The sequence below is a fragment of the Candidatus Zixiibacteriota bacterium genome (assembly GCA_036480375.1).
Taxonomy (GTDB): domain Bacteria; phylum Zixibacteria; class MSB-5A5; order GN15; family JAAZOE01; genus JAZGGI01.
Genome location: JAZGGI010000031.1, coordinates 1 through 57,671, shown reverse-complemented (window position 1 = coordinate 57,671; position 57,671 = coordinate 1). Strand labels below are relative to the sequence as shown.

At 44.4% G+C, this 57,671-nt stretch carries 41 protein-coding genes (1 of these 41 running past the window's edge); 36 read left to right on the top strand and 5 right to left on the bottom strand.

The window, feature by feature from the left end; genetic code table 11:
* The 5 genes from V3V99_10155 to ggt all read left to right on the top strand — a co-directional run.
* Positions 1–239 carry part of the coding region annotated (locus tag V3V99_10155; protein ID MEE9443014.1) for an Ig-like domain-containing protein on the top strand (this coding region is incomplete at its 5' end). The annotated region extends 4,827 nt beyond the left edge of the window, so 239 of the 5,066 annotated nt are shown.
* A 360-nt stretch (positions 240–599) separates the two neighbouring features.
* Positions 600–1,556, top strand: coding sequence for a T9SS type A sorting domain-containing protein (locus tag V3V99_10150; GenBank protein ID MEE9443013.1), 957 nt, complete (start codon positions 600–602; stop codon positions 1,554–1,556).
* A gap of 191 nt (positions 1,557–1,747) precedes the next feature.
* Complete coding sequence (locus V3V99_10145; GenBank protein MEE9443012.1) at positions 1,748–4,990, top strand: T9SS type A sorting domain-containing protein; 3,243 nt, start codon at positions 1,748–1,750, stop codon at positions 4,988–4,990.
* Positions 4,991–5,344: 354 nt separating this feature from the next.
* Entirely contained in the window at positions 5,345–7,546 is a 2,202-nt protein-coding gene (locus V3V99_10140) for a beta-galactosidase (protein MEE9443011.1), read from the top strand.
* Between the two features lie 69 nt (positions 7,547–7,615).
* Positions 7,616–9,328: a gamma-glutamyltransferase gene (ggt, locus tag V3V99_10135; protein ID MEE9443010.1), complete on the top strand. Its 1,713-nt coding sequence runs from the start codon at positions 7,616–7,618 to the stop codon at positions 9,326–9,328.
* Here the strand turns inward: ggt and V3V99_10130 are convergent.
* Positions 9,325–10,539 carry a polymer-forming cytoskeletal protein gene (locus V3V99_10130; protein ID MEE9443009.1) on the bottom strand — a complete coding sequence of 405 codons (1,215 nt, stop codon included), beginning with the start codon at positions 10,537–10,539 and terminating at the stop codon, positions 9,325–9,327. The genes ggt and V3V99_10130 overlap by 4 nt on opposite strands.
* 145 nt (positions 10,540–10,684) lie before the next feature.
* Between V3V99_10130 and V3V99_10125 the strand changes: the two genes are divergently transcribed.
* The 9 genes from V3V99_10125 (at position 10,685) to V3V99_10085 (ending at position 19,436) form a co-directional block, all read left to right on the top strand.
* Entirely contained in the window at positions 10,685–11,098 is a 414-nt protein-coding gene (locus tag V3V99_10125; protein MEE9443008.1) for a carbon starvation CstA family protein, read from the top strand.
* Positions 11,005–12,423 (top strand): carbon starvation CstA family protein, encoded by a 1,419-nt coding sequence (locus V3V99_10120; GenBank protein MEE9443007.1) that lies wholly within the window; start codon positions 11,005–11,007, stop codon positions 12,421–12,423. Before V3V99_10125 ends, V3V99_10120 begins: the two co-directional genes overlap by 94 nt.
* 108 nt (positions 12,424–12,531) lie before the next feature.
* Positions 12,532–14,094 (top strand): GGDEF domain-containing protein, encoded by a 1,563-nt coding sequence (locus V3V99_10115; protein MEE9443006.1) that lies wholly within the window; start codon positions 12,532–12,534, stop codon positions 14,092–14,094.
* A gap of 41 nt (positions 14,095–14,135) precedes the next feature.
* On the top strand, positions 14,136–15,119 hold the full coding sequence (locus tag V3V99_10110; GenBank protein ID MEE9443005.1) for a glycoside hydrolase family 3 N-terminal domain-containing protein: 984 nt from the start codon (positions 14,136–14,138) through the stop codon (positions 15,117–15,119).
* 3 nt (positions 15,120–15,122) lie between these two features.
* The gene (locus V3V99_10105; GenBank protein MEE9443004.1) at positions 15,123–15,740 is read left to right on the top strand and encodes a GyrI-like domain-containing protein; all 618 of its coding nucleotides are present in this window, start codon (positions 15,123–15,125) and stop codon (positions 15,738–15,740) included.
* 3 nt (positions 15,741–15,743) lie between these two features.
* Entirely contained in the window at positions 15,744–16,079 is a 336-nt protein-coding gene (locus V3V99_10100) for a VOC family protein (GenBank protein ID MEE9443003.1), read from the top strand.
* A gap of 33 nt (positions 16,080–16,112) precedes the next feature.
* Positions 16,113–16,937, top strand: a complete 825-nt coding sequence (locus V3V99_10095; protein ID MEE9443002.1) for a hypothetical protein — start codon at positions 16,113–16,115, stop codon at positions 16,935–16,937.
* Between the two features lie 4 nt (positions 16,938–16,941).
* The gene (locus V3V99_10090; protein MEE9443001.1) at positions 16,942–18,138 is read left to right on the top strand and encodes an anhydro-N-acetylmuramic acid kinase; all 1,197 of its coding nucleotides are present in this window, start codon (positions 16,942–16,944) and stop codon (positions 18,136–18,138) included.
* Between the two features lie 8 nt (positions 18,139–18,146).
* On the top strand, positions 18,147–19,436 hold the full coding sequence (locus tag V3V99_10085) for a SpoIID/LytB domain-containing protein (protein ID MEE9443000.1): 1,290 nt from the start codon (positions 18,147–18,149) through the stop codon (positions 19,434–19,436).
* Between the two features lie 14 nt (positions 19,437–19,450).
* Here the strand turns inward: V3V99_10085 and V3V99_10080 are convergent, their stop codons facing one another.
* Complete coding sequence (locus V3V99_10080) at positions 19,451–21,754, bottom strand: hypothetical protein (GenBank protein ID MEE9442999.1); 2,304 nt, start codon at positions 21,752–21,754, stop codon at positions 19,451–19,453.
* Between the two features lie 351 nt (positions 21,755–22,105).
* On the opposite strand from V3V99_10080, the gene rpe reads away from it, so the two are divergent.
* The 8 genes from rpe to V3V99_10040 all read left to right on the top strand — a co-directional run bounded on the left by rpe (position 22,106) and on the right by V3V99_10040 (position 33,026).
* The gene (rpe, locus tag V3V99_10075) at positions 22,106–22,759 is read left to right on the top strand and encodes a ribulose-phosphate 3-epimerase (GenBank protein MEE9442998.1); all 654 of its coding nucleotides are present in this window, start codon (positions 22,106–22,108) and stop codon (positions 22,757–22,759) included.
* A gap of 367 nt (positions 22,760–23,126) precedes the next feature.
* Positions 23,127–24,830, top strand: coding sequence for a hypothetical protein (locus V3V99_10070; protein ID MEE9442997.1), 1,704 nt, complete (start codon positions 23,127–23,129; stop codon positions 24,828–24,830).
* A 35-nt stretch (positions 24,831–24,865) separates the two neighbouring features.
* A complete protein-coding gene (gnd, locus tag V3V99_10065) occupies positions 24,866–25,774 on the top strand; it encodes a decarboxylating 6-phosphogluconate dehydrogenase (GenBank protein ID MEE9442996.1) in 909 nt (302 codons plus the stop codon).
* Positions 25,689–27,338 carry a glucose-6-phosphate dehydrogenase gene (gene zwf / locus V3V99_10060; protein MEE9442995.1) on the top strand — a complete coding sequence of 550 codons (1,650 nt, stop codon included), beginning with the start codon at positions 25,689–25,691 and terminating at the stop codon, positions 27,336–27,338. The genes gnd and zwf overlap by 86 nt, the downstream gene beginning before the upstream one ends.
* Positions 27,339–27,340: 2 nt before the next feature.
* Positions 27,341–29,191, top strand: a complete 1,851-nt coding sequence (gene pgl / locus V3V99_10055; protein MEE9442994.1) for a 6-phosphogluconolactonase — start codon at positions 27,341–27,343, stop codon at positions 29,189–29,191.
* Between the two features lie 53 nt (positions 29,192–29,244).
* Positions 29,245–30,705, top strand: coding sequence for an OmpA family protein (locus V3V99_10050; protein ID MEE9442993.1), 1,461 nt, complete (start codon positions 29,245–29,247; stop codon positions 30,703–30,705).
* A gap of 575 nt (positions 30,706–31,280) precedes the next feature.
* Positions 31,281–31,460, top strand: a complete 180-nt coding sequence (locus V3V99_10045; protein MEE9442992.1) for a hypothetical protein — start codon at positions 31,281–31,283, stop codon at positions 31,458–31,460.
* A 6-nt stretch (positions 31,461–31,466) separates the two neighbouring features.
* Positions 31,467–33,026 (top strand): hypothetical protein, encoded by a 1,560-nt coding sequence (locus V3V99_10040; GenBank protein ID MEE9442991.1) that lies wholly within the window; start codon positions 31,467–31,469, stop codon positions 33,024–33,026.
* A gap of 14 nt (positions 33,027–33,040) precedes the next feature.
* On the opposite strand, the gene V3V99_10035 is transcribed toward V3V99_10040, so the two are convergent.
* Positions 33,041–33,547 (bottom strand): flavin reductase family protein, encoded by a 507-nt coding sequence (locus tag V3V99_10035; protein MEE9442990.1) that lies wholly within the window; start codon positions 33,545–33,547, stop codon positions 33,041–33,043.
* Between the two features lie 245 nt (positions 33,548–33,792).
* Between V3V99_10035 and V3V99_10030 the strand changes: the two genes are divergently transcribed.
* The 8 genes from V3V99_10030 to V3V99_09995 all read left to right on the top strand — a co-directional run bounded on the left by V3V99_10030 (position 33,793) and on the right by V3V99_09995 (position 48,319).
* The gene (locus V3V99_10030) at positions 33,793–33,957 is read left to right on the top strand and encodes a hypothetical protein (protein MEE9442989.1); all 165 of its coding nucleotides are present in this window, start codon (positions 33,793–33,795) and stop codon (positions 33,955–33,957) included.
* Positions 33,958–33,971: 14 nt separating this feature from the next.
* Positions 33,972–35,423 (top strand): serine hydrolase, encoded by a 1,452-nt coding sequence (locus tag V3V99_10025; GenBank protein ID MEE9442988.1) that lies wholly within the window; start codon positions 33,972–33,974, stop codon positions 35,421–35,423.
* A gap of 80 nt (positions 35,424–35,503) precedes the next feature.
* A complete protein-coding gene (locus tag V3V99_10020; protein ID MEE9442987.1) occupies positions 35,504–38,674 on the top strand; it encodes a protein kinase in 3,171 nt (1,056 codons plus the stop codon).
* An 8-nt stretch (positions 38,675–38,682) separates the two neighbouring features.
* Positions 38,683–41,640, top strand: a complete 2,958-nt coding sequence (locus V3V99_10015; GenBank protein MEE9442986.1) for a protein kinase — start codon at positions 38,683–38,685, stop codon at positions 41,638–41,640.
* Positions 41,641–41,724: 84 nt separating this feature from the next.
* Positions 41,725–44,688, top strand: a complete 2,964-nt coding sequence (locus V3V99_10010) for a FlgO family outer membrane protein (protein ID MEE9442985.1) — start codon at positions 41,725–41,727, stop codon at positions 44,686–44,688.
* A gap of 8 nt (positions 44,689–44,696) precedes the next feature.
* On the top strand, positions 44,697–44,828 hold the full coding sequence (locus tag V3V99_10005; protein MEE9442984.1) for a hypothetical protein: 132 nt from the start codon (positions 44,697–44,699) through the stop codon (positions 44,826–44,828).
* A gap of 657 nt (positions 44,829–45,485) precedes the next feature.
* Positions 45,486–45,674 (top strand): hypothetical protein, encoded by a 189-nt coding sequence (locus V3V99_10000; GenBank protein MEE9442983.1) that lies wholly within the window; start codon positions 45,486–45,488, stop codon positions 45,672–45,674.
* Between the two features lie 251 nt (positions 45,675–45,925).
* Positions 45,926–48,319 carry an ABC transporter permease gene (locus V3V99_09995; GenBank protein MEE9442982.1) on the top strand — a complete coding sequence of 798 codons (2,394 nt, stop codon included), beginning with the start codon at positions 45,926–45,928 and terminating at the stop codon, positions 48,317–48,319.
* 51 nt (positions 48,320–48,370) lie between these two features.
* Here the strand turns inward: V3V99_09995 and V3V99_09990 are convergent, their stop codons facing one another.
* The gene (locus tag V3V99_09990; GenBank protein MEE9442981.1) at positions 48,371–48,808 is read right to left on the bottom strand and encodes a MarR family transcriptional regulator; all 438 of its coding nucleotides are present in this window, start codon (positions 48,806–48,808) and stop codon (positions 48,371–48,373) included.
* Between the two features lie 311 nt (positions 48,809–49,119).
* Between V3V99_09990 and V3V99_09985 the strand changes: the two genes are divergently transcribed.
* The 6 genes from V3V99_09985 (at position 49,120) to V3V99_09960 (ending at position 56,586) form a co-directional block, all read left to right on the top strand.
* The gene (locus V3V99_09985) at positions 49,120–50,313 is read left to right on the top strand and encodes an inositol-3-phosphate synthase (GenBank protein MEE9442980.1); all 1,194 of its coding nucleotides are present in this window, start codon (positions 49,120–49,122) and stop codon (positions 50,311–50,313) included.
* Between the two features lie 62 nt (positions 50,314–50,375).
* Positions 50,376–51,008 carry a dTMP kinase gene (gene tmk / locus V3V99_09980; protein MEE9442979.1) on the top strand — a complete coding sequence of 211 codons (633 nt, stop codon included), beginning with the start codon at positions 50,376–50,378 and terminating at the stop codon, positions 51,006–51,008.
* On the top strand, positions 51,001–52,584 hold the full coding sequence (locus tag V3V99_09975) for a S41 family peptidase (GenBank protein ID MEE9442978.1): 1,584 nt from the start codon (positions 51,001–51,003) through the stop codon (positions 52,582–52,584). The genes tmk and V3V99_09975 overlap by 8 nt, the downstream gene beginning before the upstream one ends.
* A gap of 83 nt (positions 52,585–52,667) precedes the next feature.
* Complete coding sequence (locus V3V99_09970; GenBank protein ID MEE9442977.1) at positions 52,668–53,291, top strand: peptidylprolyl isomerase; 624 nt, start codon at positions 52,668–52,670, stop codon at positions 53,289–53,291.
* 100 nt (positions 53,292–53,391) lie between these two features.
* Entirely contained in the window at positions 53,392–54,057 is a 666-nt protein-coding gene (locus V3V99_09965) for an MtnX-like HAD-IB family phosphatase (protein MEE9442976.1), read from the top strand.
* Between the two features lie 30 nt (positions 54,058–54,087).
* Complete coding sequence (locus tag V3V99_09960; GenBank protein MEE9442975.1) at positions 54,088–56,586, top strand: sugar phosphate nucleotidyltransferase; 2,499 nt, start codon at positions 54,088–54,090, stop codon at positions 56,584–56,586.
* A 219-nt stretch (positions 56,587–56,805) separates the two neighbouring features.
* On the opposite strand, the gene V3V99_09955 is transcribed toward V3V99_09960, so the two are convergent.
* Complete coding sequence (locus tag V3V99_09955) at positions 56,806–57,480, bottom strand: T9SS type A sorting domain-containing protein (protein ID MEE9442974.1); 675 nt, start codon at positions 57,478–57,480, stop codon at positions 56,806–56,808.
* Positions 57,481–57,671 lie beyond the last annotated feature (191 nt).

The following is a 57,671-nucleotide window of genomic DNA, read 5'->3' as shown; positions in this document are numbered from 1 at the left end:
TTAAGTGGACCCGGGTGGCGACCTTCCTGCGAGGTGACGCGAATAATGACGCTACGGTAAATATTGCCGACGCGATCTTTATTGTCAACTTCGTTTTTAAGCAGGGTGATCCGCCGATTGTCATGGAAGCCGCGGATGTCAACAATGACGGTATCGATGGTCCGCGAGTTAATGTCGGTGACGCTCTCTATCTGGTGAACTTTATCTTCAAGTACGGGCCACCGCCGATTGAGGATTAAAAAACATGAATATGCCGCGAATATCAGGTAATCGCGGCGTATAACTTATTAAAATGGAGGCGGATACAAGGAATTTACAAACGGCGTCAGAGCCATTTAATATCAGCATGGGCTTAGTCGGTTAAATTAAATGCCTTGACATAATTGAACCAGGCTAGTATTTTAGTAGTACCCTCCACCGCCGTATAACAAAATAGAAAAAAAGTGTCATTTTTGTATTGACTGGCACCGAATTTTTCGTACTTTGTTTTGACGTATCTTTTTTACATGCGTCTATAAGGTATGAGAAAGAGCAAAATGGAAAACAATAAAAAATTAAACAATGAGCGCAATAATGAATGCGCATGGAGGCATGAGCGTATGAGAATTTTACTGTTAACGTTTTTAACCGTTATGTTAATGTCGTTTGGCGTTACTCAGGCGGCTGATTCGGTTGCGATTGCTTTATATAATGTTACCGACGGCGCCTATGTGACCAATGGTTCGACCATTTACGCCGAAGACGGCGACGGTAACCCTAATTTATATCGAGTTGAAATGTCGCTTGAGAATGATGTGATACTGGGCGGCATGTCCCTCGGCCTGGTTTTCAAGGGCGACGCGGAATTGAATATCAACTGGGAACCGCAAGTAGGCGGATGGGATTCTACGGGTAATAATGGCGGATTTGTAACGGTTGAGGGTTCCAGTCGTTTTGATCCTTCCCCGACAGGATCGTTTGATATGGGAGGATTTCTTATTGCCCAGGTCAGCACCGATTCTCTTGCTCCGGATTCTGTTTTGCCGGGTGGAGCTGCCATGTGGAATGGTATTCCCGCAGGCGCCATGGAGCACATGATTAATTATTATTTTTCTCTTAATGTTCCCGGAGGCGCTACGGTTGTATTTACTGTTGACTCAACCAAAATCGGCGCCAGCGGCGACTGGACTTATGTGACTCTAGGGGGGTCGACTTTCGATGCGGCATTTAGCGGCGCCATTGAAGTTACGGTCGAGCAGTCTACAAGTAGTGCGGCCGGTGATAATCCTGCCATCGCCTACACCTATGGTTTAGAGCAGAATTATCCGAATCCATTTAACCCGGTGACTCGCATTAATTATTCATTAGCCCGCAAGAGCAATGTTGATATCGCTGTTTTCAATATTCTGGGTCAGAGAGTCAATACCCTGATGAGCGGTGAAGTCGAAGCCGGTCCCGGTTTTGTCGAATGGCATGGCGATGACGACAGTGGTCAGGAAGTCGCGTCCGGTATTTACTTCTACAAAATGGTCACCGATGAATTTGTAGAAACCCGTAAAATGGTTTTGATGCGATAAGTTTGCATGAGTTTTTTCAAAAGCCCTCCTTTATTTGAGAGGGCTTTTTTTTGGTATTATTGGAAATGGCTCAGTCAATTTTGCATCAGACAGTACTATATTAATCCCGGATTGGTTAATATTGTATAATACTATTGACTATATTCCGGAATAGGTTAATTTGAGTAAACGGATATTTGGTTCCTGAAAATATGAATTGGAAATTTTTCAAAGTTACTACAATTGTTATTGCCCTTATTTCTTTCCCGGCATTCGCTTTGGCGCAAAATAATCCGCCGGTTATAACCCCGATAGCCGATACGACGATTATTGAAACCACCGAACTGGTTTGGAAAATCGAAGCGACCGATCCCGATGTGGGGGATGATATCAGTCTCTATATGTCGCCTTCGGATATTAATCCGATTTTTAGAGGTAATGCTTTATTTGTCGATAGCGGAAATGGCGCCGGGTCATTTACTTTTTCAACAGGTTATGACAATGATGGTTTTTACCCGCTCACATTTTCTGCCCATGACGGAACCGATGAGGATTTTTTTGAAGTCACTATCATGGTTCTGGATTCCAACCCTCCTCCAGTACTTGATCCAATCGCCGATACATCCGTTATTGAAGGGGACAGCCTGATATTCGACGTTACCGCCTCAGATCCAGATGGCTCGGCTCCGAATTTGAGCGCCTCATATTTACCCGAGAATGCGATTTTTCCCAACAGCAGTACCGGCAGTGGGACATTTGAATTTGCCCCTGATTATACGCAGGCCGGAGAATATGATGTTTGGTTTTACGCCTACGATTTGGATAACACCGATTCGGCAGTCGTGCGCATAACGGTTATTGACGCCGGCAATCAAATCCCCTCAATTGAGCCGATAGAGCCCAAAACCGTTGTCGAGCGTACAAATCTGTCATTTACAGTGATGACATCCGATCCTGATGGGACATTTCCAGCTATTACAACCTCATCGCCTCTTCCCAATAACTCTTCATTTATAGATAACGGCGATGGAACCGGATTGTTTTCCTTTACTCCGGATGAAACTCAATATGGAACGGGCTCGGCAGATACTTCGGTGACGTTTTTCGCCAGCGACGGGATTGAGACGGTCTCGGAAACCGTCGTGATAACGGTTATCGGCCCCAATGAGCCTCCAATAATTGAACCTATACCGGATAAAGAGATTCCTGAAAATGATACCCTGACCTTTTTTGTTATCGCTTCCGATCCTAACAATATCGGAGTGACATTATCGGTTGACTCTCTTCCGACCAATAGTGATTTCACAAATAATGGTGATACCGGCATATTTATTTTCAGGCCTGATTATACGCAGGCCGGATTTTATACCGTCTATTTCATGGCTTACGACGGATTATTTTATGATACCGCCGCCGTCGGAATCACTGTCACGGATGCCGGCAACCAGCCGCCCGAATTTATTCCGATAGACTCGCAAGTGGTCGCTGAAGGCGATATTCTCAATTTTACAGTATCAGCTTCCGATCCGGAAGGCAATGACGTCTATATTTTTATGCTTGATACGCTGCCGAATAGTTCGTTCAATGAATTAACCGGGGAATATACATTCAGTCCCGGGCCTACTCAGGGCGGTATTTACGATGTAGATTTCCTTGCCACCGATAGCATCGAAGGCACTCCCCAGTTCGATTCAAGCCAGCTAACGGTTACCATAACCGTGGAAGAAGGAGATTTTCCTCCGGTACTGGATGATATCGGGGGACATTTTGTTTATGAAGGTCGCAAACTGGAGATACAAATTACCGGCAGTGATCCAGAAGAGATATTCCCGGAAATCTCTATATCGCCACAGCCCGATGATTCTGTTTTTAACGGAAACGCGTCATTTGTCGATTTCGGAAACGGAATCGCGATTTTTGAATTTTCTCCTGATTTCAATCAGGTTGAATCGGGATCTCAGTTTATAAGTGTCACGTTTTATGCCCGAGATAATTATGACGTCGATTCGGAGATAGTCGTCATCACCGTTTATGACGTTGGCCGCGATGATAATGATCCGGGTGAAGCCGATACTATTGATATTTCAGGAGGCTTTTGGGATGGGGCCCCTGAAGGCTTTTCGATAACATCTCGAATTTATAATGATTCGGCCGTCGGCGCGGGAGGAACCGGGTTTAAATGGTCAGAAAACTGGATAAACTGCGATTCCATTGTTGTGCATTTGCCAATAACTGCGACCGATTATAAGACGTCATTTGTATCAAACGACAGCGCTTATCTGTATGTTGGATTTATATTTTTCGACAGTACTTATCTTGACTCAGGTCGACATGATTATTTCACTGCCTATTTCAGTTATGAAAGTGAATCAATTGATATTGATACAATCTGGTCACACGGGTCGGGCATATATTTCGACACCGCCAAGGTCGGAAACACCGGTGAGTTTGGGCTTGATTGGCGTATTCGTACGGGGCCTCTTAAAACCGATTTGGTAACCGATAATATTATTAGCGGCAACAGCGATTTCGTTTATGTCCCCCTCGTAAAACTGAATTCGGTGCTGGCCGCATTTAATTCGGTAAGTCTGGCCGTTTATGACAAAATCGATGGCAAAATCCTGGGTGACAACGATACTATCTATGTCGATAGCAACGAGCGAGGTTATCAATTATTGATAGGCATTGAAAATCCCGAAAAAATCGGCGGGCTGCAATTCGGCATCAAGATTTATTCACCCGATGGAGCCTCCTGGATATATGACGCGCAAACCGAAGGCCTGGGACCACTCACACAGGCTGTAACGCTTTCAGAAAATGGCAGGATGGAAGATCACGAAGCTATCTGGCCGATATCGGGAGGATTGATCGTCAGCGAAAACGATATTGACGGTCTTGATTCAGACAATTTGAGCTTTTCGGCTTCGGCGGTACCATCGATTGAAGGGGGGCTGCCGCCCGGCTTAAATCAATATCAGTTTGCCGTCAATTTCATTCCCAGTGGCGTTGTAAACGACGAAATTAGAACGATTTGCTTTGATTCGATTTCGACTGCGGGGTTTTTGGGTTTGCTGGATAATGATGGAAATCAAATATCTACTGAGTTTGGAGGAAATATTTGCTTTCCTGTTGCATATCTTAATCCATCTCATATTGTCACTGAGGATATTCTCCCGGGAGTTTATAGCCTGGAACAGAACTATCCCAATCCCTTTAATCCGGCCACAACTATCGGGTTTACGATAGGACAGCGAGGCCGTGTTAGAATTGATATCTATAATATAGTGGGCCAATTGATACGAATTTTGGCCAATGAGCAATATTCCGCGGGATATCATGAAGTGGTCTGGGACGGCAAGGATGGTCGTAGACAACGGGTATCATCAGGTATATACCTGTATCGTCTTGATTCAAAAGAACTTAACGATATCAAGAAAATGATTTTATTGAAATAGCCTCACATTTTAATTCATGACACTAATTTCCAAATTCTATAACTGAATAATATACAATAACTTATTCGTCAAGATACACACGCAACATGTGATTTCATGTAAATGACTATTTAATAACAACTTATGTATTGAACAATAAACTTTATATAAATTTTTTCCTGGAGTGAAAAAATTCACTATTGAAAGATCATGCAATTCAAGGTAATACAATAAAACTGTTTGCAACACAAAGACTTGGAGAGAGGTATTTGGCTCCAAAAAATGTTTTTTATTGACTTTTCGGGTTAATTTTGTTAAAATCATATCACGGCTTAATGGGCCAGTTTTTTATATGGTTGAAAATCAAGGAGTTATATGTTAGGCGTTGATCAAAACCGGTTGACTATCGGCAAAGATATTTACTATCCATTTTCTGTGGAAATGCACTATTTCCGGGTAGAAAAGAGATATTGGTCGATATGCTTCGAACGAATTAAGAGGGCTGGGTTTAGAATTATTTCTACTGCCGTACCCTGGAATTTGCATCAGAGCCGAAACAAAGACATAGATTTTAACGGATTTCAGGATTCAAGGAAAGATTTAGTAGTTTTTTTGGAACTGGCGAGAGAATTTGGATTCAAAGTGATTTTGAGACCGGGACCGTGGATTTCAGGACAATGGAAAAACGGTGGTATTCCTGATTTTGTCGTTAATGATCCCGAACTTTTGGCCCGCGATGCCAATGACGATGAAATAACGCTGATAGACTCTACCGGCGTAGCGGGAGGTAAGCTTGTCAGCTACATGCATCCTCATTTTCAGCATTATCTTAAGAATTATTTTAAGAACCTTATTGAAACGACGCGCAATTATATTCATCCGCGGGGCCCGGCATTCATGGTGGAGTTCGATTTTGAGACATCGTTTTGTCACCGCACCGGAGCCGGTGATGCCGATTATAACGACTATGTCATCAAATCGCTCTATCCGGCCTTTCTTGATCAGAAATATGGCGAGATAAAGAACCTTAATACTTTATATAAAGAGAAAAACAAAGATTTTACTCAGGTTGAGCCGCCTCGGGATTTTACCGGATTTGATTTGAAGCACATGCCCAAGGTGTTTGACTGGTTTTTATTCAAAGAATGGTATCTTTCGGAATTTTTAAGCAGCATGGAGGATTTATTTAAATCATACACTGTCCTGCCGTTTTTCTTTCGTTCTCTCTATTTCAAGAGCGAGCATCCCTTACCTGCATTTTCGTTAAAAACAGAGGGGGATGAGGAGCATTTGCTTGGGGCATCAGTATTTCCCGACGGTACGGCGTTCGATCTTCTGCAAAAGGCTCGCTATATGCGAACCATGACCAATTTCGCCTGGGCGCCGTCATTTATATCGGGGAGTATGACGTCGGACAAGAAAGAATCCGAGCATATGTTTCCTATTACAGACGGTCGAAGGAGATTTTTTATCGCGGCCGGATTGGCAGGTGGATTTAAGGGTTTCAATCATTATATGTTTGTCAATCGTGATCATTGGTACGGCGCTCCTATTGATCACGATGGAGCAATCGGAACCGGTTTTGAAATAATTAAGCGACTGAATATTGCCATACCCAAAATGGGTGTTAATGTTATTGAGCCTGATAATTCTCTGGCGGCGGCCTTCTATCGGCCTTATCAGTGGCTGTCTGAGTTTGATAAACCCAAAGTATTTGGCTATATTGAAAAGCTATTGCGTGAAACATTCAACGGTGCCTGTCGAGATTTCAGCAGACTGTGTTTTGATTATGGCGTTGGCGATATATCCGACGCTGAAAAACTACATAAATTCAAAACGGTTCTGATTCCCATTTGTGAATTCATGTCGCAGAAAGCCCAGGAGAATATAATTCAGTTAGCCGAAAAGGGGATTAATGTAATTTTGGTTGGCTTGATGCCTAAATTTGATGAATTAGGGAAAGAGAATTCACCACTTTCCAAGAAGCTTAGAATTAAGACAACAGTTGGCGAGGGCATCGGCTCGATTGATTTTAAGAAATCCGAGTCATTTCTATCATATATTTATGGTACTATCAGAACTACCGACGTCAAAAATAAGAAACTGGCAACTGCCAGGGGCAAGACGGTCGGTGTTCTATCTTCGCGGCTTAAAGGCAAAGTATTTTTCTTTAGTTATGATATAGCGTCGGGAGGCGACTTTAGAAAACTCAAACATCTTGAACAAATTCTTGCGATGACAAAATTATCCAGCCAGATATATGTCTCGGACCCTAATGTCGAAGTGGTTTTGCATAAAAACGAAAAGAATTTTGTATTATTTTTATTGGCTCCTCCCGCCGGCGACCTGAGTGATGCGACCGATATGAGGAACAAGGATATTTTATTACGCATCGATCTCCGTAAGGTTGGATTTAAGGGTACCAAGATAAAATTGATCGATCAATTCGGAAATAACGACGCGGAGGATCCGGCTGAACGAGACGAACCGATTAAGACCAGCGTGGACGAATTGAAAAACGGAATATCTTTGAATATTGATTTTCCCGACGCCAAAATGTTTTTGATATCCAAGTAATATGAGATTGACTTATGATTAAAGCAGCCGAAAGTCGGTTGCTTTTTTTTTGAGATTTGGAGTTTGATTATGAAAGCAGGACCCAGGTTCTTTCTAATTCCGATAGCATTTATATTCGTACTGACAAGTTTCTCATCGTGCGGGCAAGTCGCCTCCGAAAAGATTTTTCGTAACGGTGTTGTTGTCTGCTCGGATCCCATGGCCGCGAATGTAGGTTTGGAAATTTTGAAAGCGGGCGGCAATGCGATCGATGCCGCCTGCGCAACGGCTATGGCGTTGGCCGTAACGCTCCCCCGGGCGGGAAATATTGGTGGGGGAGGATTCGCCTTAATTTATCTGGCCGAATCTCAGGAAGTTCGTTTTCTTGATTTCCGGGAAACGGCACCGGCCGGAATTAAACCGGAGATGTACTATGATTCTCAGGAAAATGTTGACAGAGACAAAGCCCTAATCGGCCCGCTCTCGGCCGGGACGCCCGGCACAATAGCGGGATTATTTGAAATGCATAAGCGTCTGGGAAGAATGCCATGGTCGTCATTGGTAGTTCCGGCCCGGTATTTGGCCGATACCGGGTTTGCGATACTCAATCATTTTGAGTCATACATTATTGAGTATTCGGATGATTTGGCACTGTATCCCTCAACAGCAGAAATATTTTTTCCGGACGGGCGTCCTCCAATATCGGGCAGCCAATTTATACAAAAAGATTTGGCCTGGACTCTGGGCTTAATTGAAAGAAATGGTCGCGACGGATTTTATACCGGGACAGTAGCCCGCAAGATTGCAGAATTTTGCGCCGCCAACGGCGGCGTCATATCCGAAGAGGATTTGGCGTCTTATAATCCGAAATGGCGCGATCCGGTTAGTTTTAAGTTTCGTGATCTGGACATTTATGCCCCGGGATTGCCGTCATCCGGCGGAATTGTTATGGGGCAGATCTTATCAATCCTGGATGAGTTTGAGTTGGAGAAATATACGGCCGACTCTCCGCAATATCTCCATCTATTTACAGAGGCTTCTCGAAGAGCGTTTGCCGATCGTGAAAAATATCTGGGCGATCCGGATTTTACTCAGGATTTTACGAAGGAGCTCCTTGATAAAAATTATCTCGCGACCAGGATTCAATCCATAAATGAATCGAAGGCTTCGACCTCAACTGAAATACTGCCCGGGGTACCCAAAGGCAGCTATGAGCCCACGGAAACGACTCACCTTGTCGCGGTCGACAGCGCAGGCAATATTGTCTCATTGACTTATACCATAAATCTTTCGTTTGGCAGCAAGGCCGTGGTAGAAGGATGCGGTTTTTTATTAAATAATGAAATGGATGATTTCGCTATTAAACCGGGGCAGGCCAATGCTTTTGGATTAGTGGGTGGAGAAGCCAATAAAATTGAACCCGGCAAACGGATGTTATCATCCATGACTCCTACAATAGTCTTTCGAAATAACAAACCGTATATGGCCCTGGGATCTCCAGGCGGTTCCACGATTATTTCGGCGGTTACCCAGACTATCATATATAAGCGTATCTTTGGCATGAGCTTGGGAGAGGCCATTCTGGCCCCGAGAATTCATCATCAATGGCAGCCTGATAGTTTGTATATGGAGCAGGAACGCTGGGATGCATCAACTATACAGGATTTAATTTCACGGGGTCATAACGTAAAAGAACGACTGCCTCTGGGAATTGTTAACGCCGCGGCATTCCAGACGGGCGACCATTTCATTGTTGGTTTTTCAGATATACGGACTGAAGGTAGAAGCGTTAGTGGATATTAGCCGGTTAGGTTCGCCGATTGCTTACGGCATTCGTGAGCGCCGAGCAAAATCGCCCCCGCTCCGAACAACATAGAACCAAAATATATTATCCATCCCATGACGGGTACGGTGTATGAAAATGTCAAGGCAATTAATCCGAGAATAAACGCGAAACCTTGTTTTGGTTTGATTCCTTTGCGAAATGCGTTGATAATAAATGATCCCAGGAAAATGGCAAAATAGATTTTGGCGATATAGGCAAAGAGAATAGATAAAAACGCCAGAATGAGGGCGGCCGGTATTCCAATAACTGTAATAGCCAGAATTATCGCGGCAATCGGGGCGGCGCAGATAAAGACAAAACCGATCCCCAGGCATTGAAGCGGTTTTTTCCCGATTTGCTCGGATGCCAGACGTGTATGGCGATTAAGCAGCGGTATCATAATCAGGCCGACGACAAGCGTACAGAACATGAAAAACGACCGGGTATACCAGTCAATACCTTTATCAACCTCAATATCTTTTTCTACCCGATGCCATTTAACATCGCCTTCGATAATCACATCATCTGAGATTCTTATTTTCTTCGGGCTTTTGTATGATACATTTCCGCTAATTTCCGCGGGGTATTCAATTGTTACGATGTTTGCCTCAATATCCAGATCCCCGGCAATTTTCCCGGCTATGATAATTTCGTCTCCACGGACAATCAAATCCCGGCCCACATCTCCCAGGATTCTTACTTCTCCGCCGGTAATGGCGGCGTCATTACCAATTCGAGAGGAACTGCCAAGTTCGACTCGACTGGCTAAAATAATGGCGTCGATGCCTATTTTCCCCACGACCGTAATTTCCTGACAGGCTATTCGCGCCGAACGCTCAATATTTCCCCTAATAAAAGTAGACTGGCTGGCGCAGTTTAGATTGCCCTTAATCAGACCGGAAAAATTCAGTTTCCCTCCGGCCATGGAAAGGTCGCCCAGAATAGTCCCGTCTATAAAGGCTCCCCCGCGACCGCCGTCGTCAGAGCGGGTCCAGGAATATGGGAATGAAGCTCCCCCGCAGGTTAAATACAGATCGCCGGGGATCGTATCATTGGGTGGCAAGGTATAGCGATTACGATTAGAAAATTCAAAGGCGCCGGAATCGCTATATGCTGATAGGCAACATAATAAAACCCCGACGAGGATAAGTAATTTGTTATTGTCCCGCTTCTTAACCATATATTCCATCTGCCTCTCAGCAATATTTACGCATATTGAAAAGCATAGTTTCAAATCTGTTATCCCGCTTGTAGAGTATAAATAAGATTGTTATCTTGATGAGTGAGAGCAACTAAAATTCTGTGGGTTGTTTTCCCTGTGTTTTGGATGGCCTATGAATATATTGATTCCATTCCTGGGGGCTTATTTAATCTTTTGGCTGGGATACAGATTCTACGGCCGATATGTAGCTGAGCGATTAGGCGAGGACGATTCTATTCAAACCCCGGCTAAAAGCCGGAATGATAACAAAGATTTTATACCGACTCGGACGCATATATTGTTTGCCCATCATTTTTCCACAATCGCGGGAGCGGGTCCGATTATTGGTCCGACGATTGGTATTCTCTATGGCTTCGCTCCGGCCTGGCTTTGGGTCGTTTTGGGGACTGTTTCTTTGGAGCCGTTCATGATTATTCGACGCTTTTCGCTTCTATCCGAGAGGGAGGTAAATCAATCGGGGAAATCGCGGGTATTTCTCTGGGAAGGACCGGCATGTTTTTGTTTCTCGCCTTTACCCTCATTATGATCTTTCTGGTGACTTCGGCATTTTTGAGCATGACGGCGATATCATTAACATCGATGTGGCCATTATCAAAATTATCATTAGAGGCCGGACAATCCCTGCTAAAGACGACCGAAGTAAATGGTCAACCGATGGGTATTATCGGTGGTATCGCTTCAACCTCGGTGATTATTATTACCCTCTTTTCGCCTCTGTTGGGATTTTTGATTTATCGCAAATCGATGAAAATGGTTATGGGATATCTTCTGGCCGCGGTTGTATGCGCCATATCAATAATCATCGGTTTTAATTTTCCTATCAATTTGCCGCCAACGGCGTGGATGATAATTATATCAATTTATGTCTTATTTGCGGCCGGAGCGCCGGTCTGGGTGATCCTGCAGCCCCGCGATTTTACTAATGTCCAAATACTGTACGGGGGTATGATTGCGCTGGTATTGTCAATTATTATCGGTGGCTTTGCGGGATTGACTATTTCGTTTCCGGCTTTTTCTCTGCGAGCGGGAATTGAACACCTGGGTTTTGTATGGCCAATGCTCATGATTACCATCGCCTGTGGAGCAATCTCCGGGTTTCATTCATTAGTAGCATCAGGGACATCAAGCAAGCAGGTTCGGGATGAATCATCGGCTCGCCAAATTGGATATGGGGGCATGATCCTTGAGGGAGCTCTGGCGGTTCTGGTTCTTCTGGCACTGGCATCGTCTTTAGGATATTCGGATTATTTGAATATCGTCTGGTCTGATTCAGGTTCCAATCCGGTTTTGGCGTTTGCCCTGGCAGTTGGGGGATTAATAAACAGCAGTCTTGGAATACCGATTTCCATCGGAGCCATACTGGGTATTTTATTAATCGAGGGATTTGTCGTTACAACCCTTGATTCGGCCGTGAGATTAAATCGTTACCTGTTCGAAGAATTTTGGTCGCTGATTTTTAATCCGGTACCAGCACTGTTAAAAAAATTCTGGTTCAATTCGGGGCTCTCGGTCATAATCATGTTTCTTTTGGCTTATTTCAATACCTTTAGACTAATCTGGCCCCTGTTTGGAACGGCCAATCAGTTAATGGCGGCCTTGGCGTTAATCGCCGTATCGGCCTGGCTCTTTCAAAAGGGCAGAAAAAACTGGTTTGCTTTGATTCCGGCGATCTTTATGGTGACTACTACCTTGGCTTCGTTAATTTATTTATTGGTCAATACTTACTTACCATCGGGCAATATGATCTTGATAATTGCCGATATTATTCTCCTGAGTTTATCATTTGGCGTGGTTGTTATATCAATAAGATCCATAACTACTCAAAGCCGCCCCGCCCGACATGTTCGGTAAGCGATTAATCTAAGTTTTCTTCTCTTATAATCTGTTAGAGTTTAACGGGTTAATATTTTAGTCCCCTCGGCCGATATTTGATATTGAGGCAGCTTGAGTGGACAGAATATGAAACTAATATATCGTGAATCGCGATCTATATTACCGCGCGTAGAATCGCTCCATCTATTCACACGCCTGATTATCATATTGGGAGTGACCGCGTATCTTATTTTTGGCGATCTGGCCAAGCAGAATTTCACGCCCCTGGCTATTCTGTTAGGGGTGGAGATTGGTCTGTATTGCGTCTGGTGGTATCTTAATACCAAAAAAAGTTCCGTCAACTCTAATTTATATTTAATGGCGATTGCCATCGATGTCATTCTGATTACGGGAATAATTCATTATACGGGTGGCCTCCACTCTGAGTTCTATATTTTCTATTTTCTCGTAGTATCACTCGGCGCCTATATGATGCCCACTAAACCAACATTACTACTCTGTTTTTTTATTACCACTTCATTTCTTGCTGGTAATTACCAATCCTTGGATCGACTGGACCCGCTTGTTTTTTCGTTGCATTTTGTGGCCATCTGGTTTTACGCCTTGACTGTCAATTATGTCGCCGAATATATCAGGCGCTCGGAAGGCCGCTTACTAAAAGTATTCAATACCCTGAATCGCCGGACCAGCGAGTTGGAAAAAACTCATGCCCAGCTTGAGATGGTGTATGAAAACAGTCGTATTCTGGCGGGGATATTGGATTTTGATCAAATTATTGAAGAGATTATAAAGATTGGCGAGCGAGTTCTCGATTACCCGGCGCTGGGCATTTTGTTGACCGGGCCGGGCAAAAGCTTAATTTATCGAGGCCGGCTCATCGGCGGCAAGAAGGAAACCCGTCTGAAAAAGGCCGGGCGGGACGAAATGCAGTTGGCTTATCGAGTCGTCGATGCCGGTGAACCGGTTCGGGTAGTTGATTTATCCAAACGTAATGATTATCAGTCATTGCTCAAATCGGCCCGGTCGGCGATGCTGGTACCGATGGTGACTCATGGCCGAGCCACCGGTCTTTTATGCGCCGAATCGCCCCGTCGCGGAGTATTTGATGAGCGAGACGAAGCTTTTCTGTCGGTATTGGCTCGTTCGGCGGCGATGGCTCTGGAAAACGCTATCCTGCACCGCAAGACAGAAGAATTGACAATCATCGATGATCTGACCGGAATTTATAATTATCGCTACTTCTCGGATAAAATCAGGGAAGAAAAGAGAAGGGCGGTCAGATATGATCAACCGTTATCACTCATTATGCTCGATATTGACTGGTTTAAGAAATTTAATGACAATTACGGTCATGAGGTTGGAAATCATGTTTTAACTAAACTTGTCGATGTGATTCGGTGTGGAATTCGAGATGTTGATATCCTTTGCCGATATGGCGGAGAAGAATTTATTGTCATATTACCCCAGACTATTGAGCGTGAAGCGTTGAAAATTGCCGAACGAATCCGCAAAGAAGTAGAATTAGCGGAATTTGGCGGTGACGGAATACCTGATTTGAAAGTAACCGTATCGGTCGGGGTCAGCAGCTATCCTGAAAATGGGTTAACCGAAGAAGAGCTTGTCAACGCCGTCGATCAGGCGATGTATCGCGCCAAAGGGTCCGGAAAAAATACTGTCTGCACCGTTTGATTCTTTGAAACTCCCTAACAATTTTCATATATTGGTACATCATGAACGATGCCGCATTACATCCCGGAAAATTTTTTATTATTTCTTTTCCGGAAAATTTACCGTGTGACGAAACCCTTTCTTTTATACAGGACAATCACATCAGTGGCATTATTCTTTTCGGCAATCATTGCGAAGACAGGAGCAGTCTTAAAAGCTGGCTGAGAGATTTCAAAAAGTCTCTGGGGCGAAAATTAATCGTTGCTGTGGACCAGGAGGGAGGCTGCGTGCGGCGGTTCAAGCGCAATTTCCCCGGTCTGGAGTCTCCTCGCTATTACGGATATCACAACAAGTTTGACCAATATCGCGATGATTTGAAACGGGTGTGTGAAGAACTACATGAAACTGGGATAAATATTAATCTCGTGCCAACGGTTGACTTATTCGATACCGATGACGAACATGTTCTCGATACGCGGACCTTTTCCGACGATCCCGAAATCGTATCGCGTTATGCGAGAGTTACTATCGACATTCATCATGAGATGGGATTATTGTGCTGCGGTAAGCATTTTCCGGGATTGGGCCGGTCGGAAAATGATCCGCATCTGTCACTATCGCAATGCAACCTGTCAGAGAAAGATTTTTTTGAGTTTGAGCTCCGTCCATTTTCTGATATTGCATCGCATGGGGTGGATAGTATCATGGTAACTCATTTGAATATACCCAGGGTAGATGAAAACCCGGCGGTGGTTTCACGAGTTGTAATAAATGAATGGTTGAAGCAAAAACTCAAATTTGAAAACGCGGTAATTACCGATGATTTGCTAATGTTGGGTGCCTTGGAAATTGATACGGCACCGAATCTCGCTTTGCGCGCGTTCGAGGCGGGGGTAGATTTTTTATTATTCGGGCAAAAACTGAAACAAACGAAGGATGTGTATCAGGACTTTAGTGAGAAAATGGTGGCCGATTACTTTTCCGTTCAGAGAATCGAAGACGCTGCTTTGAGGGCGGATAATCTTATAAATCAATTGAATAGGTAAGCGATGAAAAAAATTGATTATAAAAAAGAATTTAAGCATTTATACAATCCTTCCAAAAAAGACGTTGAAATCATTGAAGTGCCCCCCATGAATTATCTCATGGTTGACGGTCGAGGCGATCCGAATAATTCTGTAGAGTTTCAGCAGGCGATTGAGGCTCTCTTCAGCGTATCATATGCGTTGAAATTCATCATTAAAAAGAGTGAGATCGGCGTCGATTATGGAGTCATGCCGCTGGAAGGATTATGGTGGTCGGATGACATGGGGGTATTTAATCGCGATGAAAAAGATAAATGGCAATGGACGCTGATGATTATGCAGCCGGACCTGGTGACCGGTGAACTCTATGAGATTGCCTGCCGGGAGATTTCTAAGAAAAAGGAGATTGCCGCCTTGAAAAGACTCCGGTATGATTCTTATTTTGAGGGACGAGTGGTTCAGATTATGCATATTGGCCTGTATTCCCAGGAAGAACCAACGATTGCGGCGCTTCATGCGCATATTGAAGCTGAGGGATACATCAAAAGTGGCAAGCATCATGAAATATATCTGAGCGATATGCGTCGGGCCAATCCGAAAAATTTGAGGACAATTTTGCGTCAACCGATAAAGGAAGGATAAGTTATGCCTTATAAATTCAGCCGCTGTATCGCCATGCAGCATCCCGCGGAAAAGCAGGTTCTGGAATTTTATCGCAATGTTATCGGATTGGAGGTCGTCGGGGAAGGACCCGATGGAGTCGAGCTCAACGCCGACCCGTACCGCCTCTTTCTGGATGGCCGGGAACCGCGGGAATTGATAATGGAATTGATCGTACCGGATTTGGAAAAAGCTCGCGAAGAATTGGTCGCCGCCGGTTGCCGGGTAATTCGCTGGGAAGGCAAAGGGAAATGTTGTTATATTCGCGATCCGTTCGGGCAGCTTTTTAATATCTGGGAAGACCCGGATGCATTCAAATGAATCTCATGCGTGGTGGAGATGAAGCGCCGATCTGTGTATAAAAGCAAAAATATCCATAGCCATTTTCGCCGGGTGGGAAGGATTGTCTGCGATAAGATCTCCGGCATCGACGGAGTCGTGGGAATCATCGCGACTGGAGGTATCGCTCGGAAATTCAGCGACGATTTTTCGGACCTTGATTTTTTCGTGTATGCCGATAAATCAAAAGCCCGACAGATCGCGTCGTATATTGCCGTCGGTCAACTTTGCTACAAAGATATTCATTTTGATATTCCGGTTCTATCCTATCAGAGGGCGATGCGGCATAAAGTTCCCTCGAATTACTGGTCGCAGGTTATTCGCTGGACTTTGAAATACGGTGAAATCTGGTACGATCCGGACGGTAAAGTAAAATCGCTTCTTGATAAAAAACTAATATTCCCCGAATCGGAGCAAAAGCTCCTGCTAAATCGCTATCATCACCGTGTCGATGAAATCCTGAATTATATCTACTCGACTTGGGAAGCGCGGGGATATATTTGGAATTTGGCCCATCTTCTGAGGCGGGCGGCAGAAAATATGATTCTCTGGGTATACGTCAAGAATGAATTATTTCAGCCGTACGTCACTAAGTGGCTCTATTTTTATTTTGAAAACAATCTTATTCCCGAAGCGAAATATTTTTCAAATATTCGCCATGCGTTTACGACACCCGTCGAGAATCAAAAACAAGCGGCTCAATTGCGTGAAAGATTGTTTCGCCTCTGTGATAAATTTGAGATGAATATAAAAAAGGAAAACTTAAATGACGTCATCGCCAAAAATATTCAAAACTGGGAAAAGGCGTCGGATAAAACAAAAGAGTTTTTGAGTTTTTAAGAGAATGCCGGATTTATTAAAAGGATTAACAGCCAAAAAGAATTTGACTATTCTGGGCATCAATTCGGGTACGTCGGCTGACGGAATTGATCTGGCGGCGATAAAATTTGCCGCCGCAAAAAACCCTGAAGCCGAATACATCGCCGGAAAAATGGTTTCTTATCCGGGAAAAATTAAACGAGAGCTGGAAAATATTATAGATGATCGCCGGGCAGAACTGGAGAGATTATCACGGCTCGATATCGCCTACGGGCAATATTTAGGGAGAGCCGCGAGAAAGTTCATAGATGAAACGGGTCTGAAGATTGACGCCATCGCTTCGCACGGTCAGACTATCAGCCATTATCCTTATGCGTCAAAATCTCTGGGCATAAAAACAAAAGCAACTATTCAGATAGGTGATGGCAACGCCATCGCGTTTTCGTCCGGTCTTCCCACGATTTCAGATTTTCGCCGGGCGGATATCGCATGCGGCGGAGAAGGCGCTCCGCTGACGCCGTTTGTCAATCAAATTTTATTTGGACATGCGCGCCGGGGAAGAATCATCGTCAATATCGGCGGAATCGCCAATTTCAGTTATCATCCTTCGGGTCAGAACTACAATCAAATCACAGGCGGGGATTGCGGGCCAGGAAACGTGCTGTCGGATACGGCCTGCAAATTGATGTTCGGCAAGCTGTATGATAAAAACGGAGAGGTAGCCTCATCCGGCAAGATCGAAAATGAGATCGTATCGGCCATCATAAAGGCCAATAAACGCAAATCGGTTTCGACCGGGCGGGAGCAGTTTGATTATCGATTATTGGCGCGCCTGGTACATATATCCCGCAAGATAAATGCGAATAAAAATTCAATCGTAACGTCAGTGTGCGAAGGCGTTGCCCGACTCATACATAAATCTATTAGAAAATATCTGGATGAAAAATACTGTGAAGCGGTATATCTTTGCGGAGGGGGACGAAAAAACATATATCTTATCAAGAGGTTAATTGAATATTGTCGTCCCATACCGATATGGCCGATTGAAAAGCTCGGATATGACGGAGATTTGCTGGAAGCGGTCGGTTTTGCGGTTTTGGGTGGATGTTATTTAAATTCAATTGCATCGACATTACCGAAAGTTACCGGAGCGCTGGCCGGTGGTATCGCCGGAAAATTATCTTTGCCGGAAGGCGGAAAAGTCGGCAAAATGGTCAAATGAAACCATAATTGACCGATACATATAAAGATATGATATTTGAGCGAATAAAACCCTGGCTGGTTCGCATTAGCTTGTTCGTGTTTATGATTATTCTTGTCTGGGGGTGCGGACGTGTCCCCCGGGTCGATGAATCACCGATGCCGTTTAGCCGTTTACCGTTCGTGCGAATTTTGCTTGACGATGCCTCTCGCCAGCATAGATTCATTTCGGGAGGCGGTCAGATGGCGATTGACTGCTATAAGGGTGATGATCGGTATTCCTATTATTCACGTCAGTCAGTTATAGTAAAAAGCGAAGGCAGAAAACTGGCGCTGTTTACCGGCTCCGGCACCACTCTTGATTATGATATTGATCGCATTGTCATATCTCCGCGGGGGAAGAATCAAGTTCTCGGTTACGATAAAAAACAATATCGTGGTTTGTTCGAACTGACCTCTATCTCCGGACAGATTAAGCTCGTCAATATTGTTTATATGGAGGATTATTTGCTTGGCGTGGTTCCGCTTGAGATCGGACCCACTCCCGATTCCATGGTTGAATCGGTGAAAGCCCAGGCGGTAGCGGCTCGGACCTACGCCATGTCGCATTTAGATCAATACGGAGTTGAAGCCGGATATGATCTCAAGGCCGATATTATCGATCAGGTTTACGGCGGATTGTCAGTAGAAATAAAAAAGTTTCGTAACGCGATAATGGCGACTAAAGGCCAGGTGGCGGTTTACAACGATGAAATGATAGACGCTTATTATCATTCGACTTGCGGCGGGACGACCGATGATATTGAGGATGTCTGGGACAAAGATCCCCGCCCGTATTTGAAGATGATTAGCGATGGCGACGCCTGTGGGATTTCCAAATATCATTCGTGGGAAGAATCATTTACCGCTGATCAACTGGTTTTAAGGTTGGAGCAGTATCTTTCGCGGGAACGGGGTAACGATATCCGGGTTGGCCGACTCATTGACATTCGCATCCCGAATCGTACTCCCGGCGGCCGCACGGCGGCGGTCACGTTTGAAACTACCAACGGCAGATACACATTCAATAAGGAAAAGGTTCGCTGGGTTATCGGTCGCACCGATAATTCCGAAGGAATTTTGCGTTCGGCTAATTTTACTCTCGATATCAGGAAAAATAATCAAGGCGAAATAGAAAAAGTTGTCTTTCGAGGGCGCGGTTATGGCCATGGCGTCGGCATGTGTCAAATGGGAGCTAAGGGTCTCGCCGCCGAAGGCATCACTTATGATTCCATTTTATCTTTATATTATCAGGGCACCGAAATAAAAAGTCTCTATTAAACCGATTAATCCATTTACTTCATTATCACCAGTTTGCCCAGTTGTTCACCCATCTGAGAACGCACCGACCAGATGTAAATTCCGGTTGTTATCGCCTGTGTATTTCGCGATAATAGGTTCCAGGTTTCAATTTGCGCGTCGGCGCCCCCATCCGGGCGAAAATGTTTAATTTCCTTCACCAAATCTCCCGAGACGGTATATATTCTGATTGTACATATTTCAGGTAAATTGGCGAATGTAATTCGTCGGGAACGCTCGGCCGATTTGGTGCGATCTCGATTTTCATATCCGGCCCTGGCATAGCCGCCGTCGATGCGATAAGGGTTGGGGTAGACAATGACACCCCGTCTATTTTCCTCGACATCATCGGCAGAAAAAAGTGGATAAGCGGTGGTAAGATTTTGCGTGTATGAGCTCTCCAGTTCGGTTAGCCTGTGTTTACGGCTGCCGTAATCAAGGGCCGTAACCGCAACATAAACCGGGCGCGAGGGTTGGAGATTGTCTATAACATATTCATATTCATAGAAACGGTGAAAGCCGTCAAAGGTAGTATCGGACGAATCACTCAAATCCGCGTCAGGGTAAACTCGTCGTATTCCATAAGGATCGGATAAATCCGAGGAGTTCCAGTATTGCGGAGTAAAATAAGTGTAAACACCATTTAGATTGATAGCCGCATTGGGAGGTAAGGAATTACTCTCATTAAAATACAATTCCGGCATGAAATCCTGACCATATATATTTCGGAGTGAGTCAATGCTTACTGGTGTTTCCGAGATTTCCCAGCGTCTGAATAAATCATTCCAGGTAAGGATATTGAAATTTCTAATATCATAAGTTGCAAGAAGAACTAAATCCAATTTTCGTTTACCTTCACCGAGGTAAATTTTATAACCCTCAAAATCCTTATAGCCGGTAAAGATATCGATATATTCTTCTGAGATTTGACCGTTCCACGTTAGGATCAGCTTACAATAGTCGGGCGTTATATTCAGTTTTGGTGATGGAGGAGGAGTGGCCCCACGAAAATCGGGCACCCCATCGCCTTTATAATACGCATAGGTTGAGTCGGTACCTTGTTCATTTACATACCACCGTGCCTGCCCTGAATCTCCATCTCCATCCGTATCATAACCGGGATTATCATAAATCCAATCGGCCCAGATAGAATTAAGTCCGATATCCCGAAAGTTCAATTGCCTTTGGAATGGATATGGATTTTGGGGATCAAACATTGTGGTGAATGCCGGAGCAAAGTAATGAAAATAATCTCCGCCGATATAGCCCAAGGTTACAGGTAAAGTGGAATCAGGCGGAAGATCAAAGGGACCAAAACTGAAAAGGTAAATGGAATTCTGTCCATCTGCAAAATCTATTGCATTTTCGGGAGGCGCCAGCCATTGACCCGAAGTGTGCGGGACTGCGCATTCAAGCTGGTCATAATCGAATTCTCTGGTACTCAGCATATAATACTTGTTTTTATCTCCCAGCGGTGAACCAAAAGATGGGCCGAAATCTCGATATGGCTTTTCATCAGTGACTTGACGAGGCCCCCAATCTCTTTCCGGAGTATAATCAGTAACCCACCAATTAAATGAATACTCCAAACTATCAGATGGGGTTCTGATTACGCGTATTGCAGTTACCCCGGTTACAGAAGAGAAATCATATTTTCCTTTCCAATTGGGGTCTCCATCATTGTCTGCGACCCAGGCTACACGTATTGTATCTTCATATCCGGGCCAGAAAGGCGAAGGAATAGTTTCTTTATAACCGCATATATCATCTTTCCAGGTAGGGTCTGTTTCAGATTTTGATAAATGATACGCATCAGCATCGTTTACAAAACCAATATATAATTGCTTTAGCGGAAATTCGCCCAAATTTCTGATAGAATAATCCAGTATTATAAAATCTTCTGCATAACCGTAACTCCAGGCATACGATCTTTGTGTGATTTCGATATTTAACGGCTGGTGCCACCGATTATCTATGGGATCAATATCAACAAGCGAAGAATTTGTTAGCGTATCAGTATATACACATATGACGTCTTCTTCAGAAATGGCGTCAGAAGAATATGATCGGGAAAATGGCAAAGACGAACGATGAATTATCTGCCCCCTGTCTCCCTCATCCGGCCAAAATTCGACAATATTATAATAGGCATCAGTCGACGTGCTTACAAGCGTGTCCCGCCCGACGACGGCGCCTACCCAAATTCCGCCGATATAGAGATATTCGACATCTGAATGCAACGGAAATTCGCATGCCATCACCCTATCTCCGGTCTCCGGATCAATAGGATCATCAATCAAAAAATATCCGGTTCCCAAATGCCCATTGTTCGTTACCGTTAATCCCAGATGGTTTATTTTATGCCAATAAAACGAAGTATTAGGAAAATTGTCTTCTGATATTTTTAAGGAAAATTTATTGGCCAAACCGTGGGATGGATATCGAAACCCGGGGCGCGCTTCACCAAATTGAATAATGACAAATAATAATAGGTACAGAAGAGTTGCATATATTAATAGGCGCCCTTTGACCATAATATTCCCTAAAAAATACCCGTTGATTTACGCATTATTTCCACTACGACGAATATTGCAGGAATTTGTTTAAAAACCTGTTGAGAATTATCGACTTCGATATTATAATCACTACATATGATTAAGATCGCGCCATCTATTTTGGGAGCCGATTTTGCCTGTATCGGCGCAGAGGCGAAAAAGGCTGAAAAGGCAGGGGCCGATTGGCTCCATATTGATATAATGGACGGTCATTTCGTGCCTAATTTGACCATGGGACCGGATATGGTCAAAGCTCTGAAACGCTCCACCAATCTATTTTTAGATGTTCATCTTATGGTTGAAAAACCAGAGGTATTCCTTGAGTCATTTGCGGCGGCGGGCGCGGATTTGCTCACTTTTCATATCGAAACCGCCCCTGATCCCACCTCTAATATTGAGTTAATACGCTCATTGGGCAAGAAAGTCGGTTTGTCAATCAATCCTGATAAGCCGATTGAATCGGTTCTTCCTTTTCTTCATCAAGTTGATTTGATCTTGCTCATGTCGGTTTTTCCGGGTTTTGGGGGACAGAGTTTTTTCCCTGATTCTATTGAACGGGTGAGAAAAATTAAGAATTTCATAGACGATAACAATTTAGGTTGCCTGCTTGAAATCGACGGCGGTATTAATCGCAAGACTGCTCCCGATGTTATTGCGGCGGGTGTGGATGTTCTGGTTATGGGATCCGCCTTTTTTGGTGATGACAACAAAGCGGAATTGGTAGAATTTTTTCGCTCATTTCCAATTTAGAAGCATAGCTTAAGCCGTTATCGGATAAGAACATATTCAGATCCTTCTGAGAATCATAAAAAAGGCTACCGGGAAGATGATTTATTGTATTTTGACCCGGCCCGGATTTGGCAATTTTCGTTTCATGACAGAGAAGAAATGTAATTATCATTCTTGAAAAGAAATTAGTGAAATTGTTAAAATATAATAGACTTCTGCGTATTTTTTTCGTATTATATGCGGGCAAATAATTTATTTTGGGTAATTTGGAAAATAGTGTAAACAATCACTCAATGAAACGGGAATAATTATATAGTATTCCCTTGACTTTTAATGGATAAATCAGTTCATTAGTGAACCAATTTATTCATTAAGGGGGACTTTTTGAATGTCTGATGAAACAAAACAAGTAGTACGTCCGGGGGGAGCAAAGAGGGGCTATGATGCTTGGTTAAAGAAGGCTGGTCAGTCAAACATCATTGAAAAAATAATAGACAAACGACCAAGCGTATTTAACAAACGGGGCCGAGAACAAATGGCCCTGATTGATGAGCGACTCGGGTGGACCGATGTGATGCGGTCTATGAAAAGAGAGACGCTCGCCATTGAAAGGATGGCCGATACCGTTCGCGAGGACGGTTTGGAGCATCTTTTTGTTCTGGGAATGGGCGGATCATCTCTTTCCGCCGATGTTTTTTCCAAAGTTTTCGGCAAGCAAAGCTGGCTAAAAAGCTTTACGATTGTCGATACGACGGCACCGACGGTTCTCGACGAGTTATTTAAAGCGGTTGAGTTGACAAAATCGTTTTTTATCGTCGAATCCAAATCGGGAAATACCATCGAGACAATATCATTGTTTCGATTGCTATTTCGGCGGATTAAGGACGTTCGTCCTTTGAAAGCCGGAAAGTATTTCTGTGCCGTCACCGATGAGCGGTCGGATCTGCACCACATGTCGAGGCGTAACCGATTTCGAGCCTTGTATCTTAACCCGGAAGATGTGGGCGGGCGATATTCGGCTCTGTCATATTTTGGGCTGGTACCGGCGGCGTTTACCAAGGCCAATTTAAATGGAATACTCTCGAGCGCCGACGATTTCTTATCGACAATGGAGTCAAATCCCAATGACAATGACGCTTTGTCTCTGGGTTGTCTGCTCGGCAGCGCTTGGGAATCCGGGAAGGATAAATTAAGATTTATCGCCTCCAAGAAGACGAGTTCGTTTATTCCCTGGATTGAGCAATTAGTTGCCGAATCAACCGGCAAAGAAGGCAAGGGAATTCTCCCGATCGAAGGCGATAATCGCGGTCCGGCATCCGATGTCAATAATGATAGTACCTTTATTTATTATTCGATGGGGAGCGAGAAGCCTTCATCGTTGCCGTCATCGAGCTCTAACATTCCCCGAGCAATCATTAATGTTTCTAAATCAGTTAATTTAGGCGCGGAGATGTTAAAATGGGAAATGGCTACAGCGGTGGGTTCTATTATTATGGGTGTCAATCCCTTCGATGAACCTAACGTCGCTGAAACCAAAGCTAATACGCTCGAATTTCTTAAAACGCGGCGAGGCCCCCGCAAAGTTATTCCGATTGACCCGATATTCCATTACGGGGATATGGATATTGTTCACGCCGAAGGCATAAAATCTTTGGCGCGCAAGAAACCGTATTCGCCGGAAGAAATAATCCGGAGTTTTTTGGGTGATATCGAAAAGGGCGATTATATTTCTCTATTATGCTATAGCGAAATAACCCCGGCTATCGAACGTAAGCTTAACGCTGCCCGTGATGCTCTCGCTCAAAATTATAAAGTTACCGTTTCGCGCAGTTTTGGCCCGCGGTATTTGCATTCACTCGGGCAATTGCATAAGGGCGGAAAGCAAAACGGTCATTTTATAGTCTTCGAGCGGGAATACTCGAACGATTACAATATACCCCTGACTCTATTTAGTTTCGAGCGGCTGATAAAAGCCCAGGCCAAGGGTGATATCGCAACTCTCAAGAAACGCAAACGGCCCGTAATTACTATAAACCTAAAACACAACCCTGCGGCGGGATTGAACCGTTTTCTTGAGCTGATAAAAAAATAAATAATCTTGTCTCAGGGCGAGCAGGCTGAAATCTTATGAAAATTGGCTTTGTTGGTCTGGGTAAAATGGGACTCAATATGGTGACCCGCTTAATTCGGGACGACCATGAGATTATTGTAAATGATATAAAAACGGCCTCCGCTGAGGAGGCCGTTGCCTTAGGTGCCGAACCGGCAACATCTCTTCCTGATTTAACCAAAAAACTCCCGTCGCCTCCGGTAATATGGATCATGGTTCCGGCGGGGAAAATCACCAACAGTGTATTGGAAGAGTTATCCGGTTTATTGCCTGAAGGCTCTATTGTTGTTGACGGCGGTAATTCCAATTTTAACGATACCGTTTCCAACGCCGCCAAATTAGAGCCCAAGAAAATTCATTTACTCGATATCGGAACTTCGGGAGGAATCTGGGGGCTTGAAGTCGGCTATTGTATGATGGCCGGGGGAAACAAGCAGGCGTTTGACGCGGTCGAACCGATCCTAAAATCTCTCGCTCCGCCGGAAGGATACTTGTATGTCGGAAAATCAGGAGCCGGACATTATCTAAAGATGATTCATAACGGGATCGAATACGCTATGATGCAGGCTTATGCCGAAGGTTTTGAAATTCTGGAAAAGTCGGATTATGAATATGACCTTAAGAAAGTCTGCCATCTTTGGAATCAGGGTTCCGTCGTTCGCAGCTGGCTATTGGAATTAGCTGAAAACGCTTTTTTGGAAGATGCCCATCTTGGAAATATTTCGGATTATGTCGATGACTCCGGAGAGGGACGCTGGGCGGTTCTTGAGGCTTTAGACAAAGATGTTCCCGCTTTAAGTATTGTAAACGCGCTGATGACACGTTTTCGGAGTCGTCAGGATGAATCATTTTCAGCCAAGGTTCTGGCAGCGCTTAGAAATCAATTTGGCGGTCATGCCGTTAAGGAAAAAAGCAGTGGGGAATGAAAAAGTAGAATCTTTATCCGGATGGCAAACCGGCGTCAATCCTTTTCGCAGGAATCAAACCGGACACGCCGACGCCGAGCCGTGCAGTATTATTATCTTTGGCGCTTCGGGCGATCTCACTCGTCGAAAACTGGTGCCGGCTTTGTTCAATCTAACGGTAGATGGTTCTTTAACGGTGCCTTTTGATATCATCGGTTTTGCCCGGCGCGATAAAAACCATTCCGAATTTCGGGATGATATGCAAAAGGCACTGGATGAATTCTCGCGAACCAATCCCGTGCGATTTTCCGGACTCGAAAAATTTCTCATGTCAATTTCTTATTGTCGCGGCAATTTTGATAACCCTGAAGATTTTAAGGCTTTAGCCGGATACATTCGCGAGCTTGAAACTCAGCGGGGGGGACCACCCAATCGATTATATTATCTGGCTACGCCGCCCGACGCATTTCCTGAAATTATTCGAAATTTAAAAAAATCGGGGCTGACCGTTGATAATCCCGTCACCGAGGGATGGCAAAGAATCGTCATCGAAAAGCCTTACGGGAACGATTTAAAGTCGGCCTGGATGCTGACCGGAGCGGTTCACTCGGTATTCAAGGAAAATCAGGTTTATCGCATCGATCATTACCTGGGCAAAGAAACGGTTCAGAATATTCTCGCTTTTCGATTGGGAAACGGAATATTCGAACCGCTCTGGAATCGTCGCTATATTGACCATGTTCAGATTACCGTGGCCGAGACATTGGGGGTCGAAGGCCGCGCCGGATATTTTGACGCGTCAGGAATCGCGCGGGATATGCTTCAGAGCCATATTCTCCAGTTATTTTCGCTTATTGCCATGGAACCGCCGGTTTCGTTTGATCCCGAATATATCCGGGATGAAAAAGTAAAACTGCTGCGTTCGGTGCGCCCGATTGACATGGATAATATGCAGCGCCAGGTAGTGCGAGGTCAGTATCAAAATGGATCGGTCGGAGGTAAATCAGTCCTTGGTTATCGTGAAGAACCAAGTATTTCTGAAAACTCCCGGACCGAAACATATTTGGCGATGCGCCTTGAAATTGACAACTGGCGATGGTCGGAAGTACCGTTTTATATCCGGACTGGTAAACGCCTCGCCCGCAAAATTACCGAAGTAGATATAGTATTCAAAGCGCCGCCTCATCGCATTTTCAAACAGGTTGGAATAGAAAGGCTTCAGCCTAACGTTCTGGGGCTACGAATCCAGCCGGAAGAAGGCATGTCGCTTTGTATTGGTTCCAAACGGCCTGGCCAGTCTTATGAAATCAATCCGGTCAGCATGGAATTTAATTATTCGACCTCGTTTGGAATACCGTCTCCCGAAGCTTATGAACGACTTTTACTCGATACGATTTTGGGCGATTCGACGCTGTTCGCCCGTGAAGACGAAGTTGAACTGTCATGGGGATTGCTTGATCCGGTTCTGAAAGCATGGGAGAACGATCCCTCCATACACCTCGCCAATTATGAAGCTGGTAGCTGGGGACCGCATGAAGCCGATATTTTATTATCGCGCGACGGCCGTTCCTGGCGGGATTTGTAATTATGGTAACGGCCGGCTCGGATATATTAAGCCCTGTTATACCTCTTGATGCCGAAGTAATCGAACGGGAATTATCAAAACTTTGGCAAATATCTCTACAGGAAGCAAATAACCGGGATAGAATTCAAAAAATTGCTCTTTCTAATCTGATAGTTTTTTGTCATGTAGATAACAAGAACGATGCCGAAAATATAATTCAACAATTCGACTCCCGAACTCCCTCACGAGTTATTCTTATCGTTATCGAAAAAGAGCGGAAAACCGAACCGGAGGCGCATATATCGGCATCATGCAATCTCACCAACGGTATGCGTGAATATCTGTGCTGGGAGAAAATTACAATCGAAGCGGGTGGTGAAAATCTCCCGGATATTGTTGGTCTGATACGTTCCCTTTTAATCGGGGGCGAAATTCCGGTTTATTTGGTTGATTTATACGGACTCAAGCGTAAGGTCGATTTGAGACGAAAAATATACCGGTTGGCAGATTATATTTTTGTTGATAGCCAAAACAATTTTGAATTGCTGCTGCCTCCTCCGGGAGCGTTTGCCCGTAAATATATTTACGGATTTGATTGGACCCGAATCGACAATTTACGTGAGGCAATTCGGAATTTTTTTGATAAGCCCGATCGCCTTCTACTCCTGGATAAATTGAAGCAAATTTCTATATCCTACGAGGGACGTCCGGAAGTCCTGCCTTCGACGGCGCTGCTTCTCGCAGGGTGGATTATTTCTTCACTGGAGCTTGATATTGAAATTCTGGTCGGAAATACTTTTCAGGCCGTTGAAAAAAAAGGCCGGTCTCTGCGATTAAGGCTTATTCCTTTTTCTGAAGAGGTAAGCGAATTATCAATTGAATTCGATTTTGGAACCGATACGGAAATTGTTTCATTTACGGGTTCCGAAAATAAAACCGAAGTACGGGTCGGTAATTTTAAAGATATTTTTGTAATTGAAAAACCATTCGATATAAACCAATTCGTCTTTGAGCAAAGCAGCAAGGACCGACTTCGTTCATCATACGCCGTTTCATATCGGGCCGCCGTCAGGTTATATAATTTATCAAGAGGCGTTTCCGGACGCAGGTCGATGATTGTCGTCGATGATTCCAATCGGTTATCCCGGGTCTCGGCCCGGCTTTTTTATAGTCTTGCGATTCGCACTCTGGCTTTCAAAGATTGTTTTTATGTCGCGCTTTCGGGAGGTTCCACGCCCAGGGCGATCTATCGCGAAATGGTAAAATCGCCTTACTCCCGAGCCGTGGCCTGGGAAAATGTATTTTTCTTTTTCGCAGATGAACGACCTGTGGGACCGGAGCACGCTGATTCCAATTATAAACTTGCCCGGGATTTTCTTTTTGAGCCATTGGGTATACCGGATGAAAACGTATTTCGCATTGAAGGAGAGAATCCGACCTATAAAGAGGTTTGCAATAATTACGCGGAAATTATAAAAGCTCATGTTCCACGTAATCAATTAGGTAAACCCCGGTTTGATTTGATATTTTTGGGGTTGGGTGAGGACGGTCATACGGCGTCTTTGTTTCCGGAGCTTGATTTTGATAAAATCGATCCCAACCTACCGGTCATCTATGATTATGTTCGCAAACTCGAACAACAAAGATTTAGCTTCAATATAAATTTAGTCAATAGCGCCGCCAATATATTTTTCATCGCTCAGGGCGAAAATAAAGCCGCCGCTTTGCATTCGGTATTTTTTCCCGATGAATCGCAAATCGTTCCGGCCGCGCGCGTCAATCCGCATCACGGCAACGTCCTCTGGCTCATTGACACCGCCGCCGCATCCCGCCTGGAAGGATTGACAGTTCCTCTCGAAATTTCCCGCTGGTAATCCGGCAATAGTTTTTAATTGATTTCGCTTCGTTGATTTCCCAAACTATAGCGATGCGAAAGATAATTATATATCTGCTTGTTGTCTGTTTATTTGTCGCGGCGGGGGCATCCGGCCGGGAGCTCAAGCCGAGGTATCGGTTTGGGCCGGTTTATGGTTTGGGCAATATCAAAACCGCCGAGAAACCTTATACTTTTAATCACGCCTGGGGTTTTATTGCCGGTCTCAACGGCAATCGTTTTATGCTCAATTTTTCGCTTCTGACGCACAAGAATTATTCGGACAGCGCGGCGTCGGGGAATTTTCAGTTTTTCGGCGATCAAAACGAGGCGAATTTTCTTTTCAAAACATTGCGCCTCGGGTTTGACGCCGATTTGCGTCTGAAAACCAGAGGAAGGTTGCGTCCTACTCTCGGTGCGGGACTGGGATATATTATCTATAACGTCACCGATCCGGTGGCAGACACGACCGTCAAAGTCATCGATGACAAAAACAACACGGTTGATTTCAACGCCGCCGAAATGTTCATCTCCGGTTCAGTCGGTCTCGAAATGAAAGCGTCGCCTCGCTGGTTTTTTCATTTGAAAACGACAATGGACTTTCTGACCGGTATCGGGACATCATTCAGCGACGCTACCAATGATTGGCGCCCGCGCACCGAGATGCGGTTTTCTCTGGCGATGGCATATTTGTTCGGGACCGAAAAACGCAAAGAAGTCATGCCGCCAACAACCTGGTCGTCATCCGATAGCTGGAAAAAACAGGATGATACCCAACGGCCCGATCCGGCCGAGCGCGACAGCGACGGCGACGGCATCAATGACCGCTCTGACAAATGCCCCAACACTCCGCGAGGTGCCTATATTGACGATGACGGTTGCCCGGATGATTCGGACGGCGACGGCGTTTTTGACGGGCTCGATGACTGTCCGCGCACGCCCCGGTCGGCGTATGGATACGTCGATATTTTCGGATGCCCGATCGATTCCGATTATGACGGTGTGCCCGATTACAAAGACCAGTGCACCGATGGCCCGGTGGGGGCGCTGGTCGATGAGTCCGGTTGTCCGACCGACAGCGACGGCGACGGCGTTTATGATGGCATCGATGATTGCCCTAACACCGAAGAGGGTATCGAAGTTGACGAGCGGGGATGTATTGACATCAGTTTCCTGTCGCAGCCGTATGTCGTCAATGTCGATTATTTGCCGGGGTCGTTTGAAGTCGATGAACGCACCAAGCAGAGATTGCAGCCGCTCATCCGCAAACTGAAAATTTTGTCTCATGTCAAAATTACCATCAACGGCTACACCGATAATGTCGGTCCGGCGGAGGGCAATCAGACCGTGTCGCAGCGGCGCGCCAATCGGATGCGCGATTGGTTGACTACTCAGGGTATAGTTGCCGAGCAGATGACGGCCCGGGGCCGTGGGGAGAGCAATTTTATCGCGTCGAACAACACCGCCGAAGGTCGCGCCAGGAATCGCCGGATCGAGCTGGTGTTTGAGAAGTAGCGAGTTATCCACATTTTCATCTTTCGAATATTCCTTATAATGCGATACGTCCCTGTTAATTACAGCGAATTGGGTTTGTTTTATTGTTTTGTATGCCGCAGATGGTCATATCTGATACGAAAATGGGTTTGTTTCCTCAGATTAACGTTTTTGGTCATATCAGATCAGTGGTGATTACGACAGGCACAGCCCCTTTTTCTATTTTCCATCCCCAAATGAATTTTTGAGCAATACATTTATCATGCTATAAAACAAGATGGAATCGGAAATAACGCTGGAGTTGTAGGAAATAGAGAAATTCAGGTTAAAATGAGATGCGTTTTTTTGAACTTATTTGTAATAGGAAAGTCAAAAATGTGATATTATTTTTATTGACATTTAAAGTTTAACGGCTATCTTTTGCCTACGGCAAAAGATAGCCGTTAACTTACACAAAAATGAGTAGTTTTTTTATGACTAAAAAAGCTTCTTTGATTTCCGATAATAAAACAGTAAACATTTTTAGTTAATTTGCGTTGTTAAATACCAGATTGGCGGATTAAATAAAAAATACTGAACTCTTTTAGGAGACTATCATGACCCAAGAAGAAAAAACCATCGAAAAGGTCAATAAGAAAGTAGTTGCCTTGATGAAATCTCCTGAATGGAAGGAATCTTTAAAGAAAACGGATAAGAAAATTGAGAAGGCTATTGAAAAAATGAAAAAGGAAGCTCAAGTTGACCCCAGGCTTTTAGATGAGCCAGCTACACTATAATTCCTCATGAAAAAACCATATGAGATTTTCCCTTACACAATAAATACATTAAAACAATTACTATCTGAAAAATCTGGCGCCTTGCCTTCAATTGTTGATTCTAAGCTTCATTCTCTATATTTCGAGCATTATTTCACCGACCTAAACGCCAAAACTATTGTTGTGGAAAATGATTATATTGATAGAGATTTTATGGAAGATTACGCTGGGTTTTATTCCCGTTGTTTTGATAAATATGAAAGCTCGTGTACCAGGCTACACTTTTTTAAATTAAAATTTTCTCCGCAATTGTTTAGCACCATTTTGATAAATCGAAGCAAGGCGAAAAATGTATTAAATTTTAAGAAATCATACCTTGGATTTATTGTAATAAAAAAACTTCCACAGACTTTTATTGGACGGACATGCCTAGTTACTTATGGATCTGATAATGAACGGAGACAGTATCCCATACTAAGGGAATATCCCGTTAGTTTATTTGGTATTAACTTAACAGTTTATAAAACACTTGCTTTCCAAGAACAAGATCGAGGTGTTGCAGCTTGCGCGACAAGCGCCTTATGGTCAGTATTTCAGGGAACAGGTAAATTATTTCAACATTCAATACCATCGCCAGTGGAAATTACACAAATTGCTACTAAGTTTCCGGATGAAAATGTGCCCGGCTTTTTGCCAAGTAGAGGATTGACTGGAAAGCAGGAAATTTATGCTATTCGTCAATTAGGATTAGAAGTTGATCATATAGATGCCCAACAATATTCAAATTTACAGGGAGCTGTTTATGCCTATTTAAAGGCGGGTATTCCTCTTTTATTAAGGGTTTCATTATTTGATATTACAAATAGAGAATTGCCGAAATATTTGGGCGGCCACGCTATGGCGGTTACTGGATTTAGCCTTGGAAAAGATAAATGCGTTCCTTACGAATCAAATAATTTTCTGCTAAAATCTTCCCAAATTGATAAGCTTTATGTTCACGATGATCAAGTAGGACCATTCGCAAGAGTAGAGCTTGACAATAAAACTATTTCTTATCAAAAACATAAGTACAACTCGATTTCAACCTCGTGGAAACGGGGAAAAATTAGAGCGGTTCCTCGTTTTATATTGATTCCTCTTTATCCAAAAATAAGAATAAGGTATGAGTTTATTAGAAATGTTATCCGCAGTTTTGAAATATTTATTTATGAGGAATTCTTTAAGAAATCCAAATTTCCATTTCCTAAACTTTTTGAGTGGGATATCTATCTCACAACTGTCAATAAGCTAAAGTCTGAATTCCGGAATGATACGTCGATTCATTTCTCCGAAAAAAAGGAAATATTACTTAAAAATATGCCGCGATTTATATGGCGTGTAATAGCCAAAAATAAAAATGATAGATTGTTTGAATTTTTGTTTGATGCTACCGATATTGAACAAGGCAAATGCTTTTTCCATGCGGTGAATCACAATAATGTATTTTATTCATTCCTTAAGATTGTTTCAAAGATATCATCAGGCGATCCTGATTTTCAGATTAAATCCTATTGGCACATTCTTGAATGGTTTTCAAAATTAAGATAGGTTGGCAAGGTTCCTCATCGACTCAACGCACGGACGATTTCGCCAACGTACATACGGTGGTAGTCGTTATTATATTCGGTATCGATTTTGGGATCGAGGAAATTGGCCGGATCCAAATCCTGATAATAAATCTTGCGGCATTCCAAAACGATGCGAGCTTCCTCAAAATAAACCGATCCGGTTTCGCTTTTGACCGGAGTCAGGCCGAGGCCTTTTATTTTATCGATGTCCCGACCCGATTTGGTACCGCATAATTTCAAAACATCGCGGTATTTTTCGTCAAAAAACGTCAATGTAAAACCATCATGCTTTTCCAGAAATTCATAAGTGTATCTTGTTGGCCGGATAAAGCAAAACGCCACTTTTTTATGCCACAACTCGCCCAGCGTCCCGTAGCTGGCGGTCATGGTGTTGAACGAATCGAGCGTTCCGGCAGTGACGAGCATCCAGTCCATTCCGATTAATTTGAAGGGATTATCCTTTATCAGCGACGGGTCGATTGGCATTAGCATATCGGGCATATTTTGCTTCCTTTCCGGTGATTGCGATATTCAAATAATACGACATCCAACCCGATTTGCAAATAATTTTGCGAGGTAAAGGTTGGAGAATTAATCCGATTGGTTTTTTTCCAGTTGGTGTGTAGCGTCTTGATACTGATAGGATTAACTTCAACAATATTCTGATTGCCATTAAGATTTATTAAGTCTATATTACAATGGATCTTGGGACATTCTTCATTGAAAAAATTATAAGGGTAACGCGAATGTCTTCGAATCAAAATGACAACGAAAAAACCCGTTCATATATAGTCCTGAACGAGGATACCGAGGTTTCGCACTATAAGATTATCGAGAAGATCGGTGCCGGTGGCATGGGTGAAGTTTATCTGGCTGAGGATACGAATATTTGCCGGGCACTGCCAATGTAATCAAGGAGGTAACTATGCGAAGGAATATGTTGAGAAAAATTGTAATTATCGCTTTCATTGCTGTCGTCGGGGCACCGGTCGAGGCGGGTGCCGATGAATTTCTCATTAAGAATCCGGAGGTTTCGGCCGCGATTGCTGTCTTTGACGCCTGGTGTCAGTATACGGTGTCATACCGTGAACAACCAGCCGTTTCTGTAGGGATTGTCCATGACCAGGATTTAATCTGGGCAAAGGGGTATGGTTATGCTGATCTGCAGAATAAAATTCCAACAACACCAAGGACCGTTTACCGAATTGCGTCGATTACCAAGCTTTTTACGGCGACAGCAATTCTTCATTTACGTGATGCCGGTAAACTTCAACTTGATGATCCGGTTGTCAAATATCTTGATTGGTTTCAGCCTGTTGATACCTTTTACAATAGCCCGATTATCACGATTCGTCATTTACTTACTCACACTTCCGGCCTGCAGCGGGAATTAAATGAAACGTACTGGGATAGCAGGAATTTTCCCGAGCATGAGGATTTCGTAAGAATGTTCCAGGAGACATCGACAATATTGCCCCGGGAAACCGAATATAAATACTCAAATATAGCTTTTAATATTCTTGGCGAAATTATCACCACCATATCCGGTGAATTCTTTGCAGATTATATCGGCGAACATGTCCTGAAGCCACTTGGGATGACAAGCAGCACACTAATGCCTCAGGAAAGCATGGCTATGCTTGCCCGAGGATACGGAATGCGCGACCCTGAACAGCCCCGGCGGGTCGAATCTTTCTATGATAAAAAAGCTATGGCCGCCTCCGGAAATATGGTCTCAACGGTGGAAGATCTTGCTAAATTTATTTCTTTACAGTTCAGGGATAGTGCGGCTGGCGGTGCCCAGATACTCAAAGGATCAACCCTTCGCGAAATGCATAGAGTTCATTGGCTACAATCGAATTGGAAACGAGGTCGCGGTCTCGGCTGGATTGTTGCCAATGTTGATGGTCAAACAAGAATTAACCATGGCGGTTTTGTGCCCGGATATAAAACACATATATCTGTAGAACCATCCAACAGAATAGGGATTATAGTACTTACGAATTCAGACGATGGTGACCCTCAATTTTATTTAAATCAGGCCTGGAACATTATTGCTCCGGCGATTAAAAAAGCGACAGCACGCGCAGAACAGACTCCGGTGCCCGATTCTTCATGGATTAAATATATTGGCGATTACGAATGGAGTGATATCGGCGGCCTTATAAAAGTGATGCTTCTTAACGGCGAGCTTACAATTATCGAGCTGCCGGATGACAATCCCTGGAAGAATCGCATTCGTCTTGAGCCGGTATCCGAAAATATCTTCAGGATGAAGGACCAATGGCAGAAGGGAGAACTAATACGCTTTGAGATGAATGATGACGGAGAGGTGACGCGTATTATTTTACCGGGTTATTCTATTAGACGCAAATAGACTTTATATAAGGTGGTTTTTGAGTTATTATTTTATGTATCCAATATTTAATTTATCGTTGGTTAATGAGGTAATCTGCTATGGCGGCGGATGAATTCGAAAATGACCGAACGCAGTCCTTCACTGCTTTGACCAAAGGTACCGAAGTCGGGCATTATACGATTATCGAGAAGATCGGCGCCGGTGGGATGGGTGAAGTGTACCTGGCTGAGGATACCAAGCTGAGGCGCAAAGTCGCTCTGAAATTTCTGCCATCACACCTCTCTCAGAACGAAGATGCCAAAGCGAGGTTTACTCGCGAAGCCCAGGCCACTGCCAAGCTCAGTCATCCCAACGTCATCACGATCCACGAAGTCAGCGAGTATCAGGGTCGGCCATACTTCGCCATGGAGCATATTGAGGGTCGGTCTCTGCGTGATGTTATCAAAAGCAAAGAGTTAACCCTGGATCAGGCCGTCAATCTGACTGCCCAGATATGCGAGGGATTGAACAAGGCACATCAGGCAGGTGTCATCCACCGTGACATCAAACCTTCCAATATTGTGATAGACACCGATGGCCGGGCCAAGCTGCTTGATTTCGGCCTGGCGACTGTCATGGGTGCCGACAAACTGACCAAAACCGGTTCTACGCTCGGCACGGTCGGCTACATGTCTCCGGAGCAGGCTTCGGGGCGCAAGGCAGACGAACGTTCGGACCTGTTCTCGCTTGGTGTCGTTCTTTACGAAATGATCACCGGCCGCCGTCCATTCAAGGGAAAAGACGAGGCCGCCACGCTGCACGCGGTCACACATGAGTCGCCAGAGCCAATGGCCCGTTTCAAGGCCGAAATACCGGATGGACTCCAGGACGTTGTCGATCGCGCGCTGGACAAAGATGTCGAGACCCGCTATCCAACGGCAGCCGCAATGTTAGCCGACCTGCGCAGGCTGCGGCGACGCTCAGCCGACACGATTGAGGTAACCAAGCCCGGCAGGCGTTTCGGCCCGCTGGCGGTAGTCATCATCGCCCTTTGTGCGGTTGTAATCGTCGTGGCCGGTTATCTCATTATCGATCAGACTCTGGTATCCGAGGTGCCCGGTAAGGATGGCTGGACCAACTCGATCGCCGTCCTTCCCTTCAGAGATTTCAGCCCCAACAAAGACCAGGAGTATTTCTGCGATGGGATGACCGATGCCCTTATCGGTAGACTGTCTGGAATTGCGAACCTCAAAGTTATCTCAATGACATCGGTGATGCGCTACAAGACCCCGGATCGCGACCTCAGGAAGATTGGCCGGGACCTGCAGGTCAACACCGTTCTTGAAGGCAGTATCCAGCGTGAGGACCACCGAATCCGCGTCAGAGCGCAATTGATCAATGTCCCCGATGACGCTCACCTCTGGTCAGAGACGTACGATCAAGAACTCAAAAGTGTTTTCGACATTCAGGATGACATCTCTCGGGCCATTGTTGACGCTATGAGAATCGAGCTATTCGGTAAGGACGAGGCAGTTGTCACCCGCCGCTACACGGAGAATATAGAAGCCTATAATTACTACTCGCGCGGTCGCCACCTGTGGAGTAAACGGACCGAGCGGGACATCCGGAAGGCGATTGAGTATTTTGAAAAGGCGATTGAGCTTGACCCGGACTATGCCCTGGCTTACTCCGGATTGGCTGATGCCTGGGCCGTCCTTCCCGGTTATCTTGATGTGCCCGGGGCTATAACAAAAACGGAGGCTATTGCGAAAGCCAAAGAAGCGGCGGAAATAGCTATTGGGCTCGATGAAGGCCTGGCCGAAGCCCACACCTCGCTGGCATCAATTCTCTGGGACGAAACGGACCTGGAAGGAGCAGAGAAGGCGTACTTAAGGGCTATTGAGCTTAATTCCGGTTATTTCTGGGCACACTTCTGGTACTCGTTGTTGCTGGGAGATATGGCTAAGTACCCGGACCAGATCCATGAGGAAGATATCGCCTTTGAGTTGAATCCAATGTCAATTCCCCTCATTTCCAACAGGGCTGATAGAAAAAGACGGTCTTTCGAATGGCAGGAAGCAGAAGAACTATACCAGCGCCTGATCGAAATCGAACCGAATCGATGGCAGTCTTATATAACTTATGCTTTCCTTCTGGCGTATTGCATGGACAGGAATGAAGATGCCATCAGGCAATGTTCACTGGCTGTCCAGATAGACAAAAAAGCATATAATAATATGGCTTATATCTATGAGTGGATTGGAGATCTTGACAAGGCCCTCTGGGCAGCCAACAAATACATTGAATCAACCCCGGATAAACACAATGCCTATGATACCCGGGGGAGTATCTATGCCCTCAATGGCATGCTCGACAGTGCTATTGCCTCCTTCCAGAAAGCTCTTGAGATAAAACCGGACTTTGCCCTCAGTCTCAGGAATCTGGGAAACATGCACATGTTCAGGCAGGACTATACAAAGGCGGAGAGCCTCTACCGGGTTCTCGCTTCTCATCCCGACAAGGAGACCAGGGCAGATGGCAGGCTTTGCCTGGCGCTAACACCTTTGCATCAGGGCAAGTTTGAAACAGGACTCCGCATGCTGGATGGACTTAAGGATAAAGCTCTCGCTGATTCTCTTGGGGGCTATTTCCGGGCATTTGGACATTACAAGAGAGGGTATATCTTCCAAATTTACCTTGATGACCGAGAGTCGGCAATCTCCGAATTTGAGAAAGTGCTGGGAACGCTCAATGAGATTGAACCGAATAACCATTTGGTTGCCTTTTCAAGGGGCGCTACCGCCTACAGTCATGCATTGAGTGGTGACCTGGACAGGGCAGACCAACTGCTCCGGGATCTGGAAAGGGATATTGAGGACTATGGCCCGACGGCGCTCAGTGGCTACTGGTTCTTCGTTGGTCTGATTGAAATGCAGAAGGGGAACTTCGACGTTGCCGTGGTCCACCTGGAAAAACTGGTCCGACTAGTTCCCTTGTTAAGTTATCGACAGTACCTGGCCGAAGGCTATCTTGGCGCCGGAAGGCTTGACGATGCCATAGCAGTCTCTGAGAAGATCATAAATCGGTATGAACTGAGTCTGGCAGACTGGCCGGCGCAGGGAGTCATGATTCACTACTATCTGGGCCAGGCGTATGAAAAAGCCGGGCGCACCGACGACGCGATCGAACAGTACGAGACTTTCCTCGATATCTGGAAAAACGCCGACGAAGGGTTGCCATCGGTCGAAGACGCCCGCGCCCGACTGGCTCGACTGAAAGGCGGATCGTGAGATAACGTATGGAACCTGATGACGACAAGACACGCACGCACGTCGTGCTGACCAAAGGAACGATGGTGTCGCACTACCGGATGGTCGAGAAAATCGGTGCCGGGGGGATGGGCGAGGTCTATCTGGCTGAGGATACAAAGTTGGATCGGAAAGTCGCCCTCAAGTTCCTCCCCACTCATCTCTGTCAGGATGAAGCCAGCCGGGCCCGCTTCACACGCGAAGCCAAAGCTGCGGCTAAGCTTGACCATCCCAATATTGTTCCGGTTTACGAAGTAGGTGAATTTCAGGGTCGCCCATTCTTTGCGATGGCGCACATTGAGGGTAAATCTCTTCGGGAAGTAATCAAAGAGGGCAAACTCACAGTTTCAGAAGCGGTCAATCTGACTTTGCAAATCTGCGAGGGGCTGAATGAAGCCCACACCGCCGGTGTCGTGCATCGCGATATCAAGCCAAGCAACATCATCATTGATAGAAAAAACAAACCCCGCCTCTTAGACTTTGGCCTGGCGACGGTAACTGGAGAAGAGAAACTGACCAAAATCGGCTCAACGCTTGGGACCGTCGGATATATGTCGCCGGAACAAGCACGAGGTGATGAGGTTGATCATCGTACCGATATATGGTCTTTAAGTGTTGTCTTGTTTGAAATGCTTACCGGAAAGTTGCCATTTAAAGGAGACAATGAGCAGGCTATAATTTATTCTATTCTAAATGAAGAACCCGGGCTCAAAGAGGAGATGTTAAAGTCATTTCCTGCCCCATTGATCACACTTTTAGAAAAATCACTCCGGAAAGATATATCATTACGCACTGCTTCTGTCTCTGAATTTAGAACTGAATTAGAGCAGATCAATGTTCAAATAACCGGAATTGGAATGAAAAGGACAGGAAAGTTCAACCGATACTTAAAACCAGCATTCCTAATACCACTTGGATTTATTATCATTATTGGTACTGCCTTCATTGTAAGAGGGCTTTATCGCGTGAATAAAACCCGATGGGCCAGAGATGTGGCTCTCCCCAAGATAGAAGAGTTAATAAGTATGGGGATGCATGAAAATAACATTGAAGCATTTGATCTGGCTGTTAAGGCAGAAGAATTCATCCCGGATGATCCGAAATTGAAACAGCACATGAATCTCATCTCTGGAGTCATTTCAATTCATACACAGCCTGCCGGTGCAAGGATTTTTCGGAAACCTTTCGATAAATCAGAGAATGATTGGGAGTTCATCGGACTTTCGCCAATTGACAGTATGCGTATGCCGAACTACTTGTTCTGTTGGAAATTCGAGAAATCGGGATATGATACCATGCACCGCCTCTTTTGGTCGCGAGGATCTATTGATTGGAATAACGTCACATATTTGCCAGGGTTTCAAAATTGTATTCTGGAAAAGAAAGGAACCTTGCCTCCTGGTATGGTACGTATTCCGGGAACTGAGGAAATCCCCGATTTCCTTATCGACAAATATGAGGTGAACAATGAGCAGTATAAACAGTTCGTAGATGCTGGCGGTTATCAAGACAGAGCCTATTGGAAACATCCTTTCATACAAAATGGAAATGAAGTTTCCTGGGAGACGGCAATGGCTGAATTCCGAGATGCTACCGATAGATTGGGCCCATCAACATGGGAAGTTGGAAGTTATCCGGAGGGCAAGAGGAATCACCCAGTCTCTGGAGTAAGTTGGTATGAGGCCGCTGCATATGCAGAGTTTGTCGGAAAAGACCTACCGACTACCAGCCATTGGGGAGCCGCGAGGAGAGGAAGTCTTGGAATGCTTTCTTATTTATTTTATTCCATGTGCAATTTTGGTGGAAAGGGTCCTGTTCCTATAGGCACGACGAAGGCCATAACCCAGTTTGGCGTGTACGACATGGCAGGAAACGTTAGGGAGTGGTGTTGGAATGCATCTGAGAAGGGACGATGCATCCGGGGAGGTGCATGGAATGATGTTCATTACATGTATGGCAACATCAGTCAAGCTGATCCGTTTGATCGTTTTTCTAAAAATGGGATTCGTTGTGTAAGTTATTTTGATAAGGATGTCATATCCGAGGATATCTTCGCACCTCGAATACCCGGGAAGATTAGGAACTTCTACAAAGAAACGCCAGTCTCTGATGCCATTTTTAATATTTATAAAGACATGTTTTCGTATGATAAAATTGATCTTAAAGCAACAATTGAGGATACCAAAGACCAATCACCTCACTGGATTTATAAAAAAATCACCTTTTCTGCAGCCTATGACGATGAACGGATCATCATTCACCTTTTCCTGCCCAGAAGCAGTAAACCTCCTTATCAAACAGTCGTCTATTTCCCGGGTTCCGGTTCTGTATATGTACCCTCCAGTGATCATATTGAAAGATATTGGGAGTTTACCTACAGGCTTTCCCATTTTGTAAAAGACGGGCGAGCTGTGGTGTATCCTATATACAAGGGAACGTTTGAGCGCAGGGATGGTCTACCAGGTTCATTGCATTTTGGCTGGAATGAATCCCACGAGTTTAAGGACTATGTTGTTAGAGTCGTGAAAGATTTTAAAAGAGTCATCGATTATCTGGAGACCCGGTCAGATATTGATACCGAAAAACTGGCTTATTTCGGTTGCAGCTGGGGAGGTATTTTGGGGAGCATAATTCCCGCTGTAGAAGAACGAATCAAAATCTCTATCATCGATGCTGGTGGTTTGAAGCCATGGAGGAGAAAGACAAAACCTGAGGTTGACGGTATTAATTATATTTCACGAATTACTATACCAACTTTAATGCTTCATGGTAGGTTTGACGCGAACGTCCCTTACGACTATTGCGCAAAACCAATGTTTGATCTATTGGGAACACCGAATACGGATAAAAATCTTATCACTTACGAAACTGATCACATTATACCTCAAAAAAATATTATCATAGAAAGCCTCGCTTGGCTGGATCTATATTTTGGGCCGGCAAAATAAAATCGGTCGTTGGGCGGCTCACCGCGAGAACTGTTCGAATGACAGTATTGGGATGCAGCGATAGATGATTAGAATGAGCAGTACATGACAGAGAATTCAGAACAGGACGACAAGACACAATCGCACATCATCCTGAGTAAGGGGATGATGGTGTCGCACTACCGGATGGTCGAGAAAATCGGTGCCGGGGGGATGGGCGAGGTCTATCTGGTCGAAGATACCAAGCTAAACCGGAAAGTCGCCCTCAAATTCCTGCCGTCACACCTCTCTCAGAACGAAGATGCCAAAGCAAGATTTACCCGTGAAGCTCAGGCGGCCGCAAAGCTGAAGCATCCCAATATAGTTACCATATATGAGGTTTCCGAATATAAGGGGCGACCGTTCTTTGCGATGGAACATATTGAAGGGGATTCGCTTCGAGACCTGATAAAAGATCAGAAGTTGGGATTTGATGATATTATTAAATTGTCTCTTCAAATATGTGAAGGTCTGCAGGAAGCTCATGGAGCTGATATTGTCCATCGCGATATAAAACCGTCCAATATCATTCTTGATAAAAACGGTCGTCCCAAGCTGGCTGATTTTGGTTTAGTTGCCATTGCAGGCGGTGAACAACTTACTCAGACCGGATCAACCCTCGGCACAATCGGTTACATGTCACCCGAACAGATACAAGTCGACAAGGTTGACCAACGTTCCGACCTGTTTTCTTTTGGAGTTATACTGTATGAGATGATTGCCGGACGATTACCGTTCAAAGGTGACACAGAAGCTGCAACCATGAATGCTGTTTTGAATGACACTCCTGAACCGTTATCAAGATTCAAAAGCGGCGTATCCGGTGAACTTCAACGAATTGTCTCAAAACTTTTGGACAAAGATATCGAGACTCGCTATCAAACAGCAGCCGGTGTCATATCGGATTTAAAGCAAATATTGAAAGAAACAGATCCCAATCAAATATCAAAACCAGCCATATCGGCAACGAAAAGATATAATAAATTTCTCATTCCAGTTCTTATAGTTATTATCGCCGTGGCCATTCTCATTTTTAAACCGTGGAAATTTGAAATCAGCCCACGACAGGAAGCCATAGCCCAGGAAAATAGACTGGCCATAATGTACTTTGATAATCTGGCCGACCCGGAGGATAGCCTGAAGCTTGGCGAGATAACTGCTAACCTGTTAATAACCGACCTTTCCGAATCAGAATATGTTCAAGTAGTATCCAGCCAGCGTCTGTATGATATTCTCAAGCAACTTGGACATGAAGGTGAAAAGAATATCAGTAGAAACATAGCCACACAAGTTGCAAAGAAGGCTAACGCAAAATCTATGCTATTGGGCAGCATCCTAAATATGGAGCCGGAAATAATTCTGACTGCCCAGATAATTGATGTTGAATCAGGTGATGCCATCGCTTCCCAACGAATAGAAGGTCAACCTGGCGATAGAATATTCCCATTGGTGGATAAACTAACCGTCGAAATAAAAAACGACCTATCGCTGCCTGCCCAGGCGTTATCTGAAGAAGATCCCGAAATTTCAGAATTGACAACCAGCTCCGTAGAAGCATATCGTTACTTATTAGAGGGCATGGAATATCAACAAAAACTCTACAGTGATGATGCTGAAGAGTGCTATAGAAAAGCGCTCACTTATGACTCAACATTTGCTATGGCATATTTGGCATTATTAATCCACACGGAAGGAGATGAAAGAGATACAATTTTATATAAGATGAACCTTTATTCAGGTAAAGCGTCCTCGCTGGAAAAGCTGTACATCAAAGCCTTTGACGCTTATTATAGGGAAGATTACCCTGATTATGAAAACTACATAAAATACCTTACTGAAATAATTGAGAAATATCCGGAGGAAAAAATAGCTAAAAGTATATTGGGGGATTACTACAATGAAAATAAACGGGATACTGAAAAGGCAAAAAGTCATTATTGGGAAGTAATACAGCTTGATCCATTATTCGGTCCAGTATATAATCGACTTGCCTATATATATAATTCCCAGTACAAATATGACAGCGCAATTTGGGCTATCAATAAATATATAGAAGTCGCGGATCCCGACGAAGCCAATCCATATGATACTCGCGCTGACCTTTATGCCTATAACGGCAAGTTAGAACAGGCCATTGAATCATACGAAAAGGCATTGGAAATAAAACCGGATTTTTACGCGTCTCGGCTTAAATTAGGATATCTGTATCTTTTCAATAAAGAGTATGACAAGGCTGAAATTTTTTACCGCCAGCTTTGTTCTGATAGTAACGCATTCCGACGTTCACTTGGAAGAATGCTCTTATCTTATATTCCCATTTATCAGGGGAAATTCACCGAAGCCCTGAAATTATTAGATGATGCCATGGCGGCGGATAGAATAGAACAGGGTGATTATGCCGGAGCGGATCTTCGATTTATTAAAGCCAATATATATGAGGCGAGAAAAGAATGGAAAATGGCGCTGAAGGAAGCTGAAAGAGCCATAAAAGATTATTCCGATGCCCATCCCGATGACTGGATTTATTTTCGACACGAGTATATCTTACCGCTTTCATGGGATAAAGATTTTGCGAAAGCACAAAAAGAGGCTGAGATTTTTAAGAAAGATATCGAAAAAAATGATTCATCGACAATATGGGCATATTGGTATGCCGTTGGTCATATTGAATTTGCCAAAGGCAATTATGAACAATCCGTTGTCTGTTATGAAAAGGCGGCAAAAGATGTGACACACTTCCAGGTGCATTATATGCTCGGTAGAGCATACCTGATGTCGGGCAGGTTGGGCGAATCTGTGACCCAGCTTGAAAAAACCATTAACAGATTTGATGTCGGGCGAGTCGGTGTGATTACCATGGCGGTAAAGATTTATTATTACCTGGGTCTGGCCTACGAAGAATCCGGATGGGACGCCCGGGCGATAGAACAATACGAAACTTTCCTCGATATCTGGAAAAACGCCGACCCGGGCATTGAAGAAGTCGAAGACGCCCGCGCCCGTCTGGCGCGGCTGAAAGGCGGTTCATGAGATAACGAATGGAACATGACGACGACAAGACAAAGAGCCACATCACCCTGACCAAAGGCACGATGTTGGGGCATTACCGTATCATCGAAAAGATCGGTGCCGGTGCCCCACATCTTCAGGGATTGTTGAAAAAGTCTTGAAATGATCTTCAGCCTAAGGAATAGGGAAACACTTCGAATCGTAAGTTCTTGATACACAGCAAGTAGCGATTTTGTGAAGCAAAATTGTGACGTGCCACCAAAACCGTCAGTTCACACCCCTCCTGCGTCGGGCCAAGAACTGACGGAACCTCAAAAATAGACGAATTTATTTTCGGATCGTGTCCAGCATTGAACATCCACATTTTTCCAACCAATCTACCGCAATTACTGAAAACAATCGCATTATTGAATGGAATGGTTTATGGTTGAGTGTTTGCGATCAATGGCAAAGAAGTCTTTTACGAAAGTACTAAAAAGGATAAAACGAACCCAATTCGTTGTAACTCACACAGACACATTTATATATGAGGATTTTTCAGAAATGCGATTGTGGATAACTCTCAAACCACAGATTGACGCGCTCACTTCGTTCGCAATGATGGAGAACACACCCAGCCCTTCGGGCATCCCTCTCTATAGGGGAAAAGAAAAAAAACAGGCGTTCACCTGTCGTAATCAACACCGGTTTGATATGACCAAAAACGTTAATCTGAGGAAACAAACCCATTTTTAGATTGAATATTCCTGTAACGAAGCGGTATATAAATTAAGAACGGATAAAAAATATTGGAAAATTAACCCAGAGGCGGATCAGTCATGGCTGAAATAAAAATCAATTTAACGGCACGGGAAGACCTTCTACCCAAATGCCCCTTCTGCGAAAAAGAGACCACTGAGCTTTATACCAAATCCAAAGGAATCCCCTGGATTGAAGGTAAAAACATTATCTATTTCTGCCCCCATTGCCTGAAAATTCTGGGAATCGGCCAAAGCCGTATGATGTAGATTATTTATTGATTTGCTTATCTGTGACAATCCCAAATAAAATTACATTTTTATTTGGGTGTGCGATATCGGACAGTTATTTTGCGATATCGAACATATATTTTGTGCCACATATTTATAACATACAGAACACCACCATCTTAACCACTTGGCATAATTATTGCTTTCATTTTCTAAAATCTCTTCTGTCGAACCCTTCGTATAAAAAGGCGTCGATATGTATTATTAATTTGCTCTAACGGGAGTATTAAATGCTAAAAAGTTATCTCAAGATTGCTATCAGAACACTACTTCGACATCGAGTTTATACATACATTTCGATCGTCGGGCTTGCTTTGGGGCTGGGACTCAGTCTGATTTCAATGTCATACATGGTCAGCGAGCTAAGTTGGGAAGATGGTCATCAAAATCATGATCGCATATATCGAGTTGAGATGCGGTATCAAAATGCCGATACTGTTTGGGCCAGTGCCCGGGTTATGGCTCCTCTGGGCGAAGCGCTTCTTGAGGAAAATATCGGTATTGAACAGGCTGCCGTATTTAGGCATGGTCGGGAAATTTCTCTAAAAATCAATAATGAGACATATCAAGCCGGGAATCTGATCTTCGCGCGCCCGGAGTTTTTTGATGTTTTTACTGTTCCGATCAAAATTGGGGACCCCGAAACATCCCTGGCAAATCCCAATTCAGTCCTTATCACTGATTCTATTGCTAAGGCATATTTCCCGGATCAAAACCCCATTGGCAAAACGATTACTCTCAATAAAGAATTTGAACTACAAATTACCGGTATCCTTGAGGATTTGCCCTGGAACACGCAATTGCATTGTGATTTTATAGCTTCTTATTCCACTCTTGAAACATCGAGAGAACACTTGACAACCTGGACTCAGGGGCAGTCGGATTTGACTTACCTTTTGCTTAAGGAAAACGCCGATCCGGAATACATCAAAGGCGAGATACAAAGCGTTTTTTCCAATAATGTTCCAAAAGAGATAGCCCAGCGATTTACTTTCTCCCTGATACCCCTAAAAGACATTTACTTTAACACTTATTATTCGGGAAATCGAGGTGAGTTATATCCGGGCGGTGAATATGACATGGCCATAATAATGGTATGTATCGGATTATTTATTTTGGTTCAGGCAATTGTCAATTTTATCAGCCTCTCAACGGCGCGAGCCGCCGACCGCATGAAAGAAGTGGGTGTTCGCAAAACATTCGGAGCTGCTCGATATCGATTGGTAGCGCAGTTTCTGGGCGAATCGATGCTCATTACAACCGCGGCCATGATCTTCGGAATTGTTTTGTATGAATATTTTCAGGAGTTTTTCTATTCGCTTAATCCCAATTATTTTGAATTCGCCAATCTATACAGAGATGCCGGCAACGTCATGTTGCTCGTAGCGCTTATTATCATTGTGGGGATATTGGCGGGTTTTTATCCGGCTCTTTATCTTTCAAGGTTCAAACCTATATCTATATTAAAAGACGATATCAGAACCGGGCCTTCAAGGTCATTTTTGAGAAAATCATTGGTCGTCTTCCAATTCACGCTGGCCATATTCTTTATAACTCTCACAGTCGGATATTACAATCAGGCAAATTTCGTGAGCAATATGGAACTTGGTTTCGATAAAGAAAACGTCATGATCCTCCGTTTTAACGGCGAAGATGATACCGCGGAAGATTGCGCCCTTGCCAAAAATGAAATCCTGGCTCAAAACGACGTCCTGGCCGTCGCCCGAAGCGGTGGAGTTCTTGGCACGAGAACCTGGTCATATCGGTTTTATACCGCCCCGGAACGTCTTGAAGAGCATCAGATAATTACAAAGAGATATACTGTCGATTATGATTTTCTCTCAATGTACGGAATTGAAGTAATTGAGGGGCGAGGCTTTTCGGAGGATAGACCGGACGATATCGGCCATTCAGTACTCATTAATCAAAAGATGAAAGATGAATTGGGGCTGGGTAACGCAATTGGCTATCGCTTATATACCGATTCTGCCGAATTTGAGGTTATTGGAGTCGTAAAAGATTTTCAAGGCGCGCCGATTGATTATACCTACCGCTCTAAATCGGTTATAACTCTCAACCCGGATAGCTGCCGGGTTCTGTGCGTCAGATTGCCGGCGGACAATATCAGCGGCTCAATCACTTCAATAAACGAAACCTGGCAAAAGGTATTCGGGGACCGTCCGTTTACATATTCATTTCATGATGATAATATCAAATCGGTATATTCTGAGTTTAACGATATTATCGCGCTAATGGGAATTCTCTCAATAATCTCCATTGGTATCGCGGCCCTGGGAGTGTTTGGACTGATGTTATACACGGTCGGGCATAAAACCAAGGAATTCGCGATTCGAAAAGTGCTCGGAGCGACAATGTCGGCGATTGTTAATATACTGGCAAAAGAATTCGTGGGTCTTATAATCATCGCCAATCTGATTGCATGCCCTCTGGCATATTTGTTACTCGATTCGTTTATGCAGGATTATGTCATCAGAACTGACTTTGGAATCGGGACTTTTGCTTCAGGAGGATTCCTGATACTATTAATAGCGTTGCTAACCTCGGGCTATCACGTTTATAAAGCGGCGCGATCAAACCCCTCGGATGCGTTGAGATATCAATAATATTGCAATAGAATTTTCGTCATTTGTTAAGCTCGGGTCAATTGCCTGCCATTAGGCTATTTTTGATAATAGCGTTAACAGTAACGCTCTTTCATCTTCACTGAGATTTCCCCAGAGGATGCCAATGAGTTGTTGATTTATCTCTTTTATATGACGGGCTGCCTTTTTCCCCTCCAGCGTCAGCTTGATAATTATCCGCCGTTTATCGGTTTTGTCCATCGTGCGGTGAATCAGGCCCCGGGCGGCCATCCGGTCCAGAGTCCGGGTAATGTTAGCATGGGGAAGCAATGTTTCCCGAGCGATTTCTTTGACCGCGACACCATAACCAATCGATGCCAGGCGGCTAAGGATAGCGAATTGCTCAGGAGTATTAACGCCGAGATGATGCTCTTTATCAGCCTGCTTAAGTAATTTTCTGAGAGCTGTTTGCTTAGCCGACCAAAGTTTATTTAGTCCTTCAATTAGTTTGTTTTCAATATACTGTTCCATATCGCAATATATATGTATATACAATGATATTGTCAATTGAAATGTTATTCATGAGTCTAATTGGCAGGATGTTCGTTACGAAATTTCATAAGATACAACTATATATAGCATTACATGAATTCATATTTGGCGAAATGGGATGAATTGCCTGTTTGAATTGACTACCATAGTGCTTAAAATATGCTGTTATGATTGTACATACAATTAATATTTATATATAAAAAATTTGCACTGTTATGCGAATGTTTGTATATTCTCGACGCAAGTTTGAGGGTTTAGCAAATAACTTTAGAGTATAAAGGAGTCTATAAATGGGCAGTAAGAAAGTACGAGTCGCTATTATTGGTGTGGGTAATTGCGCCTCATCATTTGTGCAGGGAGTGCACTTCTATCAAAAAGCCAAGGTTAACGATTTTGTCCCGGGATTGATGCATGTCAATCTGGGCGGTTATCATATTTCGGATGTTGAGTTTTCGGCGGCGATTGATATCGACGTTAACAAAGTCGGCAAGGATTTGTCGGAAGCGATTTATACCAAGCCGAATAATACCTATAAATTTTGTGATGTCCCCAAAATGGGCATCAAAGTTCAGCGCGGCATGACTCACGACGGTCTGGGGAAATATCTCAGCCAGATTATCCAGAAAGCTCCCGGTGATACGGCGGACATTGTCAAGCTTTTGAAGGATACTAAAACCGATGTGGTTGTCAGCTATTTGCCGGTCGGCTCCGAACACGCCACCAAATGGTATGTGGAGCAGATTCTTGAAGCCGGATGCGGCTTCGTAAATTGCATCCCGGTCTTTATCGCTCGGGAACGATATTGGCAGAAGCGTTTTGAGGAAAAAGACTTGCCGGTAATCGGAGATGATATCAAATCGCAGGTTGGAGCGACTATTACTCATCGTATTCTGACCCGTCTTTTTCAGGATCGCGGTGTTAAGCTTGAGCGAACCAGCCAGCTCAATGTCGGCGGTAATACTGACTTTTTGAATATGCTTGAGCGTGAGCGTTTGGAATCCAAGAAAATTTCCAAGACCAACGCGGTAACCAGTCAGCTTGATTATGATATCGGCTCCAGGAATATTCATATTGGCCCGTCTGATTATGTCGAATGGCTGGATGATAGAAAATGGGCTTATATTCGTATGGAGGGTACGACATTTGGTAATGTACCTCTTAACATCGAATTTAAAATGGAAGTCTGGGACAGCCCTAATTCGGCGGGCGTGGTTATTGACGCTGTGCGCTGCTGCAAGCTGGGTCTTGATAACGGTCTCAAGGGAGCTCTTTTGGCGCCGTCGGCATATTTCAAAAAATCGCCTCCGGTACAATACACTGATGATGAAGCGCGTGAGATGGTTGAGGAATTTATCCGCAAGTACGGACAGAAATCATCAAACGAAAAATCTTCGCGTAAAATTACGTTGAAAGCCGGGACCGCAAAGAAAACGACTAAGAAGAAAGTTCCCAACGGTCGTAAAAAAGTTAAGGCATTAGCATAAATATTTTCTTATCTTAAAGGCGGCTGATTTACAGCCGCCTTTTTTTATAATTTTTTTGAGATATGAAAAAACGCAAGGGACTTTTTATCACATTTGAGGGGATTGATGGGTGCGGCAAGTCAACCCAGGCCAAAAAGCTTTTTGGGGCGTTAAAAAAATCAGGCTTCCCCGTAGTTTTTATCCGTGAACCGGGCGGCACTCCGGTATCGGAAAAAATCAGGAAAGTATTGCTTGATCGCCGCATTGAGTTAAATGCCCTGGGTGAGTTGTTTTTATATCAGGCTGCTCGTGCCAATCTGACTGAAAAGATAATTATTCCCGCCCTGAATAAAAATCAGATAGTCATCTGCGACCGCTTTTTTGACTCAACTACGGCCTATCAGGGTTACGGTAGAAAACTGGATCTTAATCTGATTGAGAAGTTAAATAAATCGGCCAGTTTTGACCGTAATCCGGATATGACTTTTATACTCGATGTTGATTATGAAACTTCATTAAAGCGCAGGAATGGCAAACCGGATCGATTGGAGAAGGAAAAAAGAGTTTTTTTCAATCGCGTCCGCAAAGGATTTCGTGATATATCTAATAAGAAAAGGGTTATCTTGCTCGACGGTCGCGATGATATCGAAACTATCTTCGCACAAATTCTATCGCGGGTATTAAAAAAAATAGGCGCCCAGAACATAAATGCCTGATAAAAAAGCCATCATAGTCGGATTAGTTTCGTCCCTCATGATATTTATCATATTGTTTTTTGGGGGAATTTACCTTTTACGAGACCCGCTTTTAAAAGAGACGATAACATTTAGCTTCACCGCTTCAATGATCGCTTCCCAATATCCGCTGCCTTATTCGCGGGCGCAGGCATTAAAGGCCGCCCAGGACGCGATGCTGGAAACGCTGGATCCCTTTACAAATCGGATCAGGTCGGATCAATACAATCTTTTGATTGAAGAGTCTTCGGGCAAATATGGGGGGATCGGCATGATTGCCGCCCCAAAAGATTCGTTTATTTTGGTGATGTCCGTAATTGAGGATGGCCCTGCCGAACGCGCTGGAATAGAAAGGGGGGATAGAATAAGAGCGATTAATAATCAGAAGTTCTTTAATATGAGCCCTCAGGAGGCTGGCAATCTGATGCGCGGGGCGGTCGGAACAAATCTAAGTCTCACCTTATTGAAGCTGCGATCGGGTGAAGAGGTTGACCTTGAAATAATTCGTGAAATAGTTAAACTGAAGCATATCCCCTATTATGGCGTCACTGAGGATAACATCGGCTATTTGAAAATCTCTGATTTTGAAGCCGGGACTTCGGCCGAGATCGAAAATTGTGTGAATGAACTCGAAGACGAAAATGTCATTGGATATATCATAGACGTAACCGGCAATCCGGGAGGATTTCTGGAAGAGGCGGTTTCTGCCGCTGATATATTTCTCGACCCTAATCAACTTATTGTCGGTACCGATAGCCAATCGAAATGGGCCTGTAATTCTTATCGTTCGCTTCGGAGAAAACTTACCGATAAGCCAATAGTAATACTAACGGACATAAACACGGCTTCTTCAGCAGAAATATTTACCGGCGCAATCCGAGGAGCTGGGCGCGGAATTATAGTCGGAGATACCACTTACGGGAAGGGATTGGTACAAGCCCATTATAATTTACAAAATGGTGATGCCTTGAGATTGACCATATCCCGCTATTATTTCGCGGACGGCCGCTATCTCAACCCCCCTGATTCGGAACTATCGTTTTCAGGATTGGCGCCTGATATCGCGTTAAAACAAAATGTCGAACGGAAGTTTAACCAATATATTACATCCACGTTTTTCCTCTATGATTTCATATTGGAAAACTGGCCGGAATTGTCTCAGTATCCGTCGAATTTCAGATACCCCGATACCGTCATTTCTATGCTTGAACATTTTGCGGACGTTTACGACTCTCAATATGTCTCTGGAACAACCACCGGCATCGAAACCATTTTGAGTTATCTATCTTTTGAATCACCGGCGTCACCTATTGAAAAAAAGATCGGAAATCTCAGGGAGTTATCGGTGAACGCAGATCGGAATTCATTTGGTCGATACGAGGATCTTGTTGAATTTCATCTGCGCCGCATCGTAACAGAATGGAAAAGCGGTCCTGACGAAACCTATCACCACGTTATCGTCCCCGGACGGATTGATATAAGATTGGCCGCAGAACTACTGCTTGATATAGATAAATATGAGGCCATATTATCGGAGGATGTTCACATGGAGATTTGAACTTCGCCGATTTAGGCCTTGCTTCTGATGAAAGTTTTATTAATTTTGCGTAATTGTAAACGCCAGGACAGAAAGGGTAATTTATGTTTTCAGATGTTTCAAAGAAGGTTTTGGGATTTTTCATCATCATTATGGTATTATCCATGCCTGTATTCGCTCAGGAGGGCGGTACCAAGGGAGACAAGAAGGAGGCACCTGTGGCCAAGGAAAATCCATTGGAGTATATTCGGATCGAGACCAGTATGGGCAATGTTGTCGTTGAGCTGAATCGGGAAAAAGCGCCCCTTTCGGTCGCTAATTTCCTGAACTATGTAGATAAGAACTTTTATGACAATACGATCTTTCATCGGATAATCTCTAACTTTATGATTCAGGCCGGCGGGGTTACTTCGGATATGGAACAAAAACCAGGGGGTAAGCCGATTGAGAATGAATGTAAAAATGGATTAAAAAACGCACGCGGCACAATCGCGATGGGGCGAACCAACGATCTCAATTCGGCCACGACCCATTTTTATATCAATGTTAAAGATAATTTCAATCTTGATGGGGCCTGCTATGCCGTGTTTGGTCAGGTTATTGACGGGATGGATATCGTTGACAAAATTAAGATGGTCAAGACCGGAACCAAGAGGAGTTTCCGAGATGCGCCCCTGGAAGATGTTATCATAAAAACCATCGTCAGAACAGAAAAACCTAAGAAATAATCGAAATTATTTATCAGACAATGCTGTAAAATCAAAGGCGGCCTGAGCCGCCTTTGATTTTTAAAGTAAATAAATCTCGTATAATTTCGAGAACTACATAGTGAAAAATGCGAAAATCAATAAAATAACAGTGTTCTCTGATTTTGACGGAACGATATCGACTCGCGATGTAGGCAATCGCCTCTTTCATCATTTTTCCGAGGGCAAATCGGAAGAAGCCGTCCGCCACTGGAAACTAAACGAAATCGATTCTCGGGAGTGTTTGCTTCAGGAGGCGGCGGCTATGCGAAAAATCACCGAAACGGAATTATTTGAATTCATTGACAGTTTTGAAATCGACCCAACATTTATTGATTTTGTCGAGTACATGCGTCACAAAGAAATGCCTCTATATCTACTTTCAGACGGTCTTGATATATATATTTATCGATTGCTTCAAAAGTATAAACTGGATGGTTTGGAAGTCTTCGCCAATTCCGCCCGACTGATTAATGGGCGACTGAAGTTTACATTTCCCTATTATGATAAGAGTTGTGGCGGATGCGCTAATTGTAAAGGGTATCATATCAGAAATCTTCGTCAACAATATAGCAGGGCCGTATATATTGGCGACGGCAGGTCTGATGTTTGCGCGCTTGACGAAGCCGATATTATTTTTGCCAAAGATTATCTCGCCGAATATTGCCGCGAACATAAAATTGAATTCTTGCCATTTAATAATTTTTCTGTTATAACTGAAGTGCTGGCCGAAAAAATCGGCCGCTAATTAAACAAGCACAGACAGGGAGCACAAATCGTGAAAGCGATTATTATGGCCGGAGGTTTTGGGACCCGGTTAAGGCCGCTAACAATCAATATCCCCAAACCTATGGTGCCGATTGGAAATCGGCCCATGATGGAACATGTCGTCAATTTGCTCAGGAAGCATGGATTTGACGATATCATGTCGCTGATATTTTTCCAATCCGAAGTTATCCGAGATTATTTCCGGGACGGAAGCAAGTTTGGCGTCAAGATGGATTACATGTTGCCCGATCAGGATTACGGCACCGCCGGAGCGGTTCGCTATGCCGCCGATTTTTGTGACGATACAACGCTGATTATTTCGGGTGATGTGCTAACCGATTTTGATTTAAGTGCGGCTTTCCAATTTCATAAGGATAATAAAGGCGACGCCAGTATTTTGCTGACAAGGCTCGAAAACCCTCTTGCCTACGGTATTGTTATTACCGATGAAAATAGCCGTATCACCCGCTTTTTGGAAAAACCATCCTGGGGCGAAATGTTTTCCGATACGGTAAATACCGGAATTTATATTCTCGAGCCCGAGATTATCCAATTAATTCCGCCCCGAACCAATTTTGATTTTTCGCAAAATCTCTTTCCCGTCATGCTCCAGCAGAATATGAACCTGCTGGGGAAAATATCCAAAGGATATTGGCGGGATATCGGAAATATCGATGAATATACTTACGCTCAGCATGATATTCTTGAGGGAAATGTCGCCATTTCAAATCCGGGCGAGGTAATAGAGAAAAACGGAAGCCGGGTCTATCTGGGCGATAATGTTGATATCGCCGATTCGGTTACTTTCTCCGGAACCGTTTTTATAGGTGATAATTGCCGGATTGGTGAAGGCGCTCATGTCGCCAATTCGATAATAGGTTCTCATACAACGATCGGCGAAGAAACCAAAATTTCCGGTACAACTATTTGGTCAAAAACAGTGGTCGCGCCTCTGGTATCGATTTCCAGCGCTATTATTACTAAACAGGTGCAGATAGACCGCGGGGCTTCGATCCTCGACCGAGCAGTTGTATCAGATGATTGTCAGGTCGGAGCTGAGGCGACAATTCGGGCCAATTGCAAAATCTGGCCGGGCAAGATTATCGATGACGGCGCCGTTGTTTCTTCTTCGATTGTCTGGGGTGAAAAGTGGAACCGGGAATTGTTTACCGATTCCAAAGTTTCGGGTCTGGGGCTTACTGAAGTAACGCCCGAAATGGCGGTCAAGCTGGGCGCGGCATTTGGAGCTTCATTGGGAAACAAGCAGAGAATTGTCGCCAGCCGCGACGCTTCGGACGCGACGCGACTTTTGAAACGCTCAATTATTTGCGGCCTGATGGCAACCGGTGTGGATGTTGATGATCTCGAGATTTTGCCATCGCCGGTATTGCGTCATACGTTAAAAAACGGAAATTACGGAGCGGGGATTTATCTGCGCCACAACCCGGACAACTATAACGTGGTTGATATAATTTTCCTCGACGATTCCGGACTCGATCTGCCAACCTCAATAACCAAAAAGATCGCACGCTCGTTTACCAATGAAGACTTCCCCCGAGCCTCTCTGGCCAATACCGGTCATCTTGAGGAACAGGAGGGGTTGTTCAAGAATTATAGCGACGCGTTTTTGCGGATGATTGACGGCGAAACCGTGCGCCGCCGTGATTTCAAGATCGTTATCGATTATTCATACGGGTCGGCCGGTCAGTTTTTTCCAGCCATCACATCATCCCTCGGGATCGATGCCCTGAGCCTTAACGCTTATCCCAATCCTTTGCGCGCCGCGGACCATTTGCACGAATTGCAGGATAAAATCAAGCAGCTATCAACGATCGTGACGTCATTGTCGGCCGATTTGGGAGTCATGATAAACCCCTCCGCGGAAAAGATGATTGTCATCGACGGTCAGGGAGACGAAGTCGGCTCGCAACTGCTTCTTCTGCTCGTGACCGATTTGTATCTTCGCAGCCACAAATCGCGGCGTATCGCGGTACCGGTTGCGGCGTCGATGGGGGTCGAAGGGTTGGCCCGCGAGTACGGCGTGGAAGTTACCCGGGTTAGAAACGATCATCTGGCAATGATGAATGCCCACATCCGGGGCGGAGCCGATTTTGTCGGCGGAACCCTGGGCGGATTTATATTCCCGCGTTTCCAAATCGGGGCCGACGCGATGTACGCCACTATCGCTTTGCTCGAAATGCTGGCCAACGCCGATACGACAATCGAGGAATTGCGCCATCGATTTACTTCATACGTGCGCAAAATCGTTTCGATACCGTGCCCGTGGAGCAAGAAAGGCCAGGTCATGCGGACGCTTATAAATATCACCAAGGATAAAGAAAGACAATTGATTGACGGCGTCCGGATCATGGAAAACGGCGGTTCGGTTCTGGTCGTTCCAGACAGGCAAAAAGCGGCGTTCAGGATTATTGCCGAAGCTGAATCGGAAAACAGCGTCGAAAAGATTATCACTCGCTACTCCGATTTGGTCAAAGAATCACAGAATTAGGCCGGTATCCTCCCGAAATTACGCATCACCTATTTTTTGGTTCTGTCGGATCCTTAGCGAAGCGATGACCCGATGGATGTAAAACCGTCAGGTCACACCCGCCTTCGGCGTCCAAGACCTGACAGAACATAAATTGACCGCGGGCGACAGATATTCAAAATAGAAGGATGCATCATCCATGATGCATCCTTTTTTTAATCGCAGTTACCGCGTTCTTGTTTATTTAAGTAACAGCATCTTCTTCGTTTCAGTAAACTCTCCGGCCTTCAGACGGTAGAGGTAAGTACCACTGGCGATGTTGCTGCCATCCCATTGGATATGGTGTAACCCGGCCTCAAGGTGTTCGTCGACAAGCACAGTAACCCTCTGACCGATGATGTTGAAGACTTCAAGTTTTACAACCGCCGCATCGGGAAGACTGAAGCTGATTTCGGTGGTCGGATTGAATGGATTAGGATAGTTCTGCGACAACCGGTAAGTTACCGGCCTCCCTAACAGCCTGTATGCAATATTGACGGTTGACGGAGGAATAAGCCCTGCGGCTACCTGACGGTTGTTGTTAATCTCATCGCAGATTGTTTTTGCCGTTTCATGATCACCCGCGGGGTCATCGATCACATCGTCACAATAGGTAATTGCCTTCGATACGGTGGCACCGTCGCCGATGATGATTTCCATCTGACTGAGCTTTCCACTGGCTACGTTCAGAAGCAATGCCATAAGTTGCTGTTTTGCCCGATCAATCATATCTACCGAGCCTTTAAGGTTTAGCAGGCTTTTGAGGACTATCAGCTTGTCATCGCATAAAACGGAAACCGGCGGCTGATAAACTATAACCTGATTGATGGCATTTCCGTTAAAATGATTTTCTATCAGGTCAAGATAGTCACACAATGTAGGAGCATCTATTTGAGCATGTCCTTTGCCACCAGTTGCTACGCCAACCTGATGTTTCCATTGTGTCGTTTCAGCCTAAAGTGGACAGGAATGGCTTGAAGTTAAGACGTAGTTTTGTAGATTTGGCATATCAGAGAGGAGTTGGTTATGAGTACCAACAGAAGCCAGAACCCTGAATCGGTGGTTAG

Excerpts from the sequence above, each read along its gene's own strand:
- V3V99_10150 (MEE9443013.1), top strand. The coding sequence starts at position 600 with ATGAGAATTTTACTGTTAACGTTTTTAACCGTTATGTTAATGTCGTTT.
- V3V99_10145 (MEE9443012.1), top strand. The coding sequence starts at position 1,748 with ATGAATTGGAAATTTTTCAAAGTTACTACAATTGTTATTGCCCTTATT.
- V3V99_10140 (MEE9443011.1), top strand. The coding sequence starts at position 5,345 with ATGTTAGGCGTTGATCAAAACCGGTTGACTATCGGCAAAGATATTTAC.
- ggt (MEE9443010.1), top strand. The coding sequence starts at position 7,616 with ATGAAAGCAGGACCCAGGTTCTTTCTAATTCCGATAGCATTTATATTC.
- V3V99_10130 (MEE9443009.1), bottom strand. The coding sequence starts at position 10,539 with ATGGAATATATGGTTAAGAAGCGGGACAATAACAAATTACTTATCCTC.
- V3V99_10125 (MEE9443008.1), top strand. The coding sequence starts at position 10,685 with ATGAATATATTGATTCCATTCCTGGGGGCTTATTTAATCTTTTGGCTG.
- V3V99_10115 (MEE9443006.1), top strand. The coding sequence starts at position 12,532 with ATGAAACTAATATATCGTGAATCGCGATCTATATTACCGCGCGTAGAA.
- V3V99_10110 (MEE9443005.1), top strand. The coding sequence starts at position 14,136 with ATGAACGATGCCGCATTACATCCCGGAAAATTTTTTATTATTTCTTTT.
- V3V99_10105 (MEE9443004.1), top strand. The coding sequence starts at position 15,123 with ATGAAAAAAATTGATTATAAAAAAGAATTTAAGCATTTATACAATCCT.
- V3V99_10100 (MEE9443003.1), top strand. The coding sequence starts at position 15,744 with ATGCCTTATAAATTCAGCCGCTGTATCGCCATGCAGCATCCCGCGGAA.
- V3V99_10090 (MEE9443001.1), top strand. The coding sequence starts at position 16,942 with ATGCCGGATTTATTAAAAGGATTAACAGCCAAAAAGAATTTGACTATT.
- rpe (MEE9442998.1), top strand. The coding sequence starts at position 22,106 with ATGATTAAGATCGCGCCATCTATTTTGGGAGCCGATTTTGCCTGTATC.
- V3V99_10070 (MEE9442997.1), top strand. The coding sequence starts at position 23,127 with ATGTCTGATGAAACAAAACAAGTAGTACGTCCGGGGGGAGCAAAGAGG.
- gnd (MEE9442996.1), top strand. The coding sequence starts at position 24,866 with ATGAAAATTGGCTTTGTTGGTCTGGGTAAAATGGGACTCAATATGGTG.
- zwf (MEE9442995.1), top strand. The coding sequence starts at position 25,689 with ATGAATCATTTTCAGCCAAGGTTCTGGCAGCGCTTAGAAATCAATTTG.
- pgl (MEE9442994.1), top strand. The coding sequence starts at position 27,341 with ATGGTAACGGCCGGCTCGGATATATTAAGCCCTGTTATACCTCTTGAT.
- V3V99_10050 (MEE9442993.1), top strand. The coding sequence starts at position 29,245 with ATGCGAAAGATAATTATATATCTGCTTGTTGTCTGTTTATTTGTCGCG.
- V3V99_10045 (MEE9442992.1), top strand. The coding sequence starts at position 31,281 with ATGACCCAAGAAGAAAAAACCATCGAAAAGGTCAATAAGAAAGTAGTT.
- V3V99_10040 (MEE9442991.1), top strand. The coding sequence starts at position 31,467 with ATGAAAAAACCATATGAGATTTTCCCTTACACAATAAATACATTAAAA.
- V3V99_10035 (MEE9442990.1), bottom strand. The coding sequence starts at position 33,547 with ATGCCCGATATGCTAATGCCAATCGACCCGTCGCTGATAAAGGATAAT.
- V3V99_10030 (MEE9442989.1), top strand. The coding sequence starts at position 33,793 with ATGTCTTCGAATCAAAATGACAACGAAAAAACCCGTTCATATATAGTC.
- V3V99_10025 (MEE9442988.1), top strand. The coding sequence starts at position 33,972 with ATGCGAAGGAATATGTTGAGAAAAATTGTAATTATCGCTTTCATTGCT.
- V3V99_10020 (MEE9442987.1), top strand. The coding sequence starts at position 35,504 with ATGGCGGCGGATGAATTCGAAAATGACCGAACGCAGTCCTTCACTGCT.
- V3V99_10015 (MEE9442986.1), top strand. The coding sequence starts at position 38,683 with ATGGAACCTGATGACGACAAGACACGCACGCACGTCGTGCTGACCAAA.
- V3V99_10010 (MEE9442985.1), top strand. The coding sequence starts at position 41,725 with ATGACAGAGAATTCAGAACAGGACGACAAGACACAATCGCACATCATC.
- V3V99_10005 (MEE9442984.1), top strand. The coding sequence starts at position 44,697 with ATGGAACATGACGACGACAAGACAAAGAGCCACATCACCCTGACCAAA.
- V3V99_10000 (MEE9442983.1), top strand. The coding sequence starts at position 45,486 with ATGGCTGAAATAAAAATCAATTTAACGGCACGGGAAGACCTTCTACCC.
- V3V99_09995 (MEE9442982.1), top strand. The coding sequence starts at position 45,926 with ATGCTAAAAAGTTATCTCAAGATTGCTATCAGAACACTACTTCGACAT.
- V3V99_09990 (MEE9442981.1), bottom strand. The coding sequence starts at position 48,808 with ATGGAACAGTATATTGAAAACAAACTAATTGAAGGACTAAATAAACTT.
- V3V99_09985 (MEE9442980.1), top strand. The coding sequence starts at position 49,120 with ATGGGCAGTAAGAAAGTACGAGTCGCTATTATTGGTGTGGGTAATTGC.
- tmk (MEE9442979.1), top strand. The coding sequence starts at position 50,376 with ATGAAAAAACGCAAGGGACTTTTTATCACATTTGAGGGGATTGATGGG.
- V3V99_09975 (MEE9442978.1), top strand. The coding sequence starts at position 51,001 with ATGCCTGATAAAAAAGCCATCATAGTCGGATTAGTTTCGTCCCTCATG.
- V3V99_09970 (MEE9442977.1), top strand. The coding sequence starts at position 52,668 with ATGTTTTCAGATGTTTCAAAGAAGGTTTTGGGATTTTTCATCATCATT.